The organism is Streptomyces sp. NPDC054863, assembly GCF_053610825.1.
This window is the reverse complement of the sequence record NZ_JBSGZD010000016.1, coordinates 1-56,255: the sequence shown is the minus strand read 5'-3', so window position 1 is coordinate 56,255 and position 56,255 is coordinate 1. Positions and strand designations below refer to the sequence as shown.

Sequence of the window (56,255 nt, the reverse complement as noted above, 5' to 3'; positions counted from 1 at the left end):
GGTCGGGCCCGCTCATGCCGCCCCAGTCAGGAGTGGCCTGCACCAGCGACCGGCCCAGGTTCCGCCCCAGGTCGACCATGGTGCGGCCCGCCGGGGTGCGGTCGGCGTCGTACGCGGCGAGGGCCTCGGCCGGGGTGGGTGCGCCGACCAGGGCCGACTGGAGTGCGGTGGCGTCCTGAAGGGCCTTCACCGCGCCCGCCCCGGTGTGCGGGCGGGCGACCGTGGCGGCGTCGCCCACCAGGGCGAGGCGGTCGGTGGCGTAATGGGGTGCGGTGAAGTCGTGGAGGGGCTGGACGAAGCGTTCGTCCTGCGGCGTCGCCTCTATCAACGAGGTGAAGAAGGGCGGCAGTCGGTGTGCCGTGATCTCGGAGAGACGGGTGGCGAGTTCGGAGGTGAGGGTGCGCTGTCCGTCGGCAGGGAGGGTGTACCCGGGCGGCGGGGTGGTGTAGAAGACCCAGTTCACCCGGTGGCCGCCCGCGTCGTCGGGGATGCGGTAGATGACGATGTGGCCGCCGTCGAAGACCACGTAGGCGGCCTCGTCCGTAGGCCACAGGTGTGCGTCGGGCAGCTCCGACTCCGGGTAGGCGCCCCGCCAGGCGAGATAGCCCGCGTACTCGGGGACGGTGGCAGGGCAGGCCACCGTACGGACCAGGGAGCGCAGCCCGTCGGCGCCGACGGCGACGTCGTACAGCTCGCCGTCCAGCTCGACCCCGCGCGACGTGAGCCGGACCTGCTTCACCGCCGTGCCGGTGCGGAAGTCCACCGAGCCGGGGACCCGGGCGCGCAGCTCGCGCCAGAGCGGCCCCCAGTTGTACGTGCGGAACGCGAACGGCATCTCGGTGAGGGGGCGGCCGAGCGGCGACGGCGCGGCGTCGTCCCGTACGTACCAGGTGCGGTGGGTCAGCCCGATCCACGGCATGTCCGCGTCCATGAACCCGGCCGCCTCCAGCTCCGCGTACCGCAGGCCGTGCATGGCCAGCCCCACGCCACGCTCGGCCAGTCGGCCGCCGGCCCGCTCGTACACGGTGATGGCGTCCGCGCCGCCCCGGTGTGCGGCCAGCGCTGCCGCGCAGCCCGCGATGCTGCCGCCGACGACGGCGACCCTGCTTCCCCTGATCATGCGCCCATTGTGGCAGGGGGGTTCGCGGTGTGGATCAGTGCGAGGTGAGGCGGTGGTGCTCCGCGTCGTCGACCTGTTCGCCGGAGGACGGCAGGAGTTGGGGGATGCCCTCGACGATCGGGTAACGCCGGTGCAGACGCGGGTTGTAGAGGGCGTCCTCGGCGGGGAGCAGGGTGAGAGGGCCCTTGTCGAGGGGGCAGGCGAGGATCTTGAGGAGCGGGTCAGCGGGGTTCATGGCTCACTTCCTTTTCGGACGGGGGCTCTGCGGGGCTCGGCTTTTCGGGGTCCGGCCTCTCGGGCACGGGCCTTGTGGAGGAGGGCTTCTCGGAGGAGGGCAGGGCCAGGAGGACCGCCACCGCCAGGAGCGCGCCCGCGACCCGCATGGCGAGGCGCAGCGGGTCGTCCGGGAGGGACTCGCCGAAGGCGAGGGTGCCGAGGGTGGCGGTGTACAGGCAGGACGTGGTGGTGCAGACGGGCACGACGAGCGAGGCCCGGCAGCGCTGCAGCGCGGTCTGCGAGAGGACCAGGCCGGTGCCGCCGGTGACCAGGAGCACATACGGGTACGGGGAGGCGAGGATCGCGACGGCGGTGCCGGGCAGGTCGCGGAAGTCCAGGAGGGCGGAGACGCCCTTGATGGCGAGGGAGCTGACCCCGTAGACGAGGCCGACGGCCACACCGTACGGAACACCGCTGGTGGGAGCGGCATGGGCGCCGCCCTTGCGGTCCGCCGCGACGTACACCCACACCCCCGCGCCGATGCTGACCCCGCTGAGCAGCAGGATCAGCGGCGCGGGTGAGTACGCACCGATCACTTCGCTGCTCTCGTTCAGGGAGAGCACCACCATCAGCAGGGCCGCCACGATCGCCGCCATCGCGTACCGCTCCCGGCCCGACGTGCGCTCGCCGAGCGTGCGCGAGGACAGCAGCAGGAGCAGGACGAGGCCGGAGATGAAGAGTGCCTGGGCGACGGCCATCGGAAGTGTGCGGTAGACCACGAGCTGCGCGGCGAACCCGCCCGCCAGTGCGAGCGAACCGCCGATCCACGGCAGGCTGCCGAGCAGCAGGCGCACGGCGCGCGCGGGACGCCGGATGTCGAGCCCGGGCAGATTGCCCAGTGCCTGCTTCTGGAGTACGAAACCGCCGCTGTAGAGGACGTTCGCGAACAGCGCGGCTGCCACGCCCCACCACATCATCAGCGGCTCCGCTCTCCAGGGGGGTCGTCCCGTCGCCGCCTGGCGTGCACCAGCAGGATCGAAGCGGCGGACGGAGCGGCGCAGGCCAGCCGGTCCAGCGGGCGCAGCGGACGCGGCACGCCGTGGAAGGGCGCGCCCGCGATCCGTACGACCTCGAAACCGGACGCGGTCAGGAACTCGCGCAGGGCGCGCGCCGTGTAGAGCCGCAGATGTCCGACGACTTCGCGCCCCGGCCGCCCGTGGATGCCGCGCAGACTGACCTCCGAGAACACCGGCTGCACACCGGCCAGCAGGAGGGCCCGGTTGTACCAGGCGGCCAGATTCGGCGTGGACAGCATCAGATGCCCCCCGGGTGCGAGCACGCGCCGGATCTCGTCCAGTGCGCTGTCCGGATCGACGAGGTGCTCGATCACCTCGCTGAACAGCACCGCGTCGGCCGCCCGGTCGGCGAACGGCAGCCCGCCGTCGGTGAGTTCACCCCGTACCGCACTGATGTCGCGCGGTACGGCCGCGAACCGGGCGGACGCGCGGCGCAGCGCGTCCTGCGACCAGTCGACGCCGACGATCCGGTGCCCGGCGAGCAGGGGAGCGGCGGTCACGGCGGCGGTGCCGTCGCCGCAGCCGATGTCGAGGACGGTGGCGCCGGAGGTACCCGCCAGGGCCCCGGCGAGCATGCGGGCCTGCCGCAGGCTGCGGGCGTCGCCGGAGGCCACGGGCACGGCCGGGTTCTCGTAGAAGTCACGAAGGTGCGGAACGGGAGTGTCGGAGCCGGTGTCGCTGATGGAGGTCGTCATGGTGAACTGCCTTCCTCAGCAGTGGAATTGAGGTGCTTCTCGAAGAGTTCGCGCAGATGGTCGCCGTCCCGCGGGCCGAGGAGCGCACCCGACCAGCGCAGGGCGAGGTGCAGCCGTCCGTTGGTGCTGGCGGTGGTCACGGTCAGTCCGCGCGGCATCCGGGCAGGCGCCGAGAACCACACGGCGGTGGCCCGCCCCACCCCCTCGCCGAAGTCCAGCGGATACGGCACCCGCCCGATGTTGCTGAGCAGCGTCGTCGACGTCCACGGTGCGACCGCGCGCCGCAACTGCCGGGTGAGGACGGCCCGCAGGGCCACGGGAACGACCGGGGCGGTGAGCAGCGCCGCACCGTGGCCGAGCTGGGGCCGGGTCTGCGACTTCAGGGCGCGGGTGCGGTAGGCCGTCCGGCGCAGCAGTTCCCCTGTCTCCTCCGCCAACTCCTCGTCCCTGAAAGGGACTTCGACCAGTCTTGTGCCGTTACCGATGGGCATGTCCAGCCCTCTGGGACGGTCGTCCACCGGCATGGTGATGCGCAGGGGGCGCGGCGGGGTGCCCTGCTCCCGGTTCCACTCGGAGATCATGCGGGCGGTGGCGACCATCAGCTGGTCGTTGACGGTGTACGGGGCGGAGCGCGGCCGGCGCGGCACGGGCAGGTCGGCGACGAGGATGCCGTTGCCGGGCGCGACGGAGGTGCCGTGCGCGACCCGGGCGACGGGGGCCAGTCCGACGGAAGGGGCCTGCAGCTGAGGATGGCTCTCGGGGCGCGCGGGGGTCGCGCCGACGGTGGGCGAGTTGTCCCTGCCGCCGTAGAGCTCGGCGGCGGTCGCCAGGATGCGGAGGCAGGCGGGGCCGTCGAGGGCGGTGTGGTTGATGACCAGGACGAGGACGTTCCCGATGGCTTCGAGCCGGATGGGCGGCGAGAGGGAGAGCGGCGGAGCCTGGGCGAGGGCCCGCTCCCGGGCGCGGGGCAGCGCGTCGGGCCCCGGCTCGTGGAAGGTGACGACGCTGTCGGTGTCGGGACGAGGGGTGAGCTCCCACTCGTAACGCCGCCGGTACCAGGGGCCGGGGGCCTCGCGCATCAGGATCCGCGGATGACGCCGGAGCGCTTCGAGGAAGGCGGTGCGGAGGCGGTCGGGGTCCGGGGGCCCGGCGAGGTGCACTTCGATGTGCACGGTCTCGGGTTCGGCGGGGTCGAGGCAGTGGCGGGTGATTTCGTCTACGACGGAGAAGGGGGTGCGGGTGGGGCGGGGGCGGGTGGGGTGCGGATCCGGGTGGTGCACGGTGGTCATCGTCCGATCTCCTTGAGAGCGTGGGAGCGGTGGCGGGCGCGTGCGGTCGGGAGGGCTGGGGCCGCAGTGGGGCCGCCCCCTTGCCCACCCGTTCCGCCCCCCGGGGGGCGGCCCCGCTGCCCAAGCGGGCTGGGGGTCGGCGGCGTCAGCCGCCCAAGGGGACGGAGGGCCGGTGGCGTCAGCCGCCCACGGGGGCTCGGGGGCAGGCAGTTAGGGGCGCGGGGAACTGCGCGGCCGGCCACGACGTGCCCGCGCGATGACCACCCCGCCCCGCGCCCAAGCGGCCGGTCCCTCACTCCTGCTCCCGCCCCCGGCTCCACCTGTCCCCGACCGTCACCACCGCCGCGACCACCGCCACCAGCGTCAGGACCTGGGCCAACGGCCCGAACGCCCCCGTCTGCGCGGACGCGGGAGACCCCGCGCCCCAGGCGGCAGCCACTCCCGCCCCCGCCATCGCGAGCAGCGCGATCGGCGGCAGCAGGGTGTGCCGGAAGTGGGCGACCGCCGCCAGGGCGGGGACCAGCAGGGCCAGCGGGCCGGCGACCAGCACCATGACGACGGTCAGCGCTGCCAGGCCCAGTACCGGCCCTGGTGCCGGGGACGCCACCGGTGGCGACGCGGGCTCCGCCGCCGGATCCCGCCTGGACCACACCACCAGCCCGATCAGCGCCAGCAGCGCGACCCCGCCGCCGATCAGGCCGCCCACGTACCACCCTGCAGGCGTGAACTCCAGCCGGACCGTGCCGCCCTCGCCCTCCGGGACCAGCCAGCCCTGCTGCCAGCCGTCCAGACGGACCGGGGTGAGCTCCTTGCCGTTGAGGGTGGCCTGCCAGCCCGGGTTGGAGTTCTCGTACATCTGGAGGTACGAGGCCTGGCCCGCGCCGACCTTCACCGCCCGGTCGTCGCCCGACCAGTCGTTCACCTTCAACTCGCGTACGGCGGAGGAGGGCTGGGGCAGGTCGCCCCGCTGCAACGTGATGTCCGTGATCGCGAGCGGACCCACGTCGCCCGCCTCCACCCGGTGGGTCCCGGGGCTCAACTGGGCCTTTCCGTCCCGCTGTTCACCGGCACACAGGGAGACATCGATCGGCCGCCGCTCCGTCAGGTCCCGGAGGCTTCCGCGTGCGCTCGTCGCATGCAGCGTGCCGTCGATGGAGAGGATCGGCCCCTGCCCGCACGGCAGCGCGAAGGTGCGGGACGGATCCGGCTGCGGCACCCGGAAGTCCTCCAGCGCGGGTACGTACACCTCGCTGAGGCCGACCGGAAGCTGCAACTCGCCCTCCGCCACCGGGTTGTGGATGGTCAGGGGGGCGACCTTGGTGATGGTGATGTCGAGCCGGTCGGTGGTGATCGGCTCGAAGCGAGCGAGACCGTTCTGGTCGACGGAGGACGTCGCCGCACCGTCCGGCGAGCTGATCTCCACCTGCTCGGGCCGGGTCGAAAGCCCGCCCGCCGCCGCGAACACGATCTCTCCGACCGGTCGCTTCTCCGGCCAGCGCAGATGCAGCACGGACTTGTTGCCCGAGATCCAGGACGTGGTCAGGTCGCCGTCGACCAGGTTGCGTGGCGTGAGCGACGAGCCGAGCCTGGCCGTCGAGTCCGCGGTCGCCGTCAACTGCCGCCGCTGGTCCGGCGCGATGCCGTACAGCAGCCGGTCCAGGGCTTCGCCCGGCACCGGCAGCGCCGTCGCCCGCAGCGCGTACGCCCCGTCCTCGCGCGTCGTGAACTGCCGGTGCAGTCCCACCTCCGCCGACACGGGCGAAAGCCCGCCGGGGTCGCTGCCCCGGTGCAGGGAGATCACATTGGGGTCCGCGTCCGAATCGCGCGCATCCCCCGGGCCTGCGGCGGCGCCCGACTCCTCCGGGAGAGCGAGCAGCTTCGTCACCTGGACACCGGGCACGTCCACCGCGGTGAAGCCCGCGCCCATCAGCCCGGGCCGCCCCTGCTGCGCCTCCTCGATGGTGAGACGCAGCCAACTGGCTTCACCCTCGGGTGCTTTGACCATCTGCGGCAGCCCGTTCGGCTGGAGGGGGCTCGTCGCGGAGCCCCGGTCCGTCTCCACCCGTACGACCGTCGGAGCCGCCCGTACCCCGTCGGAGGGCAGGGGCGTCACCCGTATCGACGACGGGACGGCGACCCGGTTCGTGAAGTCGATGCGCAGCCACTGGCCCGCCGGCTTCGCCGGGCTGCCCTCGGCCCACGCCGTGTCCGGGTTGCCGTCGAAGGCGTTCACCGGGTCGTACTGCGGCAGGTGGAACAGCCAGTTGCCGCTGCTGGAGGCCGTCACCGACTTCGCGCCGCGCAGTACCGCCGTCGTCTGGTGCTTCGCGCCCTTTGTCGGCAGGATCTGGCGCGGCTCACGGCCGGGGTCCTGGACGTTGCCCGGGAGATTGCGTTCCTTCGCGGTGTAGGTGTACGAGGTGTTGGTGTTGACCAGGCCGAACCTGGTGTCCGCGCGCCGCATGCCGTCCCCGGCCGCGAGCACCGGAGGAGCCCCGAGGCCGGGGGAGTTGTCCCCGGCGAGCACGGCGGGCCGGTTGCGCATCCCCTTGTCGGCCGACAGTTGCAGCAGCGACTCGGGGCCGCCGCTCACCACGGCGGTGTCCGCGACCGGCTTCAGTCCGGCCCTTCCCGGTGCACGGGCGCCGGCGGGCGGTTCGTACACCTCCACCGCCTGCTGCCTCGGGTAGAGGCCCTCGACCTGCACGGGAGTGTCGTCGGGGATGCGCCCGCCGGTCAGCACCTGGCCGAAGCCGGTGACCCTGGTGTACCCGGACGACTCCAGCGTCCGCTTCACCGTCTGCGGCGGTACGTAACCGATCTGGTCGGGGTCGAGGTCGTTGCGCACGACGACGTAGTGGAGTCCGGCGCGGCCCAAGTAGTTGGACAGGCCCGGTACTTCACCGCCCGACATCAGCGCCTGCTCGACCGCGTCGAGGGCCCGCCGGTTGCCCGGGCCGCCGAACGGTACGAAGTCCCTTTGCGCCCAAGGCGATTCGGCGAGGACGTCCAGCGGCTGGTCGATCGTCGAACCCCAGGTCTGGATGCCGTGCGCGGTCGCGGGGACCACCAGGGCCCGGGTGTCGGGGGAGTACTCCTTCAGCCAGCTCGCCGTCTGCTCCCAGTGGTCGGGAAGCTTGGTGAAGGCGCCCGGCTGGAGGATGCTGCCGTTGACGTACGGCAGCAGCAGGCCCGGCAGCACGACCAGCGCCGCCAGCGCCGGGGCGAACCTGCGGCCCGGCAGGCGCCGCGCGCCCCGCCGCTCCATGGCCACCGCCACCGCGTGGATCAGCCCCAGCACCAGGACCAGTGCGAGGCCCGACTGGAACTTGTAGATGTTGCGGAACGGGACCAGCCAGCCGTTCAGCCAGTCCTGCACCGTTCCGGGGAAGAGCGCGCCCAGCGAACCCGCGTACCCGGCAAGGGTGATGAGCACCACGGACAGCACCACGAGCAGCAGCCAGCGCCGCTCCGGCACGTCCCGCCTGGCCAGGCCCGCGAGCCCGATCGCCGCCGCGAAGGCCGAGCCGAGGACCGCGAGCACCGACGTGGCGACCGTCCACCCGGCGGGCAGCCAGGAGTCCCCGAAGTGCAGATACGCCGTCCAGTTGCCCGCGCCGCGCAGCAGCTCCGTCGCGGACATGGTGCCGGTCGTGGTCTCGGCCTGCTCCACGTACGGCATGAAGTTCTCGCCGTGGATGCCCAGCATGAGCAGGGGAACCACCCACCACAGGGTGGCGAGGAGCACCCCCGGCACCCACCACCCGATCTGCGCGCGCTTGCGCGGACCGGCGGGGCGGCTCAGCAGATACAGGGCCACGGGCAGCAGGGCGGCGAGCGTGGACGCCGCGTTCACCCCGCCCATGAAGGGAATGACGAGAGCCGAGCGGAGGGCCGAACTGCGGGCACTCAGACGGGAGTTCACCAGCGGAAGCAGGACCCACGGGAGCAGTGCGCCGGGCAGCGCCGCCGCCGACGTCGAACCGATGACGATCGTGTACGTCGGCCACAGCGCGTACGCCGCCGCCCCGAGCAGCCGGGCCGGCGACGAACCGACCCCCAGCCGCTCGGCGAGCCGCAGCGCACCCCAGAACGCCACCGTCACCACGAGCGAGAGCCACAGCCGCTCGGCCAGCCACACCGGCAGCTGCACCAGGTCGGACAGGGCGTAGTACGGCAGCATCGGGAAGGCGTAGCCCACGTACTGGTCGAAGATCCCGCCGAACCCGGCCCGCGAATGCCACAGCTCACCGAGGTCCGCGAGGAACTTGAACGGGTCGGCGGCCACCCCGAGCTTCGTCTCGAAGCTCATCTTCCCCGGCGAGACCGCCAGGAAGGCGACCAGTACGGCCGCCCAGAAGCCGAACAGCCACTTCCGTGATCTGGGCCCGTCACCAGGACCGCCGCCGGGCGGCGGGGCCGCGTGCGACGGCGGGTGGGGCGGAGCCTGGAGCGTGCTGGTCATGGGCACCGCCGGAGGATGAGGAGGAGGTTCCAGGTGGCGAACTCGCGCAGCACCGGCACCTTGGGGGCGAGTGCCGGCAGCAGCGGCCAGTAGCGGGCCCGCGCCGACACGACCGACACGTCGCTGCGCGCCCTGACCGTGCGCAGCGTCGTGCCGACATGGATCGGGAAGAGGTTCTCGCCGAGCGTGTGCTTGGCGGGCCGGCCGGTGCGCCGCTCGTAGCGGCGGCGGGCCCGGTCGGCGCCCAGGTAGTGCCAGGGCGCCCACTCGTGGCCGCCCCACGGCGAGTACCAGTTGGTGAACGCGACGTAGATCAGTCCGTCCGGGCGGGTCACCCGCACCATCTCGCTGAGGAAGGTCTGCGGATCGGCCACGTGCTCAAGGACGTTGGACGAGAAGCACACGTCGGCCGCCCCGTCGGCGAGCGGCAGCAGATAGCCGTCCGCGACCACCGCGCCCTCCGGCGGCTTCCGCCCGTGGGACGTCAGCTCCCGGACGTCCGGCTCGAAGAGGTAGCTGTGCGCGCCGCGCCGCCGGAACTCCTCGGCGAAGTGCCCGCTGCCGCCGCCGACGTCCACCACCACCCGGCCCTCCAGAGGGACGTACCGCTGTACTTGGTCGGCGGCGTCCCGGGCGAGCAGCGAGTAGCAGTGGTCGGGGTCGTGCTGCTCGCGCAGGAAGGCCCGGAAGAGGGCGGCGGAGCGGCGGAAGGAGGGGTCCCTGAGGGTGCGGCCGGTGCTCGTCATCGCAGTGCGACCGCCGCAGCTGCCGCGGCGACGGCGGCGGTCGCGGTCGAGACCGCCCCGGCAGTCCCGGCGGTCCCTGTGGTGTCCGGTGCGTCGGCCGCCGGCGCCGGGGTGTCCGGTGCTCCGACCGCTTCCGCGGCGACCGCACGGAACTGGCTGACCGTGCTCGACCAGCGGTAGCGCTCCGCACGGAGGGCCGCGGCCCGGCCCATCGCCTCGCGGCGTTCCTTGCTGAGGGCCAGCGCGCACCACGCGGCGGCGAACGAACTCTCGCCGCGCGCCAGCACGCCCGTCACGCCGTCGTCGATCGAGTCCCGCAGCCCCGGTACGTCGAAACCGATCGACGGGGTGGCTCTGGTCGCCGCCTCGGTGACCACGAGACCCCACCCCTCGACGGCGGAGGGGTGCAGCAACAGCCAGGAGGAACAGAGGAGTTGGTGCTTCTCGGCCTCCGAGACGTATCCCTTGAAGACGACGTCGGGTCCGGCCATGGCCTCCAGCCGCTGCCGCTCCGGGCCGTCGCCGACGATCACCAGCCGGCCGCCGGTCACCGGGCGGACCCGCTCCCACAGGCGCAGCAGCAGATCGATGCGCTTGTACTCGACGAGTCTGCCCATCGCCAGGAACACCGGCTCGGTCGAGCGCGGCGAGCGTGGGCCGGGGTCCTCGACCCCGTTGTGGACGACGCGGATGCGGCTGCGGTCCACGCCGAGCGCGCCGAGCGCGTCCGCCGTCGACGCGGAGACCGCGACCAGGAGGTTGTTGCGCTGGGCCGCGGACAGCGCCCAGTGCTCAAGACGGCGGCCGAGCCCGGCGGCGGGGCCGGGGAAGCGCATGCCCCAGAGGTCGGTGTGGACGTGGTTGACCAGGCAGACGGTGGGGCCCCGGTGCCAGAGCGGGGTCAGATAGGGCAGCCCGTTGCAGACCTCGACCATCAGGTCGCAGCCGCCGACCTGCCGGTCGAAGGCGCGGCGGGCCTTCAGGAAGTGCCCCAGGTCGCCGCCCGCCGACACCACCCGGTAGTTGCGGTACGCGGCCGGGCCGCCGCACAGCAGCGTCACCTGGTGGCCGAGCGCGGTGAGCCCGTCCGCCAGCCGGTCGACGAGGAGCTCGGAGCCGCCGGCGGCCGGATTGCCCAGATCGCGGCGGGAGAGGAAGACGATCCTGCGGGGACGGGTGGACGGCTCCTGAGGTTGTGGGGGCCTCAGCGCCTGGAGGGGTTGCACATCGTTCAGGGTGGGGGGTACGTGCTGGGGCATCCGAGCTCCAACTCGTTTCGAGGGTGCGGAACCAATGGGTCAGCGTGCGTGTTGTGCTCTGTGTGCCTGCTGTGCGGTACTCCGTGTGGGGTGGGTAGGTAGTTTTCGCCACACTGTTCGGGGCGGCTACTCACCTGGGTGACAATTTCGGCACCGATATCAGCTGATGCCTCATCACAAAGTGCAGTCGGTAAGTGAGTCGGGGAATTACGGTGCTGTCCCGGTGGCCCGGTCCGCCCCCCGGGCCGGTGCCTGCCGCCCCCGTACGACGAAGACGAGACCCGTCGCCGCCAGCACCGCACCCGCCGCTCCGCCGCCCATCGGCAGCGTCTCGCTCACCAGCCGCAGCTTGTCGCTGCTCGCGCTGGCCCCCGCCACCTGCTTCTGCTGGGTGGCCTCGGTGAACTCCATCCGCCGGCTGTCCAGCAGCACCATCGAGTCCTTCTTCGAACCGGGCGCCCGCACCGTCTTGCGCGGGCCGATCATCGCGTTCAGGATCTGGCCGGTCCGCCGGTCGACGACCAGCTCGATGCCGTGGTTGGCGTACCACTCCTCGGCCAGTACCTGACCCCGGTCCGGCAGCCCGACCAGGCGTCCCGGGACCATCCGGGTGCCGGTCTTCGTCGGCGGCACGGAGCCGGTGAAGCGGTAGCCCTCGTACCCCTGGATCTTCTTCGTACCGGCGAAGCGGAGGGTGACGGTGGAGCCGAGTGTGCCGTCCCACCAGCGGTAGGAACGCTTCTCGACGTCGAAGGGGAACTTCAGGTACGCCTCGCCGTCGAAGACCGGCTGCTCCTTGCAGCAGTGCACGGGCTCGTTGGTGCGGCGGTCGGTGACCCAGCGCTCCAGGGTCCACTGGAGCGAGTCCGTGGTGTCGGCCGCGGGCAGCGTGTCCTCGGTGTCGATCGAGGTGGACACGTCCCAGATCGCCCGGCCGGCCTTCGTGCTGTCGGCGACGTCGCCGCGCACCTGCCGGGTGATCGTGAGGGGCTTTCCGGCGACGGTCCGGATGGCCTTCGTGTCGAAGTAGCTGCCCGTGCCGGTGAAGACCGTCGTGGTGTCGATGTCGACCGGGGTGCTCTTGGCGCGCGGGCCGACGTACCAGGCCAGCAGCGGTGCGAGGACGAGGAGGAACACGCCGGTGCCGAGCAGTACCAGCGACAGCGGGGAGGCGGTGCGACGCATGCGGGCGCTCCAGAGTGGGCCGTGGCGGAGGGGAAGGTCGTGCGGAGGCGGTGCGAGGAAAGCCGGGCGAATACGTGCACTGTGCGTATGGGCCGGGAACCGTAGGCGTGGTCTTGACGGACTGTCAATCACCTGATGAAACTGTGGTCTTGCTGTCGGGCTGCCGGTGGGGACCAGCGTCAGAGAGGCCTCCCGCCATGCCCAGACTGATCTCCGCGCTACTGACTTCGCTCGCCGCCGCCGCGCTCGCGGTGGGTGCGGCGTTCGGCATCGTGGCGCTCCTGAACGCGACTCCGGAGCAGCCCAATGTGCCTCTGATCAGCTACGAGACGGGGACACCACGGAAATGAACGGGACCGGGACCGGGGCTTCACTCGCCGAAACGCAGTCGGCGTGGGTGGACGTACCGAGACTCCAGGTACGACAGTTCACCGACCGGGCCCTGGCCGAGGTGCCCGCACTCGCCCAGGAGATCCTGGACGCGATCTGCCGCGAGCACCCCCGGATGCCGCTGATCCTCGACGAGCAGGGCGACCTGATCGCCCTCGTCGGCATCCGGCGCGCCCTGGAGGACTTCGTGCAGCACCTGGCGCGGCAGGACGGCCGGCGGCCCCTCCTGCACCTGGAGGTGTTCCAGGAGTTCGGCCGCGGCGAAGGGCTGCACGGCCGCACGCTGGACTCCCTCCAGGCGGTCTACCGGCTGGGGGTGCGGCTCGCCTGGCGGCGACTGGCCGAGATCGGGCAGCAGGTGAGCATCCCGCCGCCCGCCATGTACGAACTGGCCGAGGCGGGGTTCGCCTTCCTGGACGGTCTGGTCGACGAGTCGGTACGCGGCTATGCCGAGGCGGCGGCCCGGCAGGCGGGCGAACGGCTGCGTCTGCAAAGGAAGTTGGCCCAGGCGATCCTGTGCGAACGGGAGGAGGGCAGGGGGCGTGTCGACCCCGCGGAGTCCCTCGCCGAGCTCGGCGCGCACGCCGCGAGGATCGGCTGGACGCTGCCCGAGCGGGTCGCGGTCGGAGTGCTGCTGCGGCCCTCGCGGGACTGCGTCGCCCCGGCGGTCGGCGACGAGGTCCTGCTCGACATGGAGAGCGAGCAGCCGCTGATGGTCGTACCGGAGCCTCAGCTCGCGGGCCGCTCGGAGCAGTTGCGGCGGGCGACGAACGGCTGGACGGGAGCGCTCGGCCCCGCCGTACCGCTCGCCGAGGCGGCGAAGTCGCTGCGCTGGGCGTCGGCGGCGGTGGGGCTCATGGAACGGGGCCTGCTGCCGTCGGGCGGGCTGCTGCACTGCACGGAGCACACCGAGGCGCTGGTGCTGCTGCCGCCGGAGGAACTGATCGGCGATCTGACGGCGCGGTGCCTGGCGCCGCTGGCGGGGTGCGGGCCGACCCAGGGCCGCCGGCTCGCGGAGACGCTCCTCGCGTGGCTGGAGACGCGGGGCGGCGCGCCGGAGGTGGCGGCGCGGCTGGGGGTGCATCCGCAGACGGTGCGGTACCGGATGCGGCAGATCAGGGAGTTGTGGGGGGCGGAGGTCGACGATCCGGATCGTCGCTTCGAGCTGGAGCTGGTGTTGCGTGCGCAGCGGTTGAGGGGGGAGCTGGCGGAACCGATCCGCTAGGCGCGGGGCGGGGCGGGGCGGGGCGGTCCGGGCGGGGAGGGCGGGGCGGGGGGTGGGTGCGTATCTGCGGGTGCGTCGTGGCTGGTCGCGCAGTTCCCCGCGCCCCTAAATGCCTGCCCCCGCCCCCCCCGCCCCCCCAGCGAGGGCCTCAGCCCACCAGCTGCTCATATGCCGGGAGTGTCAGGAAGTCCGCGTAGTCCGCGTCCAGCGACACCGTCAGCAGCAGGTCGTGTGCCTGCTGCCACTTCCCCGCAGCAAACGCCTCCTCGCCCAACTCGGCGCGGATAGAGGCCAGTTCCTCGGCCGCGATCTTCCGGGTCAGTTCCGCCGTCGCCTTCTCGCCGTTCTCGAAGACGACACCGGCATTGATCCACTGCCAGATCTGGGAGCGGGAGATCTCGGCCGTCGCCGCGTCCTCCATCAGGTTGAAGATGGCGACCGCGCCGAGCCCGCGCAGCCACGCCTCGATGTAGCGCGTGCCGACCTGGACGGCCGCGACCAGGCCCGCGTACGTCGGCTTCGCGTCGAGCGAGTCGATCGCGATCAGATCACCGGCCGCCACCGACACGTCCTCGCGCAGCCGCTCCTTCTGGTTCGGCTTCTCGCCGAGGACCGCGTCGAAGGAGGCCATGGCGATGGGGACGAGGTCCGGGTGGGCGACCCACGAGCCGTCGAAGCCGTCGCCCGCCTCGCGGTCCTTGTCCGCCTTGACCTTCTCGAAGGCGACCTTGTTGACCTCGGCGTCGCGACGGGACGGAATGAAGGCCGCCATGCCGCCGATGGCATGCGCGCCGCGCTTGTGGCAGGTGCGGACCAGGAGCTCGGTGTAGGCGCGCATGAAGGGCGCCGTCATCGTCACCGCGTTGCGGTCCGGCAGGACGAACTTCGCGCCGCCGTCGCGGAAGTTCTTCACGATCGAGAAGAGGTAGTCCCAGCGGCCCGCGTTCAGTCCTGCGGCGTGCTCGCGGAGCTCGTAGAGGATCTCCTCCATCTCGTACGCGGCCGTGATCGTCTCGATCAGGACGGTCGCGCGGACGGTGCCCTGCTCGATGCCCACGTAGTCCTGCGAGAAGACGAAGATCTCGTTCCAGAGGCGGGCCTCCAGGTGCGACTCCGTCTTCGGCAGGTAGAAGTACGGGCCCTTGCCGAGCTCGATCAGCCGCTTGGCGTTGTGGAAGAAGTACAGGCCGAAGTCGACCAGCGCGCCCGGGACGGTGTTGCCCTCGGCGTCGCGCAGGTGGCGCTCCTCCAGGTGCCAGCCGCGCGGCCGCATGACGACCGTGGCGAGCTCGGAGTTGTCCTTGAGGGCGTAGGACTTGCCGGACCTCGGGTCCGTGAAGTCGATGTTGCGGGTGTACGCGTCGATCAGGTTGCGCTGGCCGAGGACCACGTTCTCCCAGGTGGGAGCGGACGCGTCCTCGAAGTCGGCGAGCCAGACCTTCGCGCCCGAGTTCAGGGCGTTGATGGTCATCTTCTGGTCGGTCGGACCGGTGATCTCCACCCGGCGGTCGTTCAGCGCGGCCGGGGCCGGTGCGACCTTCCAGGAGTCGTCCTCGCGGATCGCCGCCGTCTCGGGCAGGAAGTCCAGCGAGGAGGTGCGGGCGATCTCGGCGCGGCGCTCACCGCGGCGGGCCAGCAGCTCGTTGCGGCGGGGTGTGAACCGCTGGTGCAGCTCGGCCACGAACGCGAGGGCGGCGTCGGTCAGTACCTCGTCCTGCCTCGGCAGGGGCTCGGCGTCGACGATGGCCAGCGGGGACGGCGCTGGTGCGGACATGAGCTGTCACTCCTTCGCGGGCGGTGCCTTCGCGACCGCCGGGCAGCCGTCACGGCACGGAGTGCCGAGGGTGCCGAGATACGGGCGCGGGCGCCGTCTGATGTGTTTCGGTCGATCAGGCGCTTCTGATCAGTGGATATTAGTTTCCTCATGGTGGAAGTTCAATGGTTTGTTGATGTCGAGATTCTTCGGGGCGACAGATCGTGGCCCTGGGTGCCGCCGCGCTCACTTCAGGTGGGCGAGGTCGCCGGGCAGGTCGATGTCGTACGCCTCGGCCACGTCCCCGCACTCGACGAGGGCGAGCTCCGCCGCGTGCTCCTTCAGATAGGCGCGTGCCCCGCGATCGCCCACCGCAGTCTTCGCGACCTCCGCCCACCTGTCCGCCGCGAACAGCACCGGGTGCCCGCGTTCCCCCTCGTACGAAGCGGCGGCAAGACCCGTCCCGCCCGCGGCCAGCACCCGCGCCACCGCCTCGGGTCCGATCCCCGGCTGGTCGACGAGCGAGACGAGCGCGGTCGTACAACCGGTCCTGGCGGCGAGGTGGTTGAGGCCCGCGCGGAGCGAGGTGCCCATGCCCTCGGCCCAGTCGGGGTTGTCGACCGTGACGCATCCGTCCAGCCGCGCCCGTGCCCGTACCTGCTCCGCCGCCGCGCCCAGGACCACATACACCTGCGCACAACCGCCCTCGCGCAGCACCCGCACCGCGTGTTCGACGAGCGGGCGGCCCCGGTGCTGAAGGAGCGCCTTCGGCCTGCCGCCGAGGCGTCGGCCGCCCCCCGCGGCGAGCAGCAGGCCCGCGGTGCCGGTGCTGTCCGGGGCGCGCGCGGCTCCCGTGGTGTCCACCGTGTGCGTGTCGTGTGCGTGGTGCGATGTCGATGCAGGCGCCATGGTCCCTGGATACCTCAGATACGGTCGAACGTACGTCACCGGAGGGACAGGCGAGTTGAGTGCGGACGGGGCCTTCGGGCCACTGAAGGAGCAGGACCCGCGGACGGTCGGGGGATACCGGCTGGTCGCGAGGCTGGGCGCGGGCGGGATGGGCGACGTCTTCCTGTCCCACACGCCGGGCGGCAGGGCGGTGGCCCTCAAGGTGATCCGGCCCCACCTCACGGGGGACGCGGAGTTCCGCCGCCGGTTCCGGCAGGAGGTGCGGGCGGCGCGGCAGGTTGCGGGACTGCACACCGCGCCCGTCATCGACGCCGAGACCGAGGGTGAGATGCCCTGGCTGGCCACCGCGTACGTGCCGGGCCCCTCGCTCGCGGAGGCGGTCGCCGCGCACGGGCCGCTGCCCGTCTCCTCCGTACTGCTGCTGGTAGCGGGGGTCGCCGAGGCGCTCCAGGCGATCCACGCCTGCGGCATCGTGCACCGCGACCTCAAACCGTCCAACGTCCTCCTCGCGTCCGACGGCCCCCGCGTCATCGACTTCGGCATCGCGCACGCCGCGGGATCCGGCTCGCTCACCGCGACCGGCATCGCCGTCGGCACACCCGCCTTCATGTCCCCCGAGCAGGCGGAGGGCCGGCCGATCAGCGGGGCGACGGACGTGTTCTCGCTCGGTCTGATCGCCTCGCAGGCGGCCACCGGCAGCCCGGCCTTCGGCGACGGCACCCCGCACGGGGTGCTCTACCGCATCATTCACGAGGCGCCGCGGATCGGGGCGGTCCCGTGGCAGCTGCACGAGCTGATATCCCGCTGCCTGGTCAAGGATCCCGCGGCCAGGCCCACCCCCACCGAGGTCATCGGCCTGTGCCGGGCGGCGGCCGGGGGCACGGGACTGCGCAGGGCGGAGAACTGGCTGCCGCCCGCACTGACCGCCGCCATCTCGGCCCGGCCGGCGGTGCCGGCGGCGGGGACACCGGGCGCGGGGACACCGGGTGCGGGGACCGGGGCTGGGGCCGGTGCGGCGGGTTCGCCCGCCACGCCGCCGGGTGTGTTCGGGCCGCCGGTCGCCCAGCCGTACGGGTACCCCGCCCCGCCCCCGCAGCAGATGCCGCCGCAACCGCAGCAGATGTCGCCGCCCCCGCAGGGGTACGCGGCGTACGCCTATCCGCAGCCGAACTCCCCGAGGGAGGTGCCCCCCTTCGGGACGGGACCGGGTCCGGCAGCAGGACCGGGTCCCGCGGCGGCTTCGGACGCGGCCCCCGGGGCGCCCACCGGCAGCAGCGCCGTCGCGAACGCAAAGCCGCACCCCCGTTCCCGTCGTACGGTGGCGCTCGGCGCGGCAGCGGCAGTGATCGTCGTCGGCGGGCTCGGCGCGGGCGGCGCGTACCTGCTGACCAAGAACGATCCGGCCGGCAACGACAAGCCGTCGGGGCAGCACGGCCAGACGCAGCAGCCCGGATCCGCGGGCGGCCCGGACGAGACCTATCCGCCGGGCCCTGAAGCCTCCTCCGTACCGCCGGAGTCGCTGGACACCCGCAAGAAGGGCACCCGGGCCCCGGCGCTGAAGGTCCCGCCGTCGGCGCGCAACGCGGTCCCGGACGGGGAGACCAAGGGGCCCTAGCGCCCCGGCGCCCCGCGCCCTAGTCCTGGAAGGAGCCGTCGGTGCGCCGTTGGTGACGGCGCATCACATGTCCGCACTGCGGACAGTTCCGCAGGAAGATTGGCTTGATCAGCCAGGAGAAGGTGACCGCGTACAGCGCGTTCCTGGCTGTCCGGCCCAGCAGGCTCTTCGTGCACGTCCTGCAGTCGCGGCAACCGCTCGACATGAGAACCCCCTCGATCGGGTGACAGATGCCCGCACTGCTGTGCGGCACTCGCTCCACCCTAGATCTGCCGAGGTCAGCAGCGGTACGGGGCGGCCGGGCCGTACCCGTACCAGGCCACGACCGCATCACGAATGTGACAGCGGTCCGCTCAACCCCCGGGGCCGAATCACGGTCCGTGCGGTGGCGCACACGCGGCGAGAGCGTTAACGTGCCCGACGCCCGGGATCGTTCGCAGAGGAACGATCTCCGAAAGCGGCACGACGGCGTGCGAGGGGGAGAGCTTTGTTGCGAAGCGCGGAGGAGCGGTGTGTGACCAGCGCTGACGGCGACCCCAGGGTGGCGGAACTCCATCGGGTCGTGGCCCGTCTCCGGCGCGAACTGGCCGCGCATCCGGCCGAGTTGTCGGACCGAATGATCGCGGAGGACGAGCTGGCGGCCCTCGCGGCGATGGTCCTGAGCGGCGCGCCCGACGTACTGCGACTCCGCCGTTCGCTGTTACTGGTCGCCGGGGCGATCGGGTCCGTGAGCGCGCTGGGCCCCGCGATGGGGCTCGTCCGCGACGCGGTCGAACGCTTCGGTGAGGAGCGGGCCGCCGGATAGGGCTGCCGCCGGGACCGTCTGTCAGGGCTGCCGGAACGCGCCGTCGGGGCAGGGCTGCCGGACCGGGTCGTCGGGGCAGGGCTTCCGGACCGGGTTGCCGGGGCAGGGCTGCCGGTCAGGGTCTCCCGTCCGGTGAAGGCCGGTCGGCCCGGTCGAGGAGATCCGCGAGTACGTCCGTGTAGCGGGACCTCTTGTCGGGGCGGGCGTGGTCGGCGGCCCGGCGAAGGGCGGGTGCGGCGGCCCGGCCCAGCCGCACCAGCCCCTCCGCGGCCGTCCTGCGGACGACGGGGTGGGCGTGGTCGAGCATTCCGATCACGGCGGGGATCGCCGGTTCCCAGTCGGCCCCGCAGAGCGTGCGGACCGCCATGCACCGTACGTCGGTCTGCGGGTCGTCCAGCAGGGCCGCCGTGAGGTGCAGATGGGTCTGGCGGTCCAGCAGTGCGCGCGAGGTCCGGTGGGCGTGCAGGCGTACTCCGGGGCGGGGATGGGTCAGCAACTCGGCCAGTACGTCCCGCAGTTCGGCGCTCGGGTCCGGGGCCCGGCCCTCTTGCTCCTCCGTCAGGCGGGTGAGCGCGCGGCGAATCTGCTCCGGCTCGCCGCTCCTGGCGAGGGCGAGGAGTTCCCGCCGGGAGGGGCGGCGCTCCGACGCGGCGGCCGGGGCGCGGTCGCGCAGTGCGGACAGCGTGACGGAGTCCTGTTCGGCGGCCCCGGGGCCACGCAGCGGCCCGTCCACGAGGACGATGCCGTCGGCGAGATCGTCGCGCCCCTCGGCGCGCAGTCGGCGGCAGATCAGGGCCAGGGCCGGAGTTCGCAGGAGCGAACGTCCGGTGAGCAGATCCAGGAGGCCCCAGGAGCCGGAGCCCGCGCCTTCGCCCCCACTGGAGTACGAGCCGGGGGCGAGGCGGTCGGCCAGGTGCTCGGCCAGCAGGTCGGCGGGGATCCTCCGCAGCGCTTGACGGGCCTGCGGCCGGGCGGCGGGCGGGCCGTGTTCCCACCGGTCGAGCAGCAGGGGGAGCAGGGGCACCAGGTCCCACGGCCCGAGCTGTGCGGCCAGGGTCAGTACCTGTGCGGGGAGTACGCCGTCGGCGCGCAGTTCGGCAGGGTCGAGGAGCCGAAGTGCGTGAGCCAGTTCGGCGGTTGCTCCGTCCAGTGCCTGGCCGGTGAGCCGACCGCGCAGGAACGCGCGCAGCACCGGCAACCGGGCCGCAGGTTCGGGCCAGGCGAGGAGCGCCAGTGCCGCGGCCTCCCGGCGGTCGCGTCCCGGCGCTTCGAGCATGGCGAGCAGGCGCTCGCGCTGCGCCGCGGACCGGGGCCGGTCGAGAGCGTCGGCACGCACCGCGCGCCGGGCCCGCGTGGCGTCCTGCACGTCGGCGGGCGAAGACAGCGGTGGCATGGGCGGCACGCCGAGCGGCTGAAGGTCCGTCATCCAGTCGAGCATGGCGGAACGGACGGGGGCACCGGCGGCGGTCGGGTAGACGTCGATCAGCGTGGCCAGCAGCCCCGAGGGACCGGTGCGGCTCGTGCCCACGCCGCCACTTTCCCGTCGGAACTCGTGCAGTGCGCCGGGCGTTGAGCCGGTACGTACCGCTGCGGCCAGGGAGTCCCGCCACTCCTGGTCCCCGGCGGCCGGACGCGGCCCTGTGGCCGTCGTGGCGGTGATGACGGTGTCGGCCGCCGCGGAAGTCTCGAACGCCTCGTGCAGCACGTCCACTTCCGCCTGCCACGGGTCGGCGCCGAGGCCGGCCGAGGTGAGCGCCCGCTCGACGTCCGTGCGTACCAGCACCGCGCCGCAGTGGCGCAGCAGTGTCAGTGCCGACCTGGCCCCGGCCGTGGCAGGCAGCGCACGTACCGCGTCGGCGACCGTCAGCGCCTCGACGGCGCGCAGCGTCGGCGCCACCGCTTCGAGCACGGCGACGAGCGCGTTCCGCACCCCGGCAGGGGTCCCCCGCTCACCGAGCACGGCGAGCAGGGTGGGGAGGTGCCGGGCGAAGACGGCCGGTTCACCGTCCGGCCACGGGGCGGGACAGAGCCGGAGCACGAAGGCCAGCACCCGGTCGCCGATGCTCCGCGAAGAGGACGTGGCGAGGTGTAGCCAGTCAGTCAACTGGGGTCGCAGGACGGCCAGTTGATCGTCCGAGAGGGGTCGGTCGGCGTCGCGCGTCACGATGCTCAGGGCGATTTCGGGGCGCCAGCCCCTGGCCAGTAGGGCCACGGCTTCGGCGTCCGGGTCGTCCGCCCGCTTGCGGTCCGGCCCGCCGGTCAGCCCGTACTTGGCCAGTGGCACGGCCAGATCGTCCAGGGTCCCGTCGGCCGGACACACCCGGTGGTCCGGCATCAGCGCGAGCAGCGCCGGTGCGGCGGGCGACGCCTGTTCGTCCAGCGCCAGGATCGCCCGTACGGACAGCACACGGTGCAGGCCCGTCAGGAGGAGGTCGCGGGTGCGCGGGTCCCCGGCACGTTCGGCGGCGGCGAGCACGGTCGCGGCGTACGCCTCGCCGAGGACCGCGCGCAGCGCCCGTACGAGAGCGGTCCGCAGCCCCGGGTTGTCCTGCCGCCCGAGCTGCCGCAGCAGTTCGGGCACCGCGTCGGGGGTGCCGACCCGGGCGAGGACCTCGGCGGCGGTCTTGCGGACGTTCATGTTCCGGTGGCCGAGGCAGGCGGCGACCGCCCGTGAGGCCCAGTGGGCCCGCGCATGTCCGAGGGCCAGCAGGGCCTGCCGTACGGTCTGGACGTCCTGGGCGGCGGTGAGGGTGATCAGGGTCGCCGACAGCGCCTGGGCGTCCTCGCCCGTGGCGTCCCGGGCGAGCAGCGCGATCACGTGCTTGCGGACGTGCCGGTCCGGATGGCGCAGCAGCCGGTGCACTCGGGGGCGGGTGCGCGGGGACGGCGAGTCGAGCAACAGCCGGAGAAGGACGGCCTGTTCACCCCCGCCCAGCTCCGGCCGCTCCAGCAGACCCAGTGCCAGGTCCGCGACGAGCGCGTGCCCCGCGTCGGCCGTCCGGATCGCGTCGAGGTGCCAGCGCGGCCGGATGCGCTGCCGCAGATGGAGCCGACCGCCGAGGGCGCGCAGGGCGTCCACGACGTCCTGCGGGATCTCCGGCTCGCCGGGAGGCCACTCCGGCCGGTCCGCCGCCTCCGGGGGGACGCGCGGTGCGGCCCTGCCGGGCTCGACGGACGCGGCCACCTCGCCCGCGAGGCGCAGCAGCAGGGCGGCGAGGACGGGCAGCGTGCTGCTGCTGCCGTGGACGGCCAGTCTGAGGAGGGCCGCCCTCGGGTCGTGCGGGTCCAAGTGGGAGCGCAACAGGGCGAGTTCGCGCTCGTCCGGCCCGCCGAGGTCGGCGGCGACGGGGAGGGGAAGTTCGGCGGGGTCGAGCCGGGAGAGCAGCTCGCCGCGCTGCTCCGGGTCCCGGGTCAACTGCCAGAGCAGGCCGAGTGCTTGCTGCCGCACGGGCCGCAGATGAGGAGCGATGCCGGAGCCGGCACGGGCACCGCTCCCGCCGCCCTCGCCCAGTCCGTACTCCTCGCTCGGCGCGTACTCTCCGCCCGGTCCGTACTCCGCGCCCGGCTCGTACTCCGCGCCCGGCGCGCCGTCCCCGCCCAGTCCGAACCCCTCGCGCAGTACCTCCACCGTCCGGTCCCCGCCCACCGCCTCCAGCGCGTCGAGGGCGGCCGACGGAACCGCAGGGAGGAGCGCGAGCACGGCCTCCTCCGCGTCCTCGTACCGCAGTGTCCGCAACGCTTCCAGGAAGGGCCCGGCTGCCGGACCCGGGGGCAGTGACCGCAGTACGCGCGTGATCTCCGCCCCGATCGGAAGGTCGCCCGCCCCCTGCCCCGCGAGCGCCACCAGCAGTGCGAGCCTGCGCGGCCAGTCCGGATCGGTGCCGGGTGCGTCGACGAGCACCCGCAGCAGGGTGTGGCGGCAGGTGAAAAGGACGGTGGCGAGATCGAGCGCCCGGACCGAGTGGTCGGCCAGCGCCAGCGTCACCAGTGCGGGCACGTCCGCGTCGGCCGCGAAGTGCCCGCGCCGGTGCATCCCGCGCAGACAGGCCACGAGCGGCCCGCCGAACAGCAGCGGATCCCGCGCGGCGACGGCCGTCAGATCGCCGACCTCACCGCGCTCGGCGAGGTCGCCGAGGAGTTCGAGAGCGCGGCGCCGGAGTCCCGGCGGCAGCGCGGGGTCCTCGACCGCCTGCCGCAGCACGCCGCCGTGGCCGTGCCGGGCGGCGACGGCCAGCGCCGCATCGGCCACACCCGGGCGTACCGTCGCCGTCGCCGTACCGGCGGAGAGGAAGGCCGCCGCCGATTCGGGCGGCAGCGGGTCCAGCGCGGCCCAGGGCTCGGCGAGTTCGGTGAGTACGGCTTCGGTGAGCACAGCTTCAGCGAGTGCGGCTTCGGTGAGTGCGGCTTCCGTGCGCACGGCTTTCGCGAGCACGGATTCCGTATGTACGTCGCGTACGACCGGATCGTCCAGGTCCGTCGACGCTCCCGCGCCCGCAGACTGCACCAGCTCCAGCAGCCGTGCCCGCGCACCCGCCGGCGTCAGCAGTCCGGCGTGCAGTCCCGCCACCGCCAGCCGCAGGGCCTGCGCCCGCAGTGCCGGGTCGCCGGTGCGCGTCAGCTCGGTGACCAGCAGATCCGGGCGGTGCGCGCGGGCCACGTCCGCGTCCCGTACCGCATGCAGCAGGAGCCGGGCCGACGGCTCGCGCCGCACCGCAGACGGGTCGTGGAGGAGTTCGGCGCGCAGCCAGGCGATCCGCACCCGGGCCGGCAGCCCGGCCGCCGCCCGCCACGGCGGCAGCGGACGCCCGCGCAGGTGCGGACCCAACTGCTCGTAGAGACCCGCCAGGGCCAGCGCCGCCTCGGGCGACTCCGGTACGGAGCGGGGCAGCAGCGCGGCGACTTCGGCGGCCTGTGCCCCGCCCGACGCGGCGCGCTCCGCCAGCAGCGTCAGCCCGAGGAATGTGTCGTGTGCCGAACCCAGTCTCTCCACCCGCCGGATACTAGGCAGCCCGCCAACGCCCCCACCAGGGAGTTATGCCGCCCGCTGCCAGTCCAGCGCCGCGATCTGCGCGACCTCGCCCGCCGCGAGCAGCGCGAACAGCCGCAGGACCTCCTCCTCGGCCACCTGGTCCTGGGACCCGGGCGCGGCCTCCTCGTCCTCGACGTTCTCCCAGAGCAGCAGGCCACCCGCGTACGCGCTCAGCGACCAGCCGCTCTCGTGGGTCAGCGAAACGTCCGGGTTCACGGTGTCGGTGCTCGCGAGAGCCTCCTGGACGAGCCTGCGGACGGTGTCCGCGTCCGGCTCGTCGACGGCGGTGCCCTGGACGTCGTACATGAAGTGGGTCATGGGGATTCTTCGGTTCCTTACCTTCTGATCAGCCTGCGGGCCGTAGCCGCCGCGACGGCGGACGTACGGGAGTCCACGCCCAGTTTCGCGTAGATGTGCACCAGGTGTGACTTCACGGTGGCCTGGCTGAGGAAGAGCGCCTTGCTGACCTGCTGGTTGGAGAGGCCCTCGCCGACCAGCTGGAGGACCTCCAGTTCCCGCTTGGTGAGGGCTTCCGCCGGGGTGCGCATCCGGTCCATCAGCCGGTGCGCGACGGCGGGCGCGAGCGCCGACTGGCCGGCCGCGGCCGTACGCACCGCCGCGGCCAGCTCCTCCGGCGGGGCGTCCTTGAGGAGGTAACCGGCGGCCCCCGACTCGACGGCCGCGAGGATGTCCGCGTCCGTGTCGTACGTGGTGAGGACCAGCACCCTGGGTGCGCCGGGCCGGGCGGCGATCGCGGCCGTCGCCTCCGAGCCGTGCATCCGGCCCGGACCGAACTGGAGGTCCATCAGCACCACGTCGATCCCGCCGGCCGCCGCCAGCTGCACGGCACGCTCCGCCGTCGACGCCTCCTGCACGACGGCGAAGTCCGGCTCCGTGTCGAGCACGGCGCGCAGGCCCGCCCGTACGACGGGGTGGTCGTCGGCGAGCAGCAGACGGATGGGGGACGCGCTCATGAGGGCACTCCGGCGGTCGGTGACGGCGAAGGGGGCGGAAGGGGCAGGGGCAGGGTGATCGCGACGGCCGTGCCCTGGCCGGGCGCCGACTCGACGCTCAGGGTGCCGCCCAGGGAGCGGGCCCGGGAGCGCATGGCGGGCAGTCCGAAGCCGCCGTCCCCGGGGGCCGGACGTCGCTTCGTGCGCTTCGGGTCGAAGCCGATGCCGTCGTCGACGATGTCGAGCGCGACGGACGTCTCCATGAAGCTGAGCGTGATCTCCGCCCGGTCCGCCTTGGCGTGCCGCACCGTGTTGGCGAGCGCGGACTGCGCGATGCGCAGGAGGGCGACCTCGTACGGAGTGGGCAGCTCCACCGGCGTCCCGCTGATGCCGAACTGCACGGCTGGCCCGCCGGGCGTCGGCGTGCACAGCCGCTCCAGGGCGCCGGCCAGCGAACCGTGCTCCAGGTCCGGCGGGCTCAGCGCCCGTACGAAACGGCGTGCCTCGGCGAGGTTGTCCTGGGCGGCCTCGCGGGCCTGCCGGATGTGGCCGAGGGCCGGGTCGTCGCCGTGGTCGTCGCCGGGCAGGGCACGCTCGGCGGCACGCAGCAGGAGCTGGATGCTGGACAGGCCCTGCGCGAGGGTGTCGTGGATCTCGCGGGCGAGCCGCTCGCGCTCGGCGAGCGTGCCGGCCGCCCGCTCGGCCTCGGCGAGCTCGGCGCGGGTGGACAGCAGCTCGTCGATCAGCTCGCGGCGCCGCTCGCTCTCCCGGTACAGGGCCTGATAGCCCAGTACGGTCGCCACGGCGACGGCGCCGCCGAGCAGTGGCCCTATGAACGTGCCGGGGGAGACCGGCTGCCCGTGCAGGACGAAGCTGGTGATCGCGGCGGTCGCGGTGAGGGCGACAGCCGCGAGCCCCCACCGCATCGGCAGCAGGTGCAGTTGGAGGAAGTAGAGCGGGAAGGCCGCCCACAGGCCGTCGGGCGACAGGGCCAGCAGCACCAGCCAGGACGCGCACAGTGCGGCCAGCCACACCGCGGCGGCGCGCTGCGAGTGGCTCACCGAAGGGCTCAGCGTCCCGGCCGCGTACACCCCGGCCATCACCAGGGCCGCCGCGACGACCCCGTACGCGTGCGCACCGCCTTCGCCGCCCGCGACCGCCTTGACCGCGGCGAGCGCGAGCAGCCCGGCGAGCAGCGCGTGCAGACAGACGCGCAGGACGCGCAGCACCGGGCTGAAGGCGAGGGCGGCGGAGGGCAGGGGCGAAGGCATGGGGGGAAGCAGGGGCGAAGACGTGGCGGAGGGCATGGGGGAGTGCGCGGCGGATTCCATGGTTCTTTCCAGCCTAAAGGGGACACCCGGTGGACCGGTCAATCAAAAGGTTGATATCGAAGCGATCCGCCGCCCGATGTTTTCGCGTGCCCGCGCGACCAGAGTGGGGATCATGTTCGTTGCATGGAGAGACCTCCGATTCGCCAGGGGCCGGTTCGCCCTGATGGGCTCGGTCGTGGTGCTGATCACCCTGCTCGTCGGCCTGCTGTCCGGGCTGACCGCGGGGCTCGGCAGGGACAACACCGCGGCCCTCACCTCGTTGCCCGCCGACCGGCTCGCGTTCGCCGCGCCCCCGGACGGCCAGCAGGTGTCGTTCACCAACTCCTCGGTGGGGGAGGGCGCGTGGCGCGACTGGGCGAAGCAGCCGGGCGTCGAGAGCGCCCAGCCGATCGGCATCCGTACGGTCAACGGGTGGGCCGGTGACCGCACGGTCGCCGTCGCGGCCTTCGGCGTCGAACCCACGGCGAAGATCGCCCCGGCCTCCCACCGGCTCGGCCCGGGCCAGGTGGTCCTCTCCACCAAGGCCGCAGAGGAACTGAACCTCAAGGCGGGCGACAAGGTCAGGCTCGGCCCGGTCGAGGAGACCGTCGCGGCCGTCGAGGGCGGCGCGATGTACAGCCACACCCCGGTCGTGTGGACCTCGCTCGACGACTGGCAGAAGCTCGGCCACAGCGGTACGTCGATGGAGGAGCAGGCCACGGTGGTCGCCCTCACCGGCGACGCCGACTACCCGGCGGGGGACAGGGCGACCGGGACGCGGTCCGTCGCCCTGGCCGACTCGCTCGCCGCGCTCCCCTCCTACCAGGCGGAGAACGGTTCGCTCCAGCTCATGCGCGGCTTCCTCTTCGCGATCTCGGCGCTGGTCGTCGGCGCGTTCTTCACGGTCTGGACGATCCAGCGCAGCGGCGACATCGCGGTCCTGAAGGCCCTCGGCGCCTCCACCCCCTACCTGCTGAAGGACGCCCTCGGCCAGGCGGTGGTGATGCTCGGCACCGGCACCCTGATCGGCACCGGACTCGCCACCCTCCTCGGCGCCCTGATCGGCGGCGCCGTCCCCTTCGTCCTGGAGGCCGCGACGCTCCTGGTCCCCGCCTTCGTCATGATCGCGCTCGGCATCGTCGGCGCCGCCCTGTCCATCCGGCGCATCACCGCCGTCGACCCCCTCACCGCGCTCGGGAGTGCCCGATGACCCTCGTACTGGAAGACGTCACGCTCACCTACCCGGACGGTGAAGGGGCCCGTCTGACCGCCCTGGACACGGTCTCGCTGGAGGTCCCGGCGGGAGGGCTGGTGGCCGTCGTCGGCCCCTCGGGATCCGGCAAGTCCAGCCTGCTCGCGGTCGCCGCCACGCTCGTCACTCCCGACACGGGGCGGGTGATGGTCGACGGTACGGAGACGGAACCGCTGAGCCGCGCGCAGAAGGCGGAGCTGCGCCGGGACCGGATCGGCATCGTGTTCCAGCAGCCCAATCTGCTGCCTTCGCTCACCTCGCTGGAGCAACTCCAGGTGATGGCCCACCTGTCGGGCCGAAAGCCCCGCCAATTCCGGGACCGGGCAAAGGAGTTGCTGGACGCGGTGGGCCTGTCCGACAAGGCGGACCGCCGCCCGCACCAGCTCTCGGGCGGCCAGCGCCAGCGCATCAACATCGCCCGCGCCCTGATGAACGAACCGGCGGTCATGCTCGTCGACGAACCGACGAGCGCGCTCGACCACGAACGGGGAGCAGCGGTCCTCGACCTGCTGGCCGGTCTGACCCGCGACCGGGGCGTCGCCACCGTCCTGGTCACCCACGACCACACCCACCTGGAGGTGGCGGACCGCACGGTGACGATGACGGACGGCCGGCTGGGCATTTTCAGCCCGTCCGGCGTGTGAGGACGCACGGACGCAGTCCGTGCACGGGGCGGGGCCGACGGGGGGGCGTCGTGCGGGTGCGTTGTGGCTGATCGCGCAGTTCCCCGCGCCCCTCAAGGCCTGGCCCCCAGCCCCCATGGGTAGCGGGGCCGCCCCCGGCTACTACCCCTGAACCCCCGAGCTCGCCAGCGCGGCGGAGAGCTCCTGTGCCACCTCCTGCAGAATCGGCACGATCCGCTCGGTCGCCGTCTCCGTCACCCGCCCCGCGGGGCCGGAGATCGAAACCGCCGCCGCGGTGGGCGAGTTCGGCACGGACACCGCCAGGCACCGCACCCCGATCTCCTGCTCGTTGTCGTCCACCGCGTATCCCGCCCGCCGCACCTGCTCCAGCGCCTCCAGGAAGCCGTCGGGAGTCGTGATGGTCTTGTCGGTGGCGGCCGGCATGCCGGTGCGGGCGAGCAGTGCCCGTACCTCGTCCGCCGGGGTGTGCGCGAGCAGCGCCTTGCCGACGCCCGTCGAGTGCGGCAGCACCCGCCGCCCCACCTCCGTGAACATCCGCATCGAGTGCTTGGACGGCACCTGTGCCACGTACACGATCTCGTCGCCGTCGAGCAGCGCCATGTTGGCGGTCTCGCCGGTCTCCTCGACCAGCCGCGCGAGATAGGGCCTGGCCCAGGTCCCCAGGAGCCGCGACGCACTCTCGCCGAGCCGGATCAGCCGGGGGCCCAGCGCGTACCGCCGGTTGGGCTGCTGGCGCACGTAACCGCACGCCACCAGCGTCCGCATCAGGCGGTGGATGGTCGGCAGCGGCAGCCCGCTGCTGGCGGAGAGTTCGCTCAGCCCGACCTCACCGCCCGCGTCGGCCATTCGCTCAAGGAGGTCGAAGGCGCGCTCCAGGGACTGCACGCCGCCACTGGTGGCGGCAGGCTTGGAAGCGTCGGTGGTGCTGGCGCTGGACGTCGGCACGGAGCGGTCCTTTCGGGGCTGGCAGGCAAGGCAGCAGACTACCTGTGGTGGTCCGGAACACCCCTCATGGCAGGAGCTACATTCTACCAAGCGGAATTCTAATTCCATTCTGTGGAAACATCCAAGGGTGGTGTCGGTGATCACATCCGGCCCGCTCCGCCCGGTGGACCCCTTGACGGCTCGGAGGTCCGGATGAAGACTCCGCTGCAGTGCAAGGCTTCAACAGAACGTTGAAACGGGTCGTTGAACAGGAGACGTGAGTGACTGAGCCGGACGTGCGAGACGCCGACGTGGAACTGGTGCTGCGCTCTTCGCGCGTCGTCACCCCCGAGGGCACCCGCCCTGCCTCGGTCGCCGTCGCGGGCGGGAAGATCCTCGCCGTGCTGCCGTACGAGGCGTACGGGGACAAGGGCCAGGGAGTGCCCGACGGGGCCCGCTTCGAGGACCTCGGCGAGCACGCCCTGCTCCCCGGCCTCGTCGACACCCATGTCCACGTGAACGACCCCGGCCGCACCGAGTGGGAGGGCTTCTGGACCGCCACCCGCGCCGCCGCGGCCGGTGGCATCACCACCCTGCTCGACATGCCGCTCAACTCGCTGCCGCCGACCACCACGGTCGAGGGCCTGCGGATCAAGCAGGACGTCGCCCGCCCCAAGGCGCACATCGACACCGGCTTCTGGGGCGGCGCGATCCCGTCCAACGTCGCCGACCTGGGGCCGCTGTACGAGGCCGGGGTCTTCGGCTTCAAGTGCTTCCTCTCGCCGTCCGGCGTCGAGGAGTTCCCGGAGCTCGACCAGGACCAGCTCGCCCGGTCCATGGCGGAGATCGCGGGCCTCGGCGGCCTGCTGATCGTGCACGCCGAGGACCCGCACCACCTCGCCGAGGCCCCGCAGAAGTCCGGCGCGAAGTACGCCGACTTCCTGGCCTCCCGGCCGCGCGACGCCGAGAACACCGCCATCGAGGGCCTCATCGCGCTCGCCAAGCGGCTCGGCGCCCGCGTCCACGTCCTGCATCTCTCCTCCTCCGACGCCCTGCCGCTGATCGCCGCCGCCAAGCGCGAGGGCATCCGGGTCTCGGTCGAGTCGTGCCCGCACTTCCTCACCCTCACCGCCGAGGAAGTCCCGGACGGGGCAACGGAGTTCAAGTGCTGCCCGCCGATCCGTGAGGCCGCCAACCAGGACGCGCTGTGGGACGGTCTGGCCGACGGCACGATCGACTGCATCGTGTCCGACCACTCGCCGTGCACCACCGACCTGAAGACCCCGGACTTCGCGTCCGCCTGGGGCGGCATCTCCTCCCTCCAGCTCGGCCTGCCCGCCGTCTGGACCGAGGCCCGCAAGCGGGGCCGCTCGCTGGACGAGGTCGTCGGCTGGATGTCGGCGGCCCCCGCGAAGCTCGCGGGACTGAGCCAGAAGGGCGCCATCGAGGCCGGCCGCGACGCCGACTTCGCGGTCCTCGCCCCCGAGGAGACCTTCACGGTCGACCCCGTGGAACTCCACCACCGCAACCAGGTCACGGCGTACGCGGGCAAGACCCTGCACGGCGTCGTCAAGCAGACCTGGCTGCGCGGTGTGCGCATCGCCCACGAAGGCACCCTCGCCGAGCCGACCGGCCGCCTGCTCGAAAGGAACAAGTGACCCCCATGACCGACACCTCAGCGGGCAACCCGACAGGATCCCCGGCGGGAATACCCTCCTTCACCGGCGACGCCAGCCCCTTCGGCGGCGGCGACCCGTACGCCGACTACCGCACCGCCGTCTTCCCCTTCGCCCACCACGTCGACCTGGCCGACCGCCGTCTCGGCGCCGGCGTGATCGCCGCGAACGACGAGTTCTTCGCCGAGCGCGAGAACATGCTCATCCCCGAGCCCGCGCACTTCGACCCGGAGCGCTTCGGGCACAAGGGCAAGATCATGGACGGCTGGGAGACCCGCCGCCGACGCGGAGTCTCCGCCGAGCAGCCGCACCCCACCGACGAGGACCACGACTGGGCGCTGGTACGCCTCGGCGCCCCCGGCGTCGTCCGCGGCATCGTCGTCGACACCGCCCACTTCCGCGGCAACTACCCGCAGGCGGTCTCCGTCGAAGGCACCTCCGTGCCCGGCTCCCCGTCCCCCGACGACCTCCTCTCCTCCGACGTCAAGTGGACGACTCTCGTCCCCCGCACGGCAGTCGGCGGCCACGCGGCCAACGGCTTCGCCGTCCGTGCCGAGCAGCGCTTCACGCACCTGCGGGTCAACCAGCACCCCGACGGCGGCATCGCCCGCCTCCGCGTGTACGGCGAGGTCGTCCCCGACCCGGCCTGGCTGACCACGCTGGGCACCTTCGACCTGGTCGCCCTGGAGAACGGCGGACGCGTCGAGGACGCCTCCGACCGCTTCTACTCCCCGGCCACCAACACCATCCAGCCGGGCCGCTCCCGCAAGATGGACGACGGCTGGGAGACCCGCCGCCGCCGCGACAAGGGCAACGACTGGATCAGCTACCACCTGGTCGAGCAGGCCGAGATCCGCGCCGTCGAGATCGACACCGCCTGCCTCAAGGGCAACTCGGCCGGCTGGGCGGCCCTCTCGGTCCGCGACGGCGACGCGGGGGAGTGGACGGAGATCCTGCCCCGCACCCGCCTGCAGCCCGACACCAACCACCGGTTCGTGCTGGCCTCCGCCCCGGCGGCGAGCCGGGTGCGGGTCGACATCTTCCCCGACGGCGGCATCTCCCGACTGCGCCTCTTCGGCTCGCTGACCGAGACGGGCGCCGCGTCCCTGGCCTCCCGCCATCACGAACTCGGCGGCTGAGCAGTTCATGTGACGGTGCGTCGGCGGGGCCGTGGTACTCGATGCCGCGGGCCCCGCCGACGTACCTCAGTACTTCACTCCGTACAGGTCACTCCGTACGGGCGCGCCCGTGCCAGTCCAGGCACACGACCATCGCGTCGTCGACCGCCACGCTCTCCCCGCGGTGTCCCGCCAGCTCGTGCAGCACGGCGCGCGGAACCTGCGAAGGCGGCAGCAGCCGCGTCGACTGCACGGCGCGGGCCAGGGCCTGCTCGCCGTAGCGCTCCCCGGCGGGCGAGGTCGCGTCGTACACCCCGTCGCTCAGGAACAGCAGCCGGTCGCCGGGCCGCACCTGCCAGGACTGCGCCGTGTACACCGAGTCCTCGAACATGCCGGGCGGCAGCTGTGCGTCCAGCTGCACGGCCTCCACGGCGCCGTCCCGCAGCCGCCGGACCCGCGGCGAACCCGTGGCGACGATCTCCGCCTCGCCGGTGGGCAGATGGATCCGCAGCAGCAGTACGGACACGTGGAGCGCGCCCCGGTGCTGGCCGTAGATCGCCTGGTCCGCCATGCACGCCTGGTCCGCGAGGCTCAGCCCGGCCCTGCGTGCGTTGCGCAGGGCGTTGATGGCGAGGCCGGTGAGCTGCGCGGCGTCGATGCCCTCGCCCATGCCGTGGGTGAGGGCGAGCGTGAGGTGGTCGTCCGACGCCGACCAGTCGAAGTTGTCGCGGTGGATCGCGTACGCGGGCTCCAGTTGGGCCCCCAGCTCGTACTCGGCGCCTGCGCAGGCGCGTCCCGGCAGCAGCCCCCACTGGATCTCCGCGGCCAGCGTGAGCCGCTCCGCCCGGCGGGCCCGGAGATACAGGTCGGTGTCGCGCTCGGCGACCACGATCTGATGGCCCAACGCCTGTGCCGCCTCCGCGAGTTCGGCCAGTACGTCCGTGTCGTAGCGCTCCTCGGGGAGCGTGACGCAGAGAACGCCGAGCCGGTCGCCGCGCACCGTCACCGGCAGGTGTGCGATCACGGAACCGGGGGAAGCGTCCGCGCAGGGGAACGGTTCCTGCGCTCCGAAGGCCCGCCCCGGCGCACCTGTCCGCGCCGATACGGGCCGGAAGGTACGAGGGGGCGCCCCGACCGGTTGCAGTATCGTCATCGCGTAGTCGGCCAGCAACAGATCGACCGCAAGAGAGCCGTAGAGGTCCGTCAGGACCGTGCGCACCGCATCGAGCAGCGCATGGGGGGCGGCGGCACGCAGATGGCGTTCCACGGACGCGAGTCTGTCCAACGTCGGAGAATCTCTTTCTCTCAGGATGTACGGGGAGGGCAAGCGTGGACCTCCAGGGCTCACGCCTTCGCAGCGAGGGCGCGCCGGATGCCGTACCGGGTGTCGCGGCAGCGGCTGCCGCCGAGGTCGCCTGCGAGGTGATCGCGCTGCTGGAAGTGCTGTGGGAGCGCGGCAGGGACGCGGTGTCCCCCGCACCTGTGTCGTCCTCGCAACTGCGCGTCATGCACATCCTGGAGCGCGCCGAAGGCATCAATCTGCGCACGCTCGGCGACGACCTGGGCGCCGCACCGCCCTCGGTCAGCAGGCTCTGCGACCGGCTGGAGGCGCTGGGGTACGTGAAGCGCACGGCCAGCCCCGTCAGCAGGCGCGAGGTCGAGCTGCGGCTGACCGCGCCGGGCCGCAGCTACCTGCGGGACCTGCGCGCCCGCCGCGAGGAGGCGCTGGTGGCCGCTGTCGCGGCGATGCCGCCGGCCGCGCGGGAGGCCCTGGTGCACGGACTCGGGGAATTCCGTACGGCGGTGGAGTCGGGGCTCACGGCCGGCGGCTGGCAGCGGGAGGGCCGGGCCGGGGCGGTGGGGACGGCGGCGAAGGCCGGCCGGACCGCCTGAGGAGCCCTCAGGAGGGGCCGGGGGGACACCGTTTCGTACGCGCACGGCACCTGCCTTTCCCGACTGCTGCGGGCTTCCGCCCGGTACCCGTCCGGTATCCGTCCGTGGGCGGGTCCGGGGGCGCATCGTATCCAGTGTGTGGAACTCGTGCACAAGGAAGGGGGCAATGCCCTGATACGTGCGGATGGTTGGGGTTCGCTGTGAAGGTCCTGTGGGTGCGGCTCGCGGCTTGCGACTCGCGTTCTGCGGGGGCGGGCCGACGGCCGGGGCCGGGGGCCGGGCATCCCCGGTCCCCGGCCCCTGTGCCGCGTGCCCCTTGTCCGCGTGTCGTGGTGCCGCGAGCCCCTTACGCCGCGTGCCCGCCGTCCATGACCAGCTCCGCGCCCGTCACGTACGCCCCCTCGTCACCGGCCAAGTACGCCACCAGCGAGGCGACTTCCTCCGGCCGTCCGAACCGGCCGAGCGCCGTGTTCGCCCGCTGCGGCTCGGCGAACGGACCGTCCGCGGGGTTCATGTCCGTGTCGACCGCGCCCGGGTGGATCAGGTTGACCGTGATGCCCCGGTCGCCGACCTCCCGTGCGAGGGCCTTGGTCAGTCCGGTCAGGGCCGACTTGCTCATCGCGTAGAGACTGCCGCCGGGCCCGCCGGCGTACCGGGTGAGGGCCGAGCCGGTCGAGATGATCCGGCCGCCGTCCTCCAGGACGGAAGCCGCCGCCTGCGAGGCCAGGAACACCGCCCGCACGTTGACCGCCAGCACCCTGTCCAGGTCCGCGAGCGTCAGCCCCTCGATCGGGCCGAGGACACCGATTCCGGCGTTGTTGACGAGCACGTCCAGCCGGCCGAAGGCGTCGGCGGCGGTCGCCACGGCGCTGGTGACCGACTCCGCGTCGGCGGCGTCCATCCGTATCGCGAGCGCCCGCCGACCCAGGGCCTCGATCTTCCGCACCACGTCCTGCGCCGCCGCTGCCCCCTCCACGTAGGTCACCACCACATCGGCCCCGTCCTGCGCCAGCCGCAGGGCGACGGCCGCTCCCATGCCCCTGCTGCCGCCCGTGACCAGGGCCACCTTGGTGACCGTGCGCGCTGCCGTCGAGATCTCCGTCGTAGACATTGCGGTGTTCCTCTTCTGCCGTTCCGCTGTGCGGCGCTTGTCCCAAGCACCGCTTGTGAACTCAAGGAAACCGGCCGGCCGCCTCCCGCGCTGGCGCCATTCGGACACCGAACCCGAGGCCCCGGACAGGGCTGCACGGACGCCGAAACCCCTTCCCGGGAAGATCGTCGTCCGGGTACGGTGGGCGCCCGCGTGCGAGCCGCCGAAGCCTCCACACCGCACCGTCAGTGGGAGACCGCGCCGTGGCCGCCACCTCGCCCGCCGTAAACACCCCCGCGCCCGCGTCCGCGCGCGGGACCGGATTCGCCGACCTTCCCGTGCTGGGAGTGGCGGTGGTGTGGGGTGCCAGCTACCTCGCCGCCAAGGGAATCACCACCGCGCACACCGTCGTCGCGGTACTGGTGCTGCGGTTCGCGATCGTGCTGCCGGTGCTCGTCGTCGCCGGGTGGCGGAGACTGCGGGCGCTCAGCGCGGCGCAGTGGCGGGGCGCCGGACTGCTCGGTGTCGTACTCAGCGGGATCTTCCTGCTGGAGACGTACGGCGTCGTGCACACCTCGGCGACCAACGCGGGACTCATCATCAGCCTCACGATGATCTTCACGCCGCTCGCCGAGGCCGCCGTCACCAGGACCGCGCCGCCCCGCGCGTTCCTGGCCGCCGCCGGTCTCTCGGTGCTTGGCGTGCTGCTGCTGACCCAGGGCGGCGGCTTCACCGAGCCGTCGGCCGGAGACCTTCTGATGCTGCTCGCCGCGGTGGCCCGTACCGCGCACGTGCTGTTCATGGCGCGGCTCAAGGCGGTCCAGGGCGCCGACGCCCTGTCGCTGACCACCATCCAACTCGGCGCCGCCGTCGCGGTGTTCGCCGTCCTGGCCGCCGCGCCCGGGACCGGCCCCTCGCCGTGGAGCGTGGCGGCCGGGTTCGGGGCGGGGGAGTGGGCGGGGCTGCTGTTCCTGTCCGTGTGCTGCACGCTGTTCGCATTCGCCGTGCAGATGTGGGCGGTACGGCGCACCTCGCCGTCCCGGGTCAGCCTGCTGCTCGGTACGGAACCCCTGTGGGCGGCGGCCGTCGGCATCGCGATCGGCGGCGAACGGCTGGGCGCACCGGGCCTGTTGGGCGGCGTACTGGTCCTGGCGGGAACGGCCTGGGGCCGCCGGGCGGCGGGCCGGACGGAGTGACGCGCCGTCAGCCCTTCTGCTCGCTGCGCCCGCCCAACCGCTCCGACGCCACCATCAGCGCGATGCCCGCCACCGCCAGCACGATGTTCGCGTAGATCTCGTACCCCTCGAACCAGCCCAGCCTTTCCACGATCCCCCACAGTTTGAACCAGTCGAACCACTCATGGATCAGCCCGCCCACGCCCCACAGCATCAACAGGAAACCGACGATCTCGAAGATTCGCTTCATGCACACCACCCTGGCCCCGCCGGGCCCTGCCCCACCATCGTCCGCAGGGCGGTCGGACCGGGCCGTGACCGCGTCGAAAGTAGCCACCGGGACGACTTTGGTCGCTGTCTGCGTCCGACGGCCGCCCGCACCGTCCCCACCTGCGTAGTTTTGGAGGCATGAGCGAACAGGAGTACCGGTGGCTGCTGCCGTCGGCGATGGGCGGCCCCGAGCTGCCCGGCGACCGGGGCGGCGACCCCGGCCGCGCACCCGACCCCGGCGGGAGCACGCGGTCACGGCCGCGCCGCACCCTGCGGGACTGGATCGTCGACCTCCTGATGTTCGTCTTCGCCGCGGCCATCGGGCTCGCGGCGGCGGAGACCGTGGCGGACCTCGGCGAATCCCGCGTCGCGCTCGTCTTCGACCAGGTCGCGGGGGCGCTGGCCTGCTGCGCCCTCTGGCTGCGCAGGCGCTGGCCCGTCGGGGTGGCGGCCACTCTCATCGCGCTCTCCGCCGTCGCGCCGACCTCGTCCGGCGCCATGATCATCGCCCTGTTCGGCGTCACGGTGCACCGCCCGTTCAAGGTGGCGGGCTCGCTGGCCGCCGCCGCGCTCACCACCGGGCTGCTCCAGACCTGGCTGCGCCCCGACCCGAGCATGTCCTTCCGTGCGGCGGCCGTCGCCGGTCTGGTGACCACCCTGCTGATCGTCGGCTGGGGGATGTTCGTACGCGCCCGCCGCCAGCTCGTCGTGTCGCTGCGCGAGCGGACCGTACGGGCCGAGACCGAGGCCGCGCTCCGTGCCGAGCAGGCCCAGCGCCTCGCCCGCGAGGCCATCGCCCGCGAGATGCACGACGTGCTCGCGCACCGCCTGACCCTCCTCAGCGTGCACGCCGGAGCCCTCGAATTCCGTCCCGACGCCCCGCCCGCCGAGGTCGCCCGCGCCGCCGGAGTCATCCGCGACAGCGCCCACGAAGCCCTCCAGGACCTCCGCGAGATCATCGGCGTGCTGCGCAGCCCGGGATCGGGCGACGACGACCGCCCGCAGCCCACCCTCGCCACGCTGGACGCGCTGGTCGCCGAATCCCGCCAGGCAGGCATGAAGGTCACCCTCGACAACCGCATCGCCGACCCGGCCGCCGTGCCGTCGGCCGTCGGGCGCACCATCTACCGCATCGCCCAGGAGGGCCTCACCAACGCCCGTAAGCACGCCCCCGGCACCGAAGCCTCCGTCACCGTGACCGGCCGCCCCGGCGACGGAATCACCGTCACCCTCCACAACCCCGCCCCCGAGGGCGACGTCCCCAAGGTCCCCGGCTCCGGGCAGGGTCTCATCGGCCTCACCGAACGCGCCACCCTCGCCGGAGGCCGCCTCGGCCACGGACCCGAGCCCGACGGCGGATTCCGCATCAGCGCTTGGCTACCGTGGGCGCCATGACGATCACCAGGATCAGGCTTCTCCTCGTCGACGACGACCCTCTCGTGCGCGCCGGGCTCACCTTCATGCTCGGCGGCGCCGAGGACATCGAGATCGTCGGCGAGGCCGCCGACGGTTCCCAAGTGCCGAAAGCCGTCGAGGAGTTGAAGCCGGACGTCGTGCTGATGGACATCCGGATGCCGGTCGTCGACGGTCTCACCGCCACCGAAGAGCTGCGGGCGAGGCCGGACGCCCCCGAGGTCGTCGTCCTCACCACCTTCCACGCCGACGAACAGGTGCTGCGTGCCCTGCGCGCCGGAGCGGCCGGATTCGTGCTGAAGGACACCCCGCCCGCCGAAATCGTCGCAGCGGTACGGCGCGTGGCCGCAGGCGACCCCGTGCTGTCCCCTGCGGTGACCCAGCAGCTCATCACGCACGTCGCGGGCGCGGGCGGCGCGGAGGAGCGCAAGGACCGCGCACAGCGCAGGCTCGGCCTGCTCGCCGACCGGGAGCGGGAGGTCGCCGTCGCCGTGGGCCGCGGCTGCTCCAACGCGGAGATCGCCGCGGAGCTCTACATGAGCGTGCCCACGGTGAAGACCCACGTCTCCCGCATCCTGGCCAAGCTCGGCCTCAACAACCGGGTCCAGATCGCCCTCCTCGCCCACGACGCCGGACTCCTCGACACCTCCGGAGGCTAGGGGAGCCGTCGACGTAGGGTGAAGCGAAGGCCAGGTGCCGAGGGGCGGGACCCGGCTCGACGGGAGAGACGGACCATGACGATCATTGATCTGCGCGACCGGACCGAGGACTTCACGGCGAACCCGTATCCGTACTACGAGAAGATGCGCCAGGCCGGACCCGTGCACCACGTCCGCACCGCCGACGTGGACGAGATGTGGCTGGTCGTCGGGTACGAAGAGGCCCGCAAGGCCCTCGCCGACCCCCGGCTCGCCAAGAACTGGCGCACCTCGGAGCTGTGGGACGAGGACCAGGTCACCCCGATGAGCAGCAACATGCTGGAGACCGACCCGCCGCAGCACACCCGGCTGCGCAAGCTCGTCGCCCGCGAGTTCACCTCGCGGCGCGTCGAGGCGATGCGCCCGCGCGTCCAGCAGATCACCGACGAGCTCATCGACTCCATGACGGCGAAGGGGAGTTCCTCGGCCGACCTGGTCGACGCGCTCGCCTTCCCGCTGCCCATGACGGTCATCTGCGAACTCCTCGGCGTGCCCGACCTCGACCGGGACCGCTTCCGTGCCTGGTCCAGCGAGGTCGTCGCGCCGACCGGCGCCGAGGCGAGCCTGGCTGCCGTAGGCGAAATGGGCGCCTACCTCGCGGAGTTGATCGAGGCCAAGGGCTCGTCCCCCGGTGAGGACCTGCTCAGTGCGCTCATCAGGACCGGCGAGGAGGACGGCGACCGGCTCTCGCCCGACGAACTCGTCGGCATGGCCTTCCTGTTGCTCGTCGCAGGCCACGAGACCACCGTCAACCTCATCTCCAACGGTGTCCGCGCCCTGCTCTCCCACCCCGACCAACTCGCCGCCCTGCGCGGTGACTTCGACGGTCTGATCGACGGCGCGGTGGAGGAGATGCTGCGTTACGAAGGACCGGTGGAGAACTCGACCTTCCGGTTCGCCCGCGAGAGCGTCGAGATCGGCGGCCTGGTCGTCCCGCAGGGCAAGCCCGTGCTCGTCTCGCTCGCGGGCGGCGACCGCGACCCGGCCCGCTACCCGGACCCGGACCGCTTCGACATCCGGCGCGCCCCGCAGGGCCACCTCGCCTTCGGGCACGGCATCCACTTCTGTCTGGGCGCCCCGCTGGCCCGCATGGAGGGGCGCATCGCCATCCGCACGCTGCTGGAACGCTGCCCCGACCTGGCGCTCACCCCGGACGGCGGCCCGCTGGACTGGCTGCCGGGCCTGCTCATCAGGGGCGTGCGGAAGCTGCCTGTCCGCTGGTGAGCGGGAAGCGGGACACCGCCTCGCGGAATCCGTCCGGATCCTCCGCCCAGGGCAGGTGCCCCGCTTCCGCAGTACGGCACGGACGGCGTGCGGCAGCCCCCGGGCGAGACAGTCCGCGGCGGCGCGCGGGCGGAGGGAGCACGCACATCAGGCCGTCCCAGATGCCGGGCCCGCCGTGGCGCAGCACCCAGGAGAGGCTCAGGACGTGCTGCCCCGCGCCGTCGTGCGGAACGCCAACGGACTTGCTCCCACGCGCTGTTGGAAGAACTTCCCGAAGTTGGCCGCGTCCTGGAAGCCGAGCAGCCCCGCGACCCTCGCCGCGCTGTGGTCGCTGTGCGTGAGCAGCCGCTTGGCCTCCAGGACCACCCGCCGGTCGATGAACTCCTTCGCGCCGACCCCCGCCGCGGCGAGCGTCGCCCGGGACAGGGTGCGGGACGCGTAGCCGAGGACGCGGGCGTAGTCCTCGACCCGTCGGGTCCGCGCGAAGTCCCGCTCCACCGCCGCACGGAACAGCAGGAACGCGTCCGGGCTGTCGCGGGCCGCCGGCTCCTCCCCGATGTGCGCGAGCCGCAGCACCAGGACCGCGAGCAGATGGCGGAGCACCGACAGATGGGTCTCCAGAGGGAGCGGCGAGCCGTCGCGCAGGGACCGGAACTCCTGGCCCAGGTGGTCGAGGGCGCGTCGCGCCGCCTGTGCGTCGTCCCCGGCAGGGCGTCGTACCGTCGGCCCGAACGGGTCGTCCAGCCGGGCGGCCGTACCCGTCGCAGGGTCCGCGAACCCCGCCTCGAACAGGACGAGGGTCCCCTCCGCACCGGACAGGCCGTCCCAGCGATGCACCTGCCCCGGCCGTACCCACAGCCACTCGCCGGGCAGCAGCTCGTACGACGTGAAGTCCACCATCAGCGGGAGCACACCGCCCTCCAGCCGCAGGAGGTGGTGGAAGTCGGGGCGGTGCGGCACGGAAATCGCACCCGCACAGGCATTGCGGCGCAGCGCGGCGAGGGTCAGGACCTCCACGCCGGCCGGGGCCGAGCTGGGGGCCTGGAACCGGACCTCCGGGATCGCCGGAACGCTCGGTTCACTCGATTGTCGGTTTTTCACCACCATGTGTCCGGAGCGTACCCGGCATTTGCCTCCCTCACCTCCTATGTTGAAGAGGCAACGGAACACCACCGGTCTTCCGGACCGGAAAATCACCACCCCTCGTACATGTACAGCCACCCTCGGCACCGCTCGGAAGGACTCCTCCCATGGCCAAGATCTCCCTCTTCGGGGCCAACGGATCCATCGGCACCCGCATCCTGCGCGAAGCCCTCGACCGGGGGCACAAGGTCACCGCCGTCGTCCGCGACCCGGCGAAGCTGACCGTCCCCGCCCACCAGAACCTCACCGTCATCACCGGCGACGTCCTCGACCCGGCATCGGTGACCGACGCGGCCAAGGGGCAGGACGTCCTGATCAGCGCGGTCGGCGGCGGTGGCGGCGACGGCCCCGGCCACCTCGCGACCATCGAGCCCGCGGCGAAGTCCCTGGTCGAGGGGGTGCGTGCGCTGGGTGCTGATGCGCCCCTGCTGCTCACGGTCGGCGGCGCCGGTTCGCTGCGCACCCCGGACGGCAAGCAGGTGTGGGACACCGAGGGCCTCCCGGAGTTCGTGCTCCAGATCATGCACGCGCACGGCGACGCGCTCGCCTTCTACCGCACGGTCAGCGACATCCGCTGGACCAACCTCAGCCCCGCCGGCACCATCGAGCCCGGCGAGCGCACCGGCGTCTACCGCACGGACGTCGACAACCTGGTCCTGGACGCCGAGGGCAACAGCCGCATCAGCTCCGAGGACTACGCGGTCGCGCTGATCGACGAGATCGAGCGCCCGCAGCACGTCGGGGAGCGCTTCACGGTCGGCTACTGAGACCGGATCCGCAGCGTGAACTCCCCTGATCGACGGGGGAGTTCACGCGCGCATCTCCGCCGACCGGTGGAGGCGTTCACGCGCACGTACTTCTGCCGACCGGTGGAGGCATTCACGCGCACGTACTTCCGCCGACCGGTGGAGGCGTTCACGCACCGGGCACTTCCGCGAGCCGGACCGCCCGGCCCTCCCGCCGGGACACCTCGCACGCCTCCGCCACCCGCAGCGCCTCCAGCGCCTCCCGCCCGTCGCAGGGGTTGGACCGCTCGCCCCTCACGACCCCGACGAACGAGTCCAGCTCCGCCTCGTACGCCGGGGCGAACCGCTCCAGGAACCCGGCCCACGGCTTGGCGGGGGCGGGCGGGCCCGACGCCTCGGCGGAGGTGATCGGGGTCCGGTCGTCCAGGCCGACCGCGAGCTGGTCGAGCTCCCCGGCCAGCTCCATCCGCACGTCGTAGCCCGCGCCGTTGCAGCGCGTCGCGGTCGACGTGACGAGGGTCCCGTCGTCCAGGGTCAGCACCGCCGCGGCCGTCGCCACGTCGCCCGCCGCCGCGAACATCGCGGGCCCAGCCGCCGAGCCCGCCGCGTACACCTCCACCACCTCGCGCCCGGTCACCCAGCGCAGGATGTCGAAGTCGTGGACCAGACAGTCCCGGTAGAGCCCGCCGGAGAGCGGCAGATACGGGGCCGGAGGCGGCGCCGCGTCGGAGGAGACCGTACGCACCGTGTGCAGCCGGCCGAGCTCGCCCGCCCGCACCCGCTCGCGCGCCACCGCGTACCCGGCGTCGAAGCGGCGCATGAAGCCGAGCTGCAGCACCGTGCCCGCCGACTCCACCTCGCGCAGCGCCTCCAGGGTTCCCGGCAGGTCGGTGGCGATGGGCTTCTCGCAGAAGCAGGGGAGCCCGGCCCGGGCGGCCCGGCCGATCAGCTCCGCGTGCGCGGCCGTCGCCGACGCGATGACCAGCGCGTCGAGACCCGAGGCCAACAGATCCTCCGCAGGGGTGAATTCGGCCCCCACGCGCCGGGCGACCTCCGCGGCGCGTCCCGCGTCCGCGTCGGCCAGTACGAGCGAGTCCACCTCGCGGTGCCGGGCGAGCACCCCGGCGTGGAAGGAGCCGATCCGGCCCGTTCCCATGAGTCCGATACGCATGCGCCCAGCCCACAACAGGCCCGGAACCCTGTCAAGAACTTTGTCCGGACAATAGGACCTACGCCCAACGGTCGTACGGCAACAGGGCATGCCGTCCGGGCAACCGAGACCTTCGGACAACAGAGACCTACGGACAACAGGACTCACGCGCAACGGACTTGGTGACGTCCTGCTGCGACAGGGCTACGCTCACTGCCGTGCCAAAACACGCGACCGCCTCCACCGTCGCCCTCCAGCTCGGCGTGGACCGCGCCAGCCCCGTCCCCCTCTACTTCCAGCTCTCCCAGCAACTCGAAGAAGCCATAGAGAAGGGCCGGCTCTCACCCGGCAGCCTCCTCGGCAACGAGGTCGAGCTGGCCGCCCGCCTCGGCCTGTCCCGCCCCACCGTCCGGCAGGCCATCCAGTCCCTCGTGGACAAGGGGCTGCTGGTGCGCCGCAGGGGCTTCGGCACACAGGTCGTGCACAGCAGGGTCAGACGCCCCCTCGAACTGAGCAGCCTGTACGACGACCTGGAGGCGGCCGGACAGCGACCCTCGACCCGCGTCCTGCACAACGCCGTCGAACCGGCGGGTCCCGCCGTGGCCGCCGCCCTCGCCGTCGCGGAGGGCACCGAGGTGCACCGCATCGACCGGCTGCGCTCCGCCCACGGCGAGCCGATGGCGTACCTGCGCAACCACCTGCCCGCCGGGCTGCTCACCCTCGACAGCGTCGAGCTCGAAGCGACCGGTCTCTATCGGGTGATGCGCGCCGCCGGGGTCATCCTGCACAGCGCCCGCCAGACCGTCGGTGCACGGGCGGCGGGGGCCGAGGAGGGCGCGCTCCTCCACGAGAGCGCCGGGGCACCCCTGCTCACGATGGAACGGCGGACCTTCGACGGCACCGGCCGGGCGGTCGAGTTCGGCTCGCACCTCTACCGGGCCTCGCGGTACACCTTCGACTTCCAGCTCCTTGTCCGGACATGAACCGCACCCCGTGAGGAATGTCCGGACAAACCATTGACGGGATCGCGCAGCCGCCGCTAGAACTCCCCCAGCCGCAACCGGGCGGCGGGGGAGACGAGGCGGACCCACGATGCGTACCACTCGTACGGCGACAGCCCTGACCACCGCGGGCCTGCTGGCCGCACTCACTCTCACGGGGTGCAGCGGGTCCGGCGGCAAGAGCTCCGAGGACAAGCCGGAACAGAGCGGCGCGGGCGGCGCACCGGCCGGCACGCCCCGTATCAAGATCGCGATGATCACCCACTCGGGCGAGGGCGACACCTTCTGGGACATCGTGCAGAGCGGCGCCAAGGCCGCCGCGGCCAAGGACAACGTCGAGTTCCTCTACTCCGCCAACAAGGAGGGCAAGGAACAGGCCCAGCTCATAGAGGCGGCCGTCGACCAGAAGGTGCAGGGCATCGTCGTCACCCTCGCCAAGCCCGAAGCCGTCGGCGCGGCGGTCAAGAGGGCCGTCGCCGCCGGCATCCCCGTCGTCACCATCAACTCCGGCGGCCGGCACTCCAAGGCCCTGGGCGCGCTCAGCCACATAGGCCAGGACGAGGCGGTCGCCGGCCAGGGCGTCGGCGAGGAGCTCGCCAAGCGCGGAAAGAAGAAGGTCCTCTGCGTCATCCACGAACAGGGCAACGTCTCCCTCGAAGAGCGCTGCGCGGGCGTGAAGCAGACGTTCAAGGGGAGTGTCGAAAACCTCAATGTGGAGGGTACGAACATGCCCGCCACCACCTCCTCCATCGAGGCGAAGCTCCAGACCGCCAAGGACATCGACGCCGTCGTCACCCTCGGCGCGCCCTTCGCGGACGCGACGGTGAAGGCGAAGGCGGGCTCCGGAAGCAAGGCGGAGGTCGACACCTTCGACCTCAACGCGGCCGTCGTGAAGAGCCTCAAGTCGCAGGCCGTCGGCTTCGCCGTCGACCAGCAGCCGTACCTCCAGGGCTACCTCGCCATCGACGAAATCTGGCTGAATCGCACCAATGGGAACGTCCTGGGCGGCGGCAAACCGGTCCTTACCGGACCCGCGATCGTCACCGCGAAGGACGTCCCGGCGCTTGAGAAATACACCGCCCGCGGCACCCGATGACCAACCCGCTGACCACACGACGGACCCCCATGACCGATACTTGGGCGGCCGGGGTCTGGCTCAATACCCCCCGGCCGCACCCAGGAGTACAGCGAGAAGGGCAAGACGTCGTGGCAAGGGTTCGGACAGGGGTACGCGCGCTGGGCGCCGTGCTGGCGGCGGTGCTCGGGGCTTCCCTCACCGGTTGCAGCAGCACAGGCGGCAAGCGGGCCGAGGAGCGCGCGGCTGCGGTCGCCGCCCAGGGCAAGGCCGCGGTGAACACCCCCAAGTGGACCTTCGCCATGGTCACCCACTCGGGTGCAGGGGACACGTTTTGGGACATCGTCCAGAACGGCGCCAAACAGGCCGCCGTCAAGGACAACATCGACTTCCTCTACGCCAACAACGCGGAGGCCCAGCAGCAGGCCCAGCTGGTCGACACGTACATCGACAAGAAGGTCGACGGCCTGATCGTCACCCTCGCCAAGCCGGACGCCATGAAGGGCGTCCTCGCCAAGGCGAAGAAGGCCGGCATCCCGGTCGTGACGATCAACTCCGGCACCGCCGAGTCCAAGGCCTTCGGGGCGCTCACCCACATCGGCCAGGACGAGACCATCGCGGGCGAGGCGGTCGGCGAGGAACTGACCGGGCGCGCGAAGAAGAAGGCCCTGTGCGTCCTGCACGAGCGGGGCAACGTCGGCCACGAGCAGCGCTGCGACGGCGTCAAGAAGTCCTTCAAGGGCACGGTCGAGAACCTCTACGTCGACGGCACCAACATGCCCGACGTCCAGGCGTCCATCGAGGCCAAGCTCCAGACCACCAAGGACATCGACGCCGTCGTCACCCTCGGCGCGCCCTTCGCGGACGCCGCCGTCCAGGCCAAGCAGCAGGCGGGCAGCCAGGCCGAGATCGACACCTTCGACCTCAACGCCAAGGTCGCCGACTCGCTGGCCTCCGGGGCCCTCGGCTTCGCCGTCGACCAGCAGCCCTACCTCCAGGGGTACGAGGCCGTCGACCTGCTCTGGCTCTACCGCTACAACGCGGACATGCTCGGCGGCGGCAAGCCCGTCCTCACGGGCCCGCAGATCATCACCAAGGACAGCGCGGCCGAGCTGAAGGCGTACACGAAGCGGGGGACCCGATGACAGCGACCGCACCCGCACCACATCCCGAGCCGCCCCTCAAGGCCGACGAACGGCTGGTCCACACCTCGCCGCTGCGCAAGCTGATGGGCCGCCCGGAGCTCGGGTCCATCGTCGGCGCGCTCGCCGTGTTCCTGTTCTTCTCGATCGCCGCCGACAGCTTCCTGCGCGCCTCCAGCTTCGGCACGGTGCTCTATGCGGCGTCGACGATCGGCATCATGGCGGTCCCCGTCGCGCTCCTGATGATCGGCGGCGAGTTCGACCTGTCGGCCGGCGTCATGGTGACCAGCTCCGCGCTGATCTCCTCGATGTTCAGCTACCAGATGACCGCCAACGTCTGGGTCGGCGTCTTCGTCTCGCTCCTGGTGACGCTGCTCATCGGCGTCTTCAACGGCTTCATGCTGACCCGCACCAAACTCCCGAGCTTCATCATCACGCTCGGCACCTTCCTGATGCTGACCGGCCTGAACCTCGGCCTCACCAAGCTCATCAGCGGCACCGTCTCCACCAAGAGCATCGGCGACATGGAGGGCTTCGAGTCCGCCAAGGCAGTCTTCGCCTCCCAGATCACCATCGGCTCGGTGAACCTCAAGGTCACCATCCTCTGGTGGTTCGTCCTGATCGCGCTCGCCACCTGGATCCTGCTGCGCACCCGCGCCGGAAACTGGATCTTCGCGGTCGGCGGCGAGAAGGACGCCGCCCGCGCCACCGGCGTACCCGTCAACAAGACCCGCATCGGCCTCTACATGGGCGTCGCCTTCGCGGCCTGGGTCTCAGGACAGCACCTGCTGTTCTCGTACGACGTCGTCCAGTCCGGCGAGGGCGTCGGCAACGAGCTGACGTACATCATCGCGGCCGTCATCGGCGGCTGCCTGATCACCGGCGGGTACGGCTCCGCGATCGGCTCGGCGGTCGGCGCGTTCATCTTCGGCATGACGAGCAAGGGCATCGTCTACGCCGAGTGGAACCCGGACTGGTTCAAGTACTTCCTCGGAGCGATGCTCCTTCTGGCCACCCTGCTCAACGCATGGGTACGCAAGCGCGCGGAGGCACGGTCATGAGCACGGACGCGAGCACAGCCGTCGCACCGGGGACCCCGCTCGTCGAGCTCGACCGCGTGTCGAAGTTCTACGGCAACATCAAGGCGCTGGAGAACGTCTCCCTCGAAGTGCACGCGGGCGAGATCAGCTGCGTGCTCGGCGACAACGGTGCGGGCAAGTCCACCCTCATCAAGATCATCGCCGGGCTGCACCAGCACGACGCGGGCACCTTCCGCATCGAGGGCGCCGAAACCACCCTGGTCAACCCGCGCGACGCCCTCGACCGGGGCATCGCCACCGTCTACCAGGACCTCGCCGTCGTCCCCCTGATGCCCGTCTGGCGCAACTTCTTCCTCGGCTCCGAGCCCACGAAGGGGCGCGGCCCCTTCCGTCGCCTGGACGTCGAGATGATGCGCGAGACGACCCGCTCCGAGCTGCTGCGCATGGGCATCGACCTGCGCGACGTCGACCAGCCCATCGGCACCCTCTCGGGCGGCGAGCGGCAGTGCGTCGCCATCGCCCGCGCCGTGTACTTCGGCGCGAAGGTCCTCGTCCTCGACGAGCCGACGGCCGCCCTCGGCGTCAAGCAGTCCGGTGTCGTCCTGAAGTACGTCGCCGCCGCGCGGGACGCGGGCCTCGGTGTCGTCCTCATCACACACAACCCGCACCACGCCTACCTCGTGGGCGACCGCTTCGTGCTCCTCAAGAGGGGGGCGATGTCCGGCAGCAGCACCAAGGACGAGACCACCCTCGACGAGCTCACCCGGCAGATGGCCGGCGGCAGCGAACTCGACGAGCTCAGCCACGAACTGGAGCGCGCCCCGTCCCCCGCGCACCTCGGCGGGCACCCGGTCGACGAGAAGCCCGAGAAGTAGCCCCGAAGGCCCCTCCGGCGCGCGCCGGAGGGGCCTTTCGGCGCACGGCCGGTGTGCGGAACGACATCGTCCGTCGGGCTTTCGGGTGACCCCCGGGCGCACGCCCGGACAGGTTCCTTATGCGTACGGATGGCACAATCGGCGGCGGTGGGCGCCGTCCGCCGCCGGGCCCCGAGGCGCTGGCTCCCCGACACCGCAGAAGGCCCCGGCCGATGAGCAGCTCCTACCGTGACTTCGCAGGCCGCGGCACCGCCCGCGCCACCGTCCTGCGCACCGTCGGCCCCCGCGAACGCCGCTCCCACCTGACCGCCCCGCGTGTGCCCACCGTCGGCATCGACATCGGCGGTACGAAGGTGATGGCGGGCGTCGTCGACGCCGACGGCAACATCCTGGAGACCCTGCGCACCGAGACGCCGGACAAGTCCAAGAGCCCCAAGGTCGTCGAGGACACCATCGTCGAGCTGGTCCTGGACCTCTCCGACCGGCACGACGTGCACGCGGTGGGCATCGGCGCGGCGGGCTGGGTCGATGCGGACCGCAGCAAGGTCCTCTTCGCCCCGCACCTGGCCTGGCGCAACGAACCCCTGCGCGACGCGATCTCGGCCCGCCTCGCGGTCCCCGTGCTCGTCGACAACGACGCCAACACGGCCGCCTGGGCCGAGTGGCGCTTCGGCGCCGGACGCGGCGAGGACCACCTCGTCATGATCACGCTCGGTACGGGCATCGGCGGCGCCATCCTGGAGGACGGCCAGGTCAAGCGCGGCGAGTACGGCGTCGCGGGCGAGTTCGGCCACATGCAGGTCGTGCCCGGCGGCCACCGCTGCCCGTGCGGCAACCGCGGCTGCTGGGAGCAGTACAGCTCGGGCAACGCCCTGGTCCGCGAGGCCCGCGAGCTCGCCGCCGCCGACTCCCCGGTCGCGTACCACCTGATCGAGCGCGTCGGCGGGAACATCCACGAGATCACGGGACCGCTCATCACCGAGCTGGCGCGCGAGGGCGACGCCATGTGCGTCGAACTCCTCCAGGACATCGGCCAGTGGCTCGGCATCGGCATCGCCAACCTGGCCGCCGCCCTCGACCCGTCCTGCTTCGTCATCGGCGGCGGTGTGAGCGCCGCGGACGACCTCCTGATCGGTCCCGCCAGGGACGCCTTCCGCCGCCACCTCACCGGCCGCGGCTACCGCCCCGAGGCCCGCATCGCCAAGGCGCAGCTGGGCCCCGAAGCGGGCATGGTCGGCGCCGCAGACCTCTCCCGCCTCGTCGCCCGCCGCTTCCGCCGCGCGAACCGCCGCCGGGTGGAACGCCACGAGCGGTACGAGCGCTACGCACAGGCGATCCGCACGGCGACCACCCCGGCCGCCGCGCTGACGGGCACGGGTACGGGCACGGGCACGGGCACGGGTACGGGCACGGACAGCGGCACCGTCACCGGCAGCCGGAGCAGCGCGCACGGTGCGGCACCGACCGACACGCCCACCCCCACCCCCGCGCCCACGAACTCCGCGAACCCCACGGAGCCGAGCACACCCACCCCCGACACCACCCCCAGCACCCCCAGCATCCCCCGCACCAACAGCGCACAGGGAACCTCCGAATGACATCCACGATTCCCCACCAGGGCCCGTCCCCCGACGACCGCAAGGGCCGGCCGCCGGAGAGCCGACGCCGCGTGATCGTGCGCCGCACGATCACCGCGGTCACCATCGTGCTGCTCATCGGCATCCCCGCCGGCTACCTGCTCGTCTCCGCCGAGCAGAGCCGCGACAGCGGTCGCAACAAGGAGGCCGAGGCCGCCGCCGGGGGACTCACCGTCGGCTGGCCCTCCCAGGTGCAGCGGCGCATCTACCACCTGCCGATCCCGCTGATGGCCCAGAACCTCGCGTACTACGAGACCAACAACTGGAAGAGCAGCCGGATCCACGTCCGCTTCGCCACCACCCCCGCGGACCTCAAGACCTTCCTCAGGGACATCGGCACCTCCGCCGACGCCCTCAAGAAGGGTGCGATCACCATCCGCGAGCACGACCGGGCGACCGTCGGCTGGGTCTTCACCCCCCACCGCAAGTGGTCGGGCCTGACCTACGAGCAGAAGTCCCCGCTGCCCACCCTGGACATCACCGTGGACCGCACCGTCCCCGAGCGCCCCTGGGTGTACGCCGTCTCCACCGCGAGCCCCTGACGCGCACACTCCCGCGAGGGCGCCTCACCCGTTCACCGTCCGAGTGATCGTTTCGGCAGGTCCTCTTTCGGATGAAACCGCACCGAACCGGGCTGATCCGCCGGTCGCCGTGGCAGGCTCCAGCGGTTCCCCGGTCCGGGAAGCCGCGGCAGGCGCCACGGCGTTCAGGACTGCTCCGTTCTCCACAAGGAGTACCTTCGTGCGCTTTCGTTCCACCGCCGGTGCCGCCCTCGGCGCGCTCGCGCTCATCGTCACCCTGCCCACGTCCGCCTCGGCCGCCGAGGGTGGCTTCTTCTACACCTACAGCGGGCTCGACGGCTCCCCGCGGACCGGCATCCTGACCGACCCGCCGAGCTACGAGTGCGTGACCCTGCCGGAAGTCGGCAACCCCTCCGCGTCGAGCCCGGCGCACTCGCCGCGCAACCACACGGACGAGTACGCCACCGCCTTCACCGGCCCGCACTGCGACGGCGCGTCCTTCACCATGCGCCCCGACGGCGGTCACGCCTCCGAGCGGCTGAAGCTCCGCTCGGTGCTCTTCACCGAGTACCGGCCGAGCTGACCGCGCGCGGTAGGGGCGGGGTCGGCACGTCCGGCCCCGGCCCCACCCCCGGCAGGCCTTCGGGCCTCACGCGCCACAGGCCGAAGCGCTGCTCGGCGACCCGTCCCCCGCACGGATCCGGCGCTGGTGCAGTTCCGGCTACTGCGGCAACCGCGATCGTGCTCGCCGCCACTACGCACGTACCCGGCACCCGTAACGACTCGCTGAGAAATCCTTCCCGGCGGGTGTGGGAGACGGGTGGTCAGGGCCGACGCGCGTGTGCGTCGAAGACCGCTTCGCCTTCGATGAACGTCATCTTGACCTGGGTGGTGTGCACTTGAGTGATCGGCACGTCGAAGGGGTCCTGGTCGACGACGATGACGTCGGCGAGCATGCCCGGCTCGATGCGCCCGACCCGGTTCTCCATGCCCTCCTGGCGTGCGGAGTTGACCGTGAACAGGTCGAAGGCCTGCTCCAGCGTGATGGCCTGGGACTCGCCGAAGCCGTTGGCGCTCCCGCCCGGCTCCTGCCGGGTGACGAGCGTTTCGATGGCGGACCACGGGTTCACCGACGGCACGACGCACCAGTCCGAGCCCGCCACGACCAGTGCGCGGGCCTCCAGCATCTCGCGCACCGGCCACGCGCGTTCGACCGCTTTCGGGCCGACCGCGGCTGCGATGTCGGAGCAGATCGGGGACGGCCGCCACAGGTAGGGGGAGACTTCGAGGGTGGCGCCGATCCGCGATGCCCGCACGATGTCGGCCTTCGCCACGAACGTGCAGTGTCCGACGTTGTGCATGTACGGGCTGTGCCCGTTGGCCCTCCGGGCGGCCTCGATGGCGTCCAGCGCCGCCCTGACCGCCGCGTCGCCGGCCGCGTGGAACTTGACCGTGATGCCCATCCGGTCGAAACGGGTCACCACCTGGTTGAGGACCGCCGGTGCGATCGCGAGCAGCCCGTACCTGCTGTACTCGGGGTCCCGCCCCTCCACGGTGTCTTTGTAGGGTTCGATCATCGCGGCCGTATGGCTGTCGGTCGGTACCCCGTCGAGGAAGATCTTCACGCAGTCGGGCGTGATGTGACCGCTCGCGTAGCGGTTCCGTCCGGCGATCACGTCCTCGCACGCAGGATCGTGGGGGGACCACACGAGACAGAGGCGCACCCGCTGCCTGACGGCTCCGCGCGCGGCGAGCCGGGTGTAGGCACGCAGCTCGGCCCGCGGCCCGGCGGTGAACCCGACCGCGGCCTCGGTGAACGACGTGATCCCGTAGGAGAGCATCTCTCCCAGTGCCCACTCCAGAGCCGCCTCGACCTCCTCGTCGGACGGTGTGGGGGCCGAGGCGGCGAGCAGTTCGGCGGCGGTCTCGCGCTGTATGCCGCTCGGGTTGCCCGCGGCGTCCCGCTCGAAGATTCCGCCTGCCGGGTCGGGTGTGCCGGGGCCGATCCCGGCGACCCTGAGCGCCGCGCTGTTCGCCCACGAGCTGTGTCCGCTGGTGTCCTCCAGGAGGACCGGATTGTTGGGGGCGACGGCATCGAGCATGGTCCGATTCGGGATCGTGCCCAGGGCGAACGCGTCCCATTGCCCGCCGAGGACCCATGTGCGGGGGGCGGCCCGGGACACGCGCTCGGCCACGATGCGCAGGGTGGTGGCCAGGCTGGACCCCTGCGGGATCTTGCAGCGGCGTTCACGGATCCCGGCGTAGATCGGGTGCACGTGCAGGTCGTGCAGGCCCGGAAGGACGGTGTCGCCGGCCAGGTCCCGCACCCGCGTGTCCGGTCCGCGCCGTCGCAGCATGTCGGCACTGGTGCCCACCGCGTCGATGACACCGTCGCGCACGGCGAGCCCCTCGGCCCAGCCCGACGACGTCCTGACGTGCCCGCCCACGAAAACGGTGTCGGCGTGCTGATCGAACATGACGTTCCCCCTCCAGCTCGGCGACTCAGCGGCGGTTGATGAATCCGGCGTCGACGGGCAGCGCGACACCGGTGACGTAGCGGGCTTCGTCAGAGGTCAGCCACAGCACGGCATTCGACACGTCGACCGGTTCGATCATGCGCACCGGAAGGGCGTTGGGCGCCTGCCCGGACAACATCGGGTCCCGGGCGACGAATTCGACGATGGCGGGGTCGGTGACCATGCGGGTGGCCACCCCGGTGGGGTGCACGGAGTTCACCCTGATGCTGTACGGGGCGAGGTTGTTGGCGTACGTGTGCATCAGGCCGACCGCACCGTGTTTGGAAGCCGCGTAGCCGAGCCCGCCGTTACTGGCCCCGCCGATACCGACCAGGCCGGCGGTGGAGTTGACGATCACGATCGAGCCGCCCTGCCCTGCGGCGACCATCGAAGGGATGGCCACCTCGACGGTGTGGAAGGTGCCGGTGAGGTTGACGTCGATGGCGTCGTGCCACGCCTGCACCCTGTCGTTCACCAGCAGCGGTGCGATCCCGGCGTTGGCGACCACGATGTGGATCTGCCCGAACTCGGCGAGCCCCGCGTCGTACGCCTTCTGGAGGTTGGTCCGGTCCCGCACGTCAGCCTGGCGCGCCACGACGCGGCGGCCCCGGGCCCGCACTTCCGCCACCGCGTCGCGCAGGTCGTCCGGGGTCGACTGCGCGTAGGGCACGGTGTCGACCGACCGGCAGATGTCCACGATGACCAGGTCGGCGCCCTCCTCCGCCAACCGCCTGACGTGGCTGCGGCCGAGCCCTCCGGCGGCGCCGGTCACGAAGGCCACCTTGCCGTCGAGGCGCCCCTTCGTCTTCTGAGTCTTCTCGGACGGCACGGCGGGGCTCCTTGCCGGTTCCCGGGTGCTGTCGTGAGGTGAGTTGCCGAACCGTTGAGGCCACACGCTCTTCCTCCACCACTTCACGGACCCCCGGAAGCGAATCCGTCGTGCGGCCCTGTGTGTACTGCATGGTTCCGGCCTACCGCAGGGATCAACGAACGTCACCACCCGGCGCCGCTTCCGAAGGGGGCGGCGGCCCCGTCAGTAGCCGACGGTGATCCGCTCCCGGACGAAGGTTCCCTGCTCCAGCGTGTCCACGACCGCGGCGGCGAAGTCGCCCACCGATATCCGGCTCTCGCCGTCGGCGTCGGTGATCGGGGTGTCCCTGGCCTCGGCGCGGAAGGTGCCGGTCTTCGGTCCGGGAACCAGGTGCATCGGCGGCGGGCTGACATAGGTCCACTCGACCGGCGTCAGAGAGGCGCGCAGCAGGTCGAGGGCCTCCGTCTGGTCGCGTGCCGTCTCCAGGTACTCGGCGGGGAAGCCGGGGGCGTCGACGAACCGCTCGCCCGGTGCGTACTCCAGGCTGCCGCCGCCGCCCAGGAACACCAGCCGGGCAACCCCGGCCTCGGGCAGCGCCTTCAGCAGCGCCTGCGCGCTCCTCGGCACCAGGTGGTCGGGGCCCTTGACGCCGACCACCACGGCGTCGTGCCCGGCGACCGCCTCGGCCAGGGCGGCGGGGTCGCCGGCATCGGTGGTGGCACGGCCGAGCGGCGTGACCCGGTGACCGCGGGCGGTCGCCTCCGCGGCGACGGCTCCGCCGAGGTGTCCGCCCGCTCCGACGATCGCGATCTTCATGGGTGCTCTCTCCCTGGTGTCGGTGGGGCGCGCGGACGCGTCGAGGAAATCGGCGATCAAGGGGGCCATTTCGGGAAGCTTCTCCTCCAGCGCGAAGTGGCCGGTGTCGAAGACGTGCACCTGCGCCTCGGGCAGGTCGCGCAGATAGGCGTGCGCCCCGGCCTCCGGGAAGAACGCGTCCCCGCGGCCCCACAGCACCAGGGTCGGCGGGCGGTGCTCGCGCAGCCACTGCTGCCAGGCCGGGTAGCGCTCGATGTTGGAGTGGTAGTCGAGGGCCAGTGCGACCTGGGCCTCCTTGCGGCCCGGCAGGTCGAGGAAGTGCTGGTCCAGGGTCCAGCCGTCGGGGGCGACGAGGGCGGGGTCGCCGGTCCCTCCCTCGTACTGGCCCCGGGTGACGGGGAGGGTCAGGATCTCGCGGACCCGCTCCTCGGCGCCCGGTACGCCCGGTCGGTTCGCGGTCATGTCCCGGGCCAGGTCGGAGAGGCCCTCGGCGTAGGCGTTGGCGTTCTGCACGATCAGGCCGTTGATCCACTCCGGGTGCCGGGCGGCCAGCCGCATGCCGACCGGGCCTCCGAAGTCGAAGGTGTAGAGCGCGAACCCGTCCGCGCCCAGACCCAGGGCCTCGACGAAGCCCTCCATGACGTCGGCGAGGCCCTCGAAGGAGTAGACGAAGTCCTCGGGGGCCTCGGTGTGACCAAAGCCGGGGTAGTCGGGGGCGACCAGGTGGTAGCGGGTGCCGAGCGTGTCGATCAGCCGCCGGAACTGGTGCGAGGCGGACGGGAAGCCGTGCAGCAGCAGCAGCGTGGGCGCGTCGGCGGGGCCGGCTTCCCGGTAGAAGACACGGACCCCGTCCACCTCCACGAAGCGGTGGAGAGTCCGGGCGACCTCAGTGCCGGCTGTGGTGTGCTTCGTCATGTCACATGCTCCCTCGTGGCGTTGATGCATTAGTTATAGCGGGCGGGCTGCTAATGGGTCAATGGCTTGGAGTAGCATTAGATCCATGAGTAACAGGCTGCCCCTGGTCGGCGAACTCCTTCCGCTGGACCTGGTCAACACCCGCGCCAACGGACCCGGCGGCGAGGTCGACCTGCTGGACTCCGACGAGCAACTCCGGCTCTGGCTGGAGGCCCAGGCGGGACGGCTCACCCCGCCGCCCGCCGACTCCGACGGCCTCGACCTCGACGCGGTGCGGGCGCTGCGCAGTCGGATCTCGACGGTGATCGCATGCGCCCGCGACGGGGCCGAGCCGCCTGCCCAGGCCCTGCGTGCGCTCACCCGGGCCCAGCTCGCCGCTCCTCTGCACCGCAGACTCGACTGGGACGGCGGAGCCGTCACCGCGGCCCGGGTGCGTACGGGGAGCGCCACCGATGTGCTGCTCGCGGAACTGGCCGACGCCACCGTCGACCTGCTGACCGACCCGGCCGCACTCGGCAGGGTGCGCAGCTGCGAAGGACCCGGCTGCAGACTGCTGTTCCTCGCGGTGAACCCGAGACGGCGCTGGTGCTCACCTGCGCTGTGCGGAAACCGGGTGCGGGTCGGCCGGTACTACCAGCGGCACAAGGGGGAGACGGGCTGAGCGACCGACCGGAAACCACCTGTAAGCCCGACCTGTCGCCGGTTAGCGTGCACGGTGTCCTGCGCCACACCCGAGCGAAGAGGCCCTCGATGCGCACTCGAAGCAAACTGGTCGGCACAGCGGCAGCCGCGGTGCTCGCCGCCGTGGGGATGGTCTCCCCTTCCAGCGCGGCCACGGCTCCCACTGCTCCCACGGCTCTGGATGCGAAGATCGCCGCCGAGGCGAAGCAGGCCGGACTCAGCGCCCTGGAGGTCGCGGGCCTTCAGGAAAAGGTCGACGCCGAACTGAGGGCCGCACCCGACGGAGCGAGGCAGACCGGCGTGAATCAGGTCGCCTACCGCGACGGCGCGGTCATCACGCTTGCGCTCCCGGGTGAGAAGGCCGCCCGCGCGGTGGGGGAGAAGCGGACCGCGGCGGGCGTGCCCAACTGCCCGTACGGGTCGGCGTGCCTGTGGGAGCACATCGACTTCGAAGGAACCCGTTTCGCGAGGTCCCTGCCCTGCCACACCTGGATCGGTCTCGGCGGGTTCAGCAACCGCGCTTCGTCGTACCAGGACAACCAGTCCGCTGCCGCCTATCACGTGGCCAGGGACGGGGGCGCGCAGCTGTGGTCGACCCAGAACACCAATGGCCTGAGCAGGTGGGTCGGTGCCAGCAGGAACGACAAGGCGGATTCGATCATGCTGACGGGGGCGTGCTGACCCTCTGACGAGGCGTGCGGGCAGGGTGCGGGTGCGCGCACCCGGCACCCCCCCCCCAGCGCGAGTGTGGGGGCTGCCGCATCGCAGT

The 56,255-nt window shown here is 72.3% G+C and carries 48 protein-coding genes and 2 pseudogenes (1 of these 50 running past the window's edge); 26 read left to right on the top strand and 24 right to left on the bottom strand.

Annotated elements, in window-relative coordinates; translation table 11 throughout:
• From ACWGIG_RS05760 to ACWGIG_RS05720, 9 genes are all read right to left on the bottom strand, one after another.
• A protein-coding gene (locus ACWGIG_RS05760) for an FAD-dependent monooxygenase (RefSeq protein WP_453320258.1) crosses the window boundary here: on the bottom strand, positions 1 to 1,120 show its 5' portion. The gene continues 68 nt to the left of window position 1, outside the view; the window shows 1,120 of its 1,188 coding nt (coding positions 1-1,120); the start codon lies at positions 1,118 to 1,120; the stop codon falls past the left edge of the window.
• A 34-nt stretch (positions 1,121 to 1,154) separates the two neighbouring features.
• Positions 1,155 to 1,355, bottom strand: coding sequence for a Trm112 family protein (locus ACWGIG_RS05755; RefSeq protein WP_453320257.1), 201 nt, complete (start codon positions 1,353 to 1,355; stop codon positions 1,155 to 1,157).
• Entirely contained in the window at positions 1,342 to 2,310 is a 969-nt protein-coding gene (locus tag ACWGIG_RS05750; protein ID WP_453320270.1) for a hypothetical protein, read from the bottom strand. The genes ACWGIG_RS05755 and ACWGIG_RS05750 overlap by 14 nt, the downstream gene beginning before the upstream one ends.
• A 2-nt stretch (positions 2,311 to 2,312) precedes the next feature.
• Positions 2,313 to 3,107 carry a class I SAM-dependent methyltransferase gene (locus tag ACWGIG_RS05745; protein ID WP_453320256.1) on the bottom strand — a complete coding sequence of 265 codons (795 nt, stop codon included), beginning with the start codon at positions 3,105 to 3,107 and terminating at the stop codon, positions 2,313 to 2,315.
• Positions 3,104 to 4,396 carry a condensation protein gene (locus ACWGIG_RS05740; protein WP_453320255.1) on the bottom strand — a complete coding sequence of 431 codons (1,293 nt, stop codon included), beginning with the start codon at positions 4,394 to 4,396 and terminating at the stop codon, positions 3,104 to 3,106. The genes ACWGIG_RS05745 and ACWGIG_RS05740 overlap by 4 nt, the downstream gene beginning before the upstream one ends.
• A gap of 292 nt (positions 4,397 to 4,688) precedes the next feature.
• The gene (locus ACWGIG_RS05735) at positions 4,689 to 8,861 is read right to left on the bottom strand and encodes an alpha-(1->3)-arabinofuranosyltransferase domain-containing protein (protein ID WP_453320269.1); all 4,173 of its coding nucleotides are present in this window, start codon (positions 8,859 to 8,861) and stop codon (positions 4,689 to 4,691) included.
• Positions 8,858 to 9,607: a class I SAM-dependent methyltransferase gene (locus ACWGIG_RS05730; protein ID WP_453320254.1), complete on the bottom strand. Its 750-nt coding sequence runs from the start codon at positions 9,605 to 9,607 to the stop codon at positions 8,858 to 8,860. The genes ACWGIG_RS05735 and ACWGIG_RS05730 overlap by 4 nt, the downstream gene beginning before the upstream one ends.
• A complete protein-coding gene (locus ACWGIG_RS05725; RefSeq protein ID WP_453320253.1) occupies positions 9,604 to 10,866 on the bottom strand; it encodes a glycosyltransferase family 4 protein in 1,263 nt (420 codons plus the stop codon). Before ACWGIG_RS05725 ends, ACWGIG_RS05730 begins: the two co-directional genes overlap by 4 nt.
• A gap of 207 nt (positions 10,867 to 11,073) precedes the next feature.
• A complete protein-coding gene (locus ACWGIG_RS05720; protein ID WP_453320252.1) occupies positions 11,074 to 12,051 on the bottom strand; it encodes a DUF3068 domain-containing protein in 978 nt (325 codons plus the stop codon).
• A gap of 197 nt (positions 12,052 to 12,248) precedes the next feature.
• On the opposite strand from ACWGIG_RS05720, the gene ACWGIG_RS05715 reads away from it, so the two are divergent.
• Both ACWGIG_RS05715 and ACWGIG_RS05710 read left to right on the top strand, forming a co-directional pair.
• The gene (locus ACWGIG_RS05715) at positions 12,249 to 12,401 is read left to right on the top strand and encodes a hypothetical protein (protein WP_362413969.1); all 153 of its coding nucleotides are present in this window, start codon (positions 12,249 to 12,251) and stop codon (positions 12,399 to 12,401) included.
• Positions 12,398 to 13,666: a PucR family transcriptional regulator gene (locus ACWGIG_RS05710; protein WP_453320251.1), complete on the top strand. Its 1,269-nt coding sequence runs from the start codon at positions 12,398 to 12,400 to the stop codon at positions 13,664 to 13,666. Before ACWGIG_RS05715 ends, ACWGIG_RS05710 begins: the two co-directional genes overlap by 4 nt.
• Before the next feature lie 148 nt (positions 13,667 to 13,814).
• Here the strand turns inward: ACWGIG_RS05710 and aceB are convergent, their stop codons facing one another.
• Together aceB and ACWGIG_RS05700 are read right to left on the bottom strand one after the other, a co-directional pair.
• Positions 13,815 to 15,440, bottom strand: a complete 1,626-nt coding sequence (gene aceB / locus ACWGIG_RS05705) for a malate synthase A (RefSeq protein ID WP_453320250.1) — start codon at positions 15,438 to 15,440, stop codon at positions 13,815 to 13,817.
• Positions 15,441 to 15,665: 225 nt separating this feature from the next.
• The gene (locus tag ACWGIG_RS05700; protein ID WP_453320249.1) at positions 15,666 to 16,328 is read right to left on the bottom strand and encodes a nucleotidyltransferase family protein; all 663 of its coding nucleotides are present in this window, start codon (positions 16,326 to 16,328) and stop codon (positions 15,666 to 15,668) included.
• Between the two features lie 55 nt (positions 16,329 to 16,383).
• Between ACWGIG_RS05700 and ACWGIG_RS05695 the strand changes: the two genes are divergently transcribed.
• The 3 genes from ACWGIG_RS05695 (at position 16,384) to ACWGIG_RS05685 (ending at position 18,748) form a co-directional block, all read left to right on the top strand.
• A complete protein-coding gene (locus ACWGIG_RS05695; RefSeq protein ID WP_453320248.1) occupies positions 16,384 to 17,943 on the top strand; it encodes a serine/threonine-protein kinase in 1,560 nt (519 codons plus the stop codon).
• A gap of 104 nt (positions 17,944 to 18,047) precedes the next feature.
• The gene (locus ACWGIG_RS05690) at positions 18,048 to 18,170 is read left to right on the top strand and encodes a hypothetical protein (protein WP_453320247.1); all 123 of its coding nucleotides are present in this window, start codon (positions 18,048 to 18,050) and stop codon (positions 18,168 to 18,170) included.
• 287 nt (positions 18,171 to 18,457) lie between these two features.
• A complete protein-coding gene (locus tag ACWGIG_RS05685; protein ID WP_453320246.1) occupies positions 18,458 to 18,748 on the top strand; it encodes a DUF5955 family protein in 291 nt (96 codons plus the stop codon).
• Between the two features lie 115 nt (positions 18,749 to 18,863).
• Here ACWGIG_RS05685 and ACWGIG_RS05680 read toward each other — a convergent pair whose 3' ends face one another.
• The 4 genes from ACWGIG_RS05680 to ACWGIG_RS05665 are packed head-to-tail and all read right to left on the bottom strand — an operon-like array spanning position 18,864 to position 26,001.
• The gene (locus tag ACWGIG_RS05680) at positions 18,864 to 23,738 is read right to left on the bottom strand and encodes a HEAT repeat domain-containing protein (RefSeq protein ID WP_453320245.1); all 4,875 of its coding nucleotides are present in this window, start codon (positions 23,736 to 23,738) and stop codon (positions 18,864 to 18,866) included.
• A 42-nt stretch (positions 23,739 to 23,780) separates the two neighbouring features.
• Complete coding sequence (locus ACWGIG_RS05675) at positions 23,781 to 24,095, bottom strand: hypothetical protein (RefSeq protein WP_453320244.1); 315 nt, start codon at positions 24,093 to 24,095, stop codon at positions 23,781 to 23,783.
• A 17-nt stretch (positions 24,096 to 24,112) separates the two neighbouring features.
• Entirely contained in the window at positions 24,113 to 24,751 is a 639-nt protein-coding gene (locus ACWGIG_RS05670) for a response regulator (RefSeq protein ID WP_453320243.1), read from the bottom strand.
• Positions 24,748 to 26,001, bottom strand: a complete 1,254-nt coding sequence (locus tag ACWGIG_RS05665; protein ID WP_453320242.1) for a sensor histidine kinase — start codon at positions 25,999 to 26,001, stop codon at positions 24,748 to 24,750. Before ACWGIG_RS05665 ends, ACWGIG_RS05670 begins: the two co-directional genes overlap by 4 nt.
• Positions 26,002 to 26,173: 172 nt before the next feature.
• Here ACWGIG_RS05665 and ACWGIG_RS05660 point away from each other — a divergent pair, with 172 nt between their 5' ends.
• Positions 26,174 to 27,250 carry an ABC transporter permease gene (locus tag ACWGIG_RS05660; RefSeq protein ID WP_453320241.1) on the top strand — a complete coding sequence of 359 codons (1,077 nt, stop codon included), beginning with the start codon at positions 26,174 to 26,176 and terminating at the stop codon, positions 27,248 to 27,250.
• Positions 27,247 to 27,936, top strand: coding sequence for an ABC transporter ATP-binding protein (locus ACWGIG_RS05655; RefSeq protein WP_453320240.1), 690 nt, complete (start codon positions 27,247 to 27,249; stop codon positions 27,934 to 27,936). Before ACWGIG_RS05660 ends, ACWGIG_RS05655 begins: the two co-directional genes overlap by 4 nt.
• Before the next feature lie 141 nt (positions 27,937 to 28,077).
• Here ACWGIG_RS05655 and ACWGIG_RS05650 read toward each other — a convergent pair whose 3' ends face one another.
• On the bottom strand, positions 28,078 to 28,881 hold the full coding sequence (locus ACWGIG_RS05650; RefSeq protein WP_453320239.1) for an IclR family transcriptional regulator: 804 nt from the start codon (positions 28,879 to 28,881) through the stop codon (positions 28,078 to 28,080).
• A gap of 260 nt (positions 28,882 to 29,141) precedes the next feature.
• Between ACWGIG_RS05650 and allB the strand changes: the two genes are divergently transcribed.
• Positions 29,142 to 30,518, top strand: coding sequence for an allantoinase AllB (gene allB, locus ACWGIG_RS05645; RefSeq protein WP_453320238.1), 1,377 nt, complete (start codon positions 29,142 to 29,144; stop codon positions 30,516 to 30,518).
• Positions 30,519 to 30,523: 5 nt separating this feature from the next.
• The gene (alc, locus tag ACWGIG_RS05640; protein ID WP_453320237.1) at positions 30,524 to 31,675 is read left to right on the top strand and encodes an allantoicase; all 1,152 of its coding nucleotides are present in this window, start codon (positions 30,524 to 30,526) and stop codon (positions 31,673 to 31,675) included.
• 88 nt (positions 31,676 to 31,763) lie between these two features.
• On the opposite strand, the gene ACWGIG_RS05635 is transcribed toward alc, so the two are convergent.
• Positions 31,764 to 32,939 (bottom strand): PP2C family protein-serine/threonine phosphatase, encoded by a 1,176-nt coding sequence (locus ACWGIG_RS05635; RefSeq protein ID WP_453320236.1) that lies wholly within the window; start codon positions 32,937 to 32,939, stop codon positions 31,764 to 31,766.
• Between the two features lie 44 nt (positions 32,940 to 32,983).
• Between ACWGIG_RS05635 and ACWGIG_RS05630 the strand changes: the two genes are divergently transcribed.
• Positions 32,984 to 33,547, top strand: a complete 564-nt coding sequence (locus tag ACWGIG_RS05630; RefSeq protein ID WP_453320235.1) for a MarR family winged helix-turn-helix transcriptional regulator — start codon at positions 32,984 to 32,986, stop codon at positions 33,545 to 33,547.
• Positions 33,548 to 33,893: 346 nt separating this feature from the next.
• Here ACWGIG_RS05630 and ACWGIG_RS05625 read toward each other — a convergent pair whose 3' ends face one another.
• Positions 33,894 to 34,658: a 3-oxoacyl-ACP reductase family protein gene (locus tag ACWGIG_RS05625; RefSeq protein WP_453320234.1), complete on the bottom strand. Its 765-nt coding sequence runs from the start codon at positions 34,656 to 34,658 to the stop codon at positions 33,894 to 33,896.
• 317 nt (positions 34,659 to 34,975) lie between these two features.
• Here ACWGIG_RS05625 and ACWGIG_RS05620 point away from each other — a divergent pair, with 317 nt between their 5' ends.
• Positions 34,976 to 35,833: a DMT family transporter gene (locus ACWGIG_RS05620; protein WP_453320268.1), complete on the top strand. Its 858-nt coding sequence runs from the start codon at positions 34,976 to 34,978 to the stop codon at positions 35,831 to 35,833.
• A 7-nt stretch (positions 35,834 to 35,840) separates the two neighbouring features.
• Here the strand turns inward: ACWGIG_RS05620 and ACWGIG_RS05615 are convergent, their stop codons facing one another.
• On the bottom strand, positions 35,841 to 36,062 hold the full coding sequence (locus tag ACWGIG_RS05615; RefSeq protein WP_453320233.1) for a hypothetical protein: 222 nt from the start codon (positions 36,060 to 36,062) through the stop codon (positions 35,841 to 35,843).
• Positions 36,063 to 36,220: 158 nt separating this feature from the next.
• Here ACWGIG_RS05615 and ACWGIG_RS05610 point away from each other — a divergent pair, with 158 nt between their 5' ends.
• The 3 genes from ACWGIG_RS05610 (at position 36,221) to ACWGIG_RS05600 (ending at position 39,417) form a co-directional block, all read left to right on the top strand.
• Positions 36,221 to 37,477 (top strand): sensor histidine kinase, encoded by a 1,257-nt coding sequence (locus ACWGIG_RS05610; RefSeq protein WP_453320232.1) that lies wholly within the window; start codon positions 36,221 to 36,223, stop codon positions 37,475 to 37,477.
• Positions 37,474 to 38,154 carry a response regulator gene (locus ACWGIG_RS05605; protein WP_453320231.1) on the top strand — a complete coding sequence of 227 codons (681 nt, stop codon included), beginning with the start codon at positions 37,474 to 37,476 and terminating at the stop codon, positions 38,152 to 38,154. Before ACWGIG_RS05610 ends, ACWGIG_RS05605 begins: the two co-directional genes overlap by 4 nt.
• 75 nt (positions 38,155 to 38,229) lie before the next feature.
• On the top strand, positions 38,230 to 39,417 hold the full coding sequence (locus tag ACWGIG_RS05600; RefSeq protein ID WP_453320230.1) for a cytochrome P450 family protein: 1,188 nt from the start codon (positions 38,230 to 38,232) through the stop codon (positions 39,415 to 39,417).
• A gap of 198 nt (positions 39,418 to 39,615) precedes the next feature.
• Here ACWGIG_RS05600 and ACWGIG_RS05595 read toward each other — a convergent pair whose 3' ends face one another.
• Positions 39,616 to 40,521, bottom strand: a complete 906-nt coding sequence (locus ACWGIG_RS05595) for a helix-turn-helix domain-containing protein (RefSeq protein WP_453320267.1) — start codon at positions 40,519 to 40,521, stop codon at positions 39,616 to 39,618.
• Positions 40,522 to 40,667: 146 nt separating this feature from the next.
• Between ACWGIG_RS05595 and ACWGIG_RS05590 the strand changes: the two genes are divergently transcribed.
• The gene (locus tag ACWGIG_RS05590; protein WP_453320229.1) at positions 40,668 to 41,327 is read left to right on the top strand and encodes an NAD(P)-dependent oxidoreductase; all 660 of its coding nucleotides are present in this window, start codon (positions 40,668 to 40,670) and stop codon (positions 41,325 to 41,327) included.
• A 148-nt stretch (positions 41,328 to 41,475) separates the two neighbouring features.
• Here ACWGIG_RS05590 and ACWGIG_RS05585 read toward each other — a convergent pair whose 3' ends face one another.
• Positions 41,476 to 42,477 carry a Gfo/Idh/MocA family protein gene (locus tag ACWGIG_RS05585; RefSeq protein ID WP_453320228.1) on the bottom strand — a complete coding sequence of 334 codons (1,002 nt, stop codon included), beginning with the start codon at positions 42,475 to 42,477 and terminating at the stop codon, positions 41,476 to 41,478.
• Positions 42,478 to 42,719: 242 nt separating this feature from the next.
• On the opposite strand from ACWGIG_RS05585, the gene ACWGIG_RS05580 reads away from it, so the two are divergent.
• The 9 genes and pseudogenes from ACWGIG_RS05580 to ACWGIG_RS05540 all read left to right on the top strand — a co-directional run.
• Positions 42,720 to 43,439: a GntR family transcriptional regulator gene (locus ACWGIG_RS05580; protein WP_453320266.1), complete on the top strand. Its 720-nt coding sequence runs from the start codon at positions 42,720 to 42,722 to the stop codon at positions 43,437 to 43,439.
• Between the two features lie 109 nt (positions 43,440 to 43,548).
• Complete coding sequence (locus ACWGIG_RS05575; RefSeq protein WP_453320227.1) at positions 43,549 to 44,553, top strand: sugar ABC transporter substrate-binding protein; 1,005 nt, start codon at positions 43,549 to 43,551, stop codon at positions 44,551 to 44,553.
• 110 nt (positions 44,554 to 44,663) lie between these two features.
• Complete coding sequence (locus tag ACWGIG_RS05570; RefSeq protein ID WP_453320226.1) at positions 44,664 to 45,677, top strand: sugar ABC transporter substrate-binding protein; 1,014 nt, start codon at positions 44,664 to 44,666, stop codon at positions 45,675 to 45,677.
• Positions 45,674 to 46,735 (top strand): ABC transporter permease, encoded by a 1,062-nt coding sequence (locus ACWGIG_RS05565; protein ID WP_453320225.1) that lies wholly within the window; start codon positions 45,674 to 45,676, stop codon positions 46,733 to 46,735. Before ACWGIG_RS05570 ends, ACWGIG_RS05565 begins: the two co-directional genes overlap by 4 nt.
• Entirely contained in the window at positions 46,732 to 47,589 is an 858-nt protein-coding gene (locus tag ACWGIG_RS05560; RefSeq protein ID WP_453320224.1) for an ATP-binding cassette domain-containing protein, read from the top strand. Before ACWGIG_RS05565 ends, ACWGIG_RS05560 begins: the two co-directional genes overlap by 4 nt.
• A 212-nt stretch (positions 47,590 to 47,801) precedes the next feature.
• Positions 47,802 to 48,941, top strand: a pseudogene (locus ACWGIG_RS05555) (ROK family glucokinase); the annotation flags it as partial.
• Between the two features lie 242 nt (positions 48,942 to 49,183).
• Positions 49,184 to 49,768 (top strand): hypothetical protein, encoded by a 585-nt coding sequence (locus tag ACWGIG_RS05550; RefSeq protein WP_453320223.1) that lies wholly within the window; start codon positions 49,184 to 49,186, stop codon positions 49,766 to 49,768.
• A 199-nt stretch (positions 49,769 to 49,967) separates the two neighbouring features.
• On the top strand, positions 49,968 to 50,330 hold the full coding sequence (locus tag ACWGIG_RS05545; RefSeq protein WP_453320222.1) for a hypothetical protein: 363 nt from the start codon (positions 49,968 to 49,970) through the stop codon (positions 50,328 to 50,330).
• Between the two features lie 85 nt (positions 50,331 to 50,415).
• Positions 50,416 to 50,526 (top strand): annotated as a pseudogene (locus ACWGIG_RS05540) (CGNR zinc finger domain-containing protein); the annotation flags it as partial.
• Between the two features lie 45 nt (positions 50,527 to 50,571).
• Here ACWGIG_RS05540 and ACWGIG_RS05535 read toward each other — a convergent pair.
• The 3 genes from ACWGIG_RS05535 to ACWGIG_RS05525 all read right to left on the bottom strand — a co-directional run bounded on the left by ACWGIG_RS05535 (position 50,572) and on the right by ACWGIG_RS05525 (position 54,805).
• On the bottom strand, positions 50,572 to 52,224 hold the full coding sequence (locus ACWGIG_RS05535) for an amidohydrolase (protein ID WP_453320221.1): 1,653 nt from the start codon (positions 52,222 to 52,224) through the stop codon (positions 50,572 to 50,574).
• Between the two features lie 25 nt (positions 52,225 to 52,249).
• Positions 52,250 to 53,092 carry a mycofactocin-coupled SDR family oxidoreductase gene (locus tag ACWGIG_RS05530; RefSeq protein ID WP_453320220.1) on the bottom strand — a complete coding sequence of 281 codons (843 nt, stop codon included), beginning with the start codon at positions 53,090 to 53,092 and terminating at the stop codon, positions 52,250 to 52,252.
• A gap of 204 nt (positions 53,093 to 53,296) precedes the next feature.
• The gene (locus tag ACWGIG_RS05525) at positions 53,297 to 54,805 is read right to left on the bottom strand and encodes an alpha/beta fold hydrolase (protein ID WP_453320219.1); all 1,509 of its coding nucleotides are present in this window, start codon (positions 54,803 to 54,805) and stop codon (positions 53,297 to 53,299) included.
• 85 nt (positions 54,806 to 54,890) lie between these two features.
• Between ACWGIG_RS05525 and ACWGIG_RS05520 the strand changes: the two genes are divergently transcribed.
• Together ACWGIG_RS05520 and ACWGIG_RS05515 are read left to right on the top strand one after the other, a co-directional pair.
• Complete coding sequence (locus ACWGIG_RS05520) at positions 54,891 to 55,466, top strand: CGNR zinc finger domain-containing protein (protein WP_453320218.1); 576 nt, start codon at positions 54,891 to 54,893, stop codon at positions 55,464 to 55,466.
• An 89-nt stretch (positions 55,467 to 55,555) separates the two neighbouring features.
• Complete coding sequence (locus tag ACWGIG_RS05515) at positions 55,556 to 56,167, top strand: peptidase inhibitor family I36 protein (RefSeq protein ID WP_453320217.1); 612 nt, start codon at positions 55,556 to 55,558, stop codon at positions 56,165 to 56,167.
• Positions 56,168 to 56,255: the final 88 nt, after the last annotated feature.

Excerpts from the sequence above, each read along its gene's own strand:
- ACWGIG_RS05755 (WP_453320257.1), bottom strand. The coding sequence starts at position 1,355 with ATGAACCCCGCTGACCCGCTCCTCAAGATCCTCGCCTGCCCCCTCGAC.
- ACWGIG_RS05750 (WP_453320270.1), bottom strand. The coding sequence starts at position 2,310 with ATGTGGTGGGGCGTGGCAGCCGCGCTGTTCGCGAACGTCCTCTACAGC.
- ACWGIG_RS05745 (WP_453320256.1), bottom strand. The coding sequence starts at position 3,107 with ATGACGACCTCCATCAGCGACACCGGCTCCGACACTCCCGTTCCGCAC.
- ACWGIG_RS05740 (WP_453320255.1), bottom strand. The coding sequence starts at position 4,396 with ATGACCACCGTGCACCACCCGGATCCGCACCCCACCCGCCCCCGCCCC.
- ACWGIG_RS05735 (WP_453320269.1), bottom strand. The coding sequence starts at position 8,861 with ATGACCAGCACGCTCCAGGCTCCGCCCCACCCGCCGTCGCACGCGGCC.
- ACWGIG_RS05730 (WP_453320254.1), bottom strand. The coding sequence starts at position 9,607 with ATGACGAGCACCGGCCGCACCCTCAGGGACCCCTCCTTCCGCCGCTCC.
- ACWGIG_RS05725 (WP_453320253.1), bottom strand. The coding sequence starts at position 10,866 with ATGCCCCAGCACGTACCCCCCACCCTGAACGATGTGCAACCCCTCCAG.
- ACWGIG_RS05720 (WP_453320252.1), bottom strand. The coding sequence starts at position 12,051 with ATGCGTCGCACCGCCTCCCCGCTGTCGCTGGTACTGCTCGGCACCGGC.
- ACWGIG_RS05715 (WP_362413969.1), top strand. The coding sequence starts at position 12,249 with ATGCCCAGACTGATCTCCGCGCTACTGACTTCGCTCGCCGCCGCCGCG.
- ACWGIG_RS05710 (WP_453320251.1), top strand. The coding sequence starts at position 12,398 with ATGAACGGGACCGGGACCGGGGCTTCACTCGCCGAAACGCAGTCGGCG.
- aceB (WP_453320250.1), bottom strand. The coding sequence starts at position 15,440 with ATGTCCGCACCAGCGCCGTCCCCGCTGGCCATCGTCGACGCCGAGCCC.
- ACWGIG_RS05700 (WP_453320249.1), bottom strand. The coding sequence starts at position 16,328 with ATGGCGCCTGCATCGACATCGCACCACGCACACGACACGCACACGGTG.
- ACWGIG_RS05675 (WP_453320244.1), bottom strand. The coding sequence starts at position 24,095 with ATGACCCACTTCATGTACGACGTCCAGGGCACCGCCGTCGACGAGCCG.
- ACWGIG_RS05670 (WP_453320243.1), bottom strand. The coding sequence starts at position 24,751 with ATGAGCGCGTCCCCCATCCGTCTGCTGCTCGCCGACGACCACCCCGTC.
- ACWGIG_RS05665 (WP_453320242.1), bottom strand. The coding sequence starts at position 26,001 with ATGCCTTCGCCCCTGCCCTCCGCCGCCCTCGCCTTCAGCCCGGTGCTG.
- ACWGIG_RS05660 (WP_453320241.1), top strand. The coding sequence starts at position 26,174 with ATGTTCGTTGCATGGAGAGACCTCCGATTCGCCAGGGGCCGGTTCGCC.
- ACWGIG_RS05655 (WP_453320240.1), top strand. The coding sequence starts at position 27,247 with ATGACCCTCGTACTGGAAGACGTCACGCTCACCTACCCGGACGGTGAA.
- alc (WP_453320237.1), top strand. The coding sequence starts at position 30,524 with ATGACCGACACCTCAGCGGGCAACCCGACAGGATCCCCGGCGGGAATA.
- ACWGIG_RS05625 (WP_453320234.1), bottom strand. The coding sequence starts at position 34,658 with ATGTCTACGACGGAGATCTCGACGGCAGCGCGCACGGTCACCAAGGTG.
- ACWGIG_RS05615 (WP_453320233.1), bottom strand. The coding sequence starts at position 36,062 with ATGAAGCGAATCTTCGAGATCGTCGGTTTCCTGTTGATGCTGTGGGGC.
- ACWGIG_RS05610 (WP_453320232.1), top strand. The coding sequence starts at position 36,221 with ATGAGCGAACAGGAGTACCGGTGGCTGCTGCCGTCGGCGATGGGCGGC.
- ACWGIG_RS05605 (WP_453320231.1), top strand. The coding sequence starts at position 37,474 with ATGACGATCACCAGGATCAGGCTTCTCCTCGTCGACGACGACCCTCTC.
- ACWGIG_RS05600 (WP_453320230.1), top strand. The coding sequence starts at position 38,230 with ATGACGATCATTGATCTGCGCGACCGGACCGAGGACTTCACGGCGAAC.
- ACWGIG_RS05590 (WP_453320229.1), top strand. The coding sequence starts at position 40,668 with ATGGCCAAGATCTCCCTCTTCGGGGCCAACGGATCCATCGGCACCCGC.
- ACWGIG_RS05585 (WP_453320228.1), bottom strand. The coding sequence starts at position 42,477 with ATGCGTATCGGACTCATGGGAACGGGCCGGATCGGCTCCTTCCACGCC.
- ACWGIG_RS05575 (WP_453320227.1), top strand. The coding sequence starts at position 43,549 with ATGCGTACCACTCGTACGGCGACAGCCCTGACCACCGCGGGCCTGCTG.
- ACWGIG_RS05565 (WP_453320225.1), top strand. The coding sequence starts at position 45,674 with ATGACAGCGACCGCACCCGCACCACATCCCGAGCCGCCCCTCAAGGCC.
- ACWGIG_RS05560 (WP_453320224.1), top strand. The coding sequence starts at position 46,732 with ATGAGCACGGACGCGAGCACAGCCGTCGCACCGGGGACCCCGCTCGTC.
- ACWGIG_RS05550 (WP_453320223.1), top strand. The coding sequence starts at position 49,184 with ATGACATCCACGATTCCCCACCAGGGCCCGTCCCCCGACGACCGCAAG.
- ACWGIG_RS05535 (WP_453320221.1), bottom strand. The coding sequence starts at position 52,224 with ATGTTCGATCAGCACGCCGACACCGTTTTCGTGGGCGGGCACGTCAGG.
- ACWGIG_RS05525 (WP_453320219.1), bottom strand. The coding sequence starts at position 54,805 with ATGACGAAGCACACCACAGCCGGCACTGAGGTCGCCCGGACTCTCCAC.
- ACWGIG_RS05520 (WP_453320218.1), top strand. The coding sequence starts at position 54,891 with ATGAGTAACAGGCTGCCCCTGGTCGGCGAACTCCTTCCGCTGGACCTG.
- ACWGIG_RS05515 (WP_453320217.1), top strand. The coding sequence starts at position 55,556 with ATGCGCACTCGAAGCAAACTGGTCGGCACAGCGGCAGCCGCGGTGCTC.